At 55.7% G+C, this 57,671-nt stretch carries 26 protein-coding genes (2 of these 26 running past the window's edge); 16 read left to right on the forward strand and 10 right to left on the reverse strand.

Going from position 1 to position 57,671, the window contains the following annotated elements:
* The 5 genes from G8764_RS10020 to G8764_RS10040 all read right to left on the reverse strand — a co-directional run.
* A protein-coding gene (locus G8764_RS10020; RefSeq protein ID WP_166164484.1) for a phosphotransferase crosses the window boundary here: on the reverse strand, window positions 1-496 show its start. Its footprint begins 527 nt before the window's first position; 496 of the gene's 1,023 nt are visible here — the first part of the coding sequence; it begins with the start codon at window positions 494-496; its stop codon lies beyond the left edge, outside the window.
* Window positions 497-529: 33 nt separating this feature from the next.
* Window positions 530-1,753 carry an acyl-CoA dehydrogenase family protein gene (locus G8764_RS10025; RefSeq protein WP_166164485.1) on the reverse strand — a complete coding sequence of 408 codons (1,224 nt, stop codon included), beginning with the start codon at window positions 1,751-1,753 and terminating at the stop codon, window positions 530-532.
* A gap of 34 nt (window positions 1,754-1,787) precedes the next feature.
* A complete protein-coding gene (locus G8764_RS10030) occupies window positions 1,788-2,459 on the reverse strand; it encodes a histidine phosphatase family protein (RefSeq protein WP_166164486.1) in 672 nt (223 codons plus the stop codon).
* Between the two features lie 158 nt (window positions 2,460-2,617).
* Window positions 2,618-4,666, reverse strand: coding sequence for a multiheme c-type cytochrome (locus G8764_RS10035; protein ID WP_166164487.1), 2,049 nt, complete (start codon window positions 4,664-4,666; stop codon window positions 2,618-2,620).
* Window positions 4,653-8,204: an FG-GAP-like repeat-containing protein gene (locus G8764_RS10040; RefSeq protein WP_166164488.1), complete on the reverse strand. Its 3,552-nt coding sequence runs from the start codon at window positions 8,202-8,204 to the stop codon at window positions 4,653-4,655. Before G8764_RS10040 ends, G8764_RS10035 begins: the two co-directional genes overlap by 14 nt.
* A 1,199-nt stretch (window positions 8,205-9,403) precedes the next feature.
* Between G8764_RS10040 and G8764_RS10045 the strand changes: the two genes are divergently transcribed.
* From G8764_RS10045 to G8764_RS10100, 12 genes are all read left to right on the forward strand, one after another.
* On the forward strand, window positions 9,404-13,405 hold the full coding sequence (locus G8764_RS10045) for a MopE-related protein (RefSeq protein ID WP_207951804.1): 4,002 nt from the start codon (window positions 9,404-9,406) through the stop codon (window positions 13,403-13,405).
* A gap of 15 nt (window positions 13,406-13,420) precedes the next feature.
* Complete coding sequence (locus tag G8764_RS10050; protein WP_166164490.1) at window positions 13,421-14,116, forward strand: hypothetical protein; 696 nt, start codon at window positions 13,421-13,423, stop codon at window positions 14,114-14,116.
* A 167-nt stretch (window positions 14,117-14,283) separates the two neighbouring features.
* Window positions 14,284-24,720, forward strand: coding sequence for an Ig-like domain-containing protein (locus G8764_RS10055; RefSeq protein WP_166164491.1), 10,437 nt, complete (start codon window positions 14,284-14,286; stop codon window positions 24,718-24,720).
* Between the two features lie 9 nt (window positions 24,721-24,729).
* A complete protein-coding gene (locus tag G8764_RS10060; protein ID WP_166164492.1) occupies window positions 24,730-28,110 on the forward strand; it encodes a MopE-related protein in 3,381 nt (1,126 codons plus the stop codon).
* Between the two features lie 31 nt (window positions 28,111-28,141).
* The gene (locus G8764_RS10065; protein WP_166164493.1) at window positions 28,142-29,308 is read left to right on the forward strand and encodes a hypothetical protein; all 1,167 of its coding nucleotides are present in this window, start codon (window positions 28,142-28,144) and stop codon (window positions 29,306-29,308) included.
* A 623-nt stretch (window positions 29,309-29,931) separates the two neighbouring features.
* Window positions 29,932-34,005, forward strand: coding sequence for a MopE-related protein (locus G8764_RS10070; RefSeq protein WP_166164494.1), 4,074 nt, complete (start codon window positions 29,932-29,934; stop codon window positions 34,003-34,005).
* Between the two features lie 171 nt (window positions 34,006-34,176).
* Entirely contained in the window at window positions 34,177-34,593 is a 417-nt protein-coding gene (locus G8764_RS10075; RefSeq protein WP_207951805.1) for a hypothetical protein, read from the forward strand.
* 3 nt (window positions 34,594-34,596) lie between these two features.
* On the forward strand, window positions 34,597-35,169 hold the full coding sequence (locus tag G8764_RS10080; protein ID WP_166164496.1) for a hypothetical protein: 573 nt from the start codon (window positions 34,597-34,599) through the stop codon (window positions 35,167-35,169).
* A 61-nt stretch (window positions 35,170-35,230) separates the two neighbouring features.
* On the forward strand, window positions 35,231-45,703 hold the full coding sequence (locus G8764_RS10085; protein ID WP_166164497.1) for an Ig-like domain-containing protein: 10,473 nt from the start codon (window positions 35,231-35,233) through the stop codon (window positions 45,701-45,703).
* A 129-nt stretch (window positions 45,704-45,832) separates the two neighbouring features.
* A complete protein-coding gene (locus tag G8764_RS10090; RefSeq protein ID WP_166164498.1) occupies window positions 45,833-46,264 on the forward strand; it encodes a hypothetical protein in 432 nt (143 codons plus the stop codon).
* Window positions 46,265-46,327: 63 nt separating this feature from the next.
* A complete protein-coding gene (locus G8764_RS10095; protein ID WP_166164499.1) occupies window positions 46,328-47,224 on the forward strand; it encodes a thioredoxin domain-containing protein in 897 nt (298 codons plus the stop codon).
* Between the two features lie 9 nt (window positions 47,225-47,233).
* Window positions 47,234-47,512: a CxxCxxCC domain-containing protein gene (locus G8764_RS10100; RefSeq protein ID WP_166164500.1), complete on the forward strand. Its 279-nt coding sequence runs from the start codon at window positions 47,234-47,236 to the stop codon at window positions 47,510-47,512.
* Here the strand turns inward: G8764_RS10100 and G8764_RS10105 are convergent.
* The 4 genes from G8764_RS10105 to G8764_RS10120 form a co-directional block, all read right to left on the reverse strand.
* A complete protein-coding gene (locus G8764_RS10105; protein ID WP_166164501.1) occupies window positions 47,509-47,874 on the reverse strand; it encodes a PilZ domain-containing protein in 366 nt (121 codons plus the stop codon). The genes G8764_RS10100 and G8764_RS10105 overlap by 4 nt on opposite strands.
* Window positions 47,871-49,682 carry a DUF1631 family protein gene (locus tag G8764_RS10110; protein ID WP_166164502.1) on the reverse strand — a complete coding sequence of 604 codons (1,812 nt, stop codon included), beginning with the start codon at window positions 49,680-49,682 and terminating at the stop codon, window positions 47,871-47,873. Before G8764_RS10110 ends, G8764_RS10105 begins: the two co-directional genes overlap by 4 nt.
* A gap of 170 nt (window positions 49,683-49,852) precedes the next feature.
* Window positions 49,853-50,635 carry a fumarate/nitrate reduction transcriptional regulator Fnr gene (gene fnr / locus G8764_RS10115; RefSeq protein ID WP_166164503.1) on the reverse strand — a complete coding sequence of 261 codons (783 nt, stop codon included), beginning with the start codon at window positions 50,633-50,635 and terminating at the stop codon, window positions 49,853-49,855.
* A 56-nt stretch (window positions 50,636-50,691) separates the two neighbouring features.
* Window positions 50,692-51,837 (reverse strand): oxygen-independent coproporphyrinogen III oxidase, encoded by a 1,146-nt coding sequence (locus G8764_RS10120; RefSeq protein WP_166164504.1) that lies wholly within the window; start codon window positions 51,835-51,837, stop codon window positions 50,692-50,694.
* Window positions 51,838-52,165: 328 nt separating this feature from the next.
* Here G8764_RS10120 and G8764_RS10125 point away from each other — a divergent pair, with 328 nt between their 5' ends.
* From G8764_RS10125 to G8764_RS10140, 4 genes are all read left to right on the forward strand, one after another.
* Window positions 52,166-52,951, forward strand: a complete 786-nt coding sequence (locus G8764_RS10125; protein ID WP_166164505.1) for a DUF3014 domain-containing protein — start codon at window positions 52,166-52,168, stop codon at window positions 52,949-52,951.
* 191 nt (window positions 52,952-53,142) lie between these two features.
* Window positions 53,143-55,056 carry a propionyl-CoA synthetase gene (locus tag G8764_RS10130; protein ID WP_341806357.1) on the forward strand — a complete coding sequence of 638 codons (1,914 nt, stop codon included), beginning with the start codon at window positions 53,143-53,145 and terminating at the stop codon, window positions 55,054-55,056.
* A gap of 345 nt (window positions 55,057-55,401) precedes the next feature.
* Entirely contained in the window at window positions 55,402-55,731 is a 330-nt protein-coding gene (locus G8764_RS10135; protein ID WP_166164507.1) for a hypothetical protein, read from the forward strand.
* Window positions 55,732-55,931: 200 nt separating this feature from the next.
* Window positions 55,932-56,342, forward strand: a complete 411-nt coding sequence (locus G8764_RS10140; RefSeq protein ID WP_166164508.1) for a PilZ domain-containing protein — start codon at window positions 55,932-55,934, stop codon at window positions 56,340-56,342.
* 1,101 nt (window positions 56,343-57,443) lie between these two features.
* Here the strand turns inward: G8764_RS10140 and G8764_RS10145 are convergent.
* Window positions 57,444-57,671: the end of a CvfB family protein gene (locus G8764_RS10145; RefSeq protein ID WP_166164509.1), read on the reverse strand. The gene runs 609 nt beyond the window's last position; 228 of the gene's 837 nt are visible here — the last part of the coding sequence; its start codon lies beyond the right edge, outside the window; it ends in the stop codon at window positions 57,444-57,446.

Below are 57,671 nucleotides of genomic sequence, written 5' to 3' on the forward strand. Positions count from 1 at the left end.
GGTTGATCTGGCGCTGGTAATAGTTGCCGGGCCGGCCGTAATCGCTCAGCCCTACCGCGTCCACGTCCACCGAGTGCAGGGCGGCAAGCACCCGGTTCATCTCGTCGAAGATAGCGCCGCGCTCGGCGTTGCTCATGCCAGGCAGGGCGGGATCCCACAGCACCCGGCCGTCGATAAACTCCATCAGGTAGAACATGCTGCCGATAATGCTGTCGTCGGCGCAGAGGTGATAGGCCTTGGCCACCGGCACATCGGTGTTGGCCAGTGCCGCCATGACCTTGAACTCCCGGTCCACGGCGTGGGCCGACTTCAGCAGTTCACCGGGCGGTTTGCGGCGCAACACGTAGCGGCCGCTTTGGGCGCTGATTTTAAAGGTCGGGTTGGACTGGCCGCCGGCAAATTTCTCAGCGCTCAGCGGGCCTTTAAAGCCGGCCACATTGGCTTCCAGGTAGCGGGCCAGCTTGTTGGTATCAAAATCAAAGTTTGGCTGTGACATCGGCAATCTCTATTTTGGTCGGGTTCAAGGGGCTTATTGCGCGGCGTATCGATCGATGATTTGCTTGCCGAGGGCCATTTGGTGGACCTGGTCGGGGCCGTCAGCCTGGCGACACCAGCGGGCGTAGTTGAAGCCCTCAGCCATGCAGTAGTCTTCTGTCAAACCACCGGCACCGTGTATTTGCATGGCACGGTCAATGACGTTTTGTATCAACAGCGGCACGGTGGTCTTGCTGGCGGCGATCATGTCGATGGAGGCGGGAACGCCTTCGGCGTCGATCTTGTGGCAAGTTTTCAGTACCAGCAAGCGCGCCATTTCGATTTCTGAAAACATTCTGGAGATGTCTTCCCGCACCGACTGGTGTTTGCTTAACGGGCGGCCAAACGTAGAGCGGGAGGCGGCCCGTTTGCAGGCCAGCTCCAGCGCCCGCTGGCCGGTGCCGATCAATCGCATGCAGTGGTGCATGCGGCCGGGGCCAAGGCGGCCCTGGGCGATTTCAAAGCCGCGACCTTCTCCGAGTAAAACATTTTTCAGCGGTACACGCACGTTTTCAAACAGCAACTCGGCATGGCCAATGGGGGCGTCATCGTAGCCGAGAGTGGTCAATGGGCGGATGATCTTCAGGCCGGGAGTACCCTTGGGCACCAGTACCTGGGTTTGCTGCAGGTGGCGATTGTTGTTGTCCGGATCGCTCTTGCCCATGACGATAAAGATTTTGGTGCGCTCATACATGGCACCGGTGATAAACCATTTGCGCCCATTCAGGACCCACTCGTCGCCGTCTTTGACGATGCTCAGTTGCACGTTGGTGGCGTCACTGGAGGCCACTTGCGGCTCGGTCATGGCGTAGGAAGAGCGAATTTCACCGGCCAGCAATGGTTGCAGCCACTGGTCTTGCTGCTCCTTGTTGGCATAGTTCATAAAGACTTCCATATTGCCGGTGTCCGGGGCGTTGCAGTTAAACACTTCCGGGGACCAGATCACCCGGCCCATTACCTCGCACAGGGGCGCGTATTCAGCGAAGGTCAAGCCGCCGTGGTCGCAGTATTCGGCGTGGGAGGGCGGTACAAACAGGTTCCACAAGCCGGCGTCTTTGGCCTTCTGCTTCAATTCATCCATTAACGGCAGCGGCGCAAAACGGTTTTCGGCCTCGTGCAGTTGCCGCGCATAGGCCTCTTCGTTGGGGTAGATGTGCTGTTCGAAAAAAGCATTGAGCTTGTCCAGCAGTTGCAGGCTTTTGTCACTGTGTTGGTACATGAGGTTCTCCACGAGCAAGTGAGTGTGATGGTAATCAGGTAAAGGTAATAGCGGCGTGTTTGTCCGCCTGTTGCAGGTGTGACACGTCGTTAAAACTGTCCAGGGCGAAGCTCTTGCGGTTGTGCAATATGCGGCTGGTGCTGGTGTTGCGGATCTGCATATTGATCTCGCGAATACGCTGGTGGTCGAGTCCTAACACCGCGGCCAGCACCACCGAAATCGGGCCGCCGGAGGTCACCACCAGGGTGCGTTTGGCGGGGGACTGGCAGATTCGCTGGAAAACGCTTTCGACGCGCTGTTGGAAACTGTGCCAGCTGTCGCTGCCATCGGTGCTGATTTCACCGCTCATCCAGTGTGCCAGCGCCTGTTTCAGGTTGTCGTTGTAATCCTTGCGCGGGTTGCCGCTCTCCACGTAGAGCTCGGGGTGCTGTTGGCGCAGGGGGGTCAGCAAACCCTGGAAGCTGTATTCGTTGAGTCCCGGGTCGACGCTGTAATCATGGTTGCCGCCATAGCCCTGGCTAAACGCTTCCGCGGTCTGGCGGTGGCGGACCATGCTGCCCATGATCACCGCATCGAAGCTCTTGCCCAGGCTGCGCAGGTGTTCGCCCAGCCAGCGAGCCTGTTGCAAGCCCAGCTCGCTTAACTGGTCGTAATTGTCGGCGCCAAACGAGGCCTGGCCGTGTCGGAGTAAGGTGATTTCTGCCATGTGCTGCCTTTGGTCGAGATGCCGGGTCATTATAGGTATGCAGCAGTGATCAGGAAAATTTATTTTTATTATGTAACTTTATTGATCTCGTGAATGCTGTGAGGCGCTGTGTGGCGTGCACTGCCACCGGGGCAGCCGCTCCCGTGGGGAACTATGGATTATCTGTCCAGGCTGCTGACCCGGGCCTCGCTCTCCACCTCTTTGCGCACTCGCAGGGGAATATTGAGGCTGTCCCAGGCCATATCGACCACCGGGATCTTGACGTATTTGTCGCGCAGGGCCCAGCGCGCATAGCGTTCATTGAGCTTGCGGTACTTGAGGGTGGTGGTGACGGTCAATGGCGATTTGGCCCAGCTTGGCACGGTAAAGCTGTAGCGCACAATGTCGGATTCACCGGCTTTGACCACGCGCTTGTAGGCTTCGCCGACCCGGTTGAACAGGTCGTGTTTCCAGACTTCCTTGCCGTGCCGGTCAATGGGTTTGGAGACGTAGAAATAGGCGTCTTTATCGACGTAATTGAATTCGTCGATGGCACCGCTGGTGTAAACCTCACGCCCCTCGGCATCGAGCACGATAAACTCCAGCCAGGCTTCATTGATATCGATGGTCCCGCCGGGGAAATTGTGGCCGACGCCGTTGTTGCTGACGACAATATTGAGGCTCGCGGTCTCGCCCAGATAGTAATAGTAAGGCGCCTCGTCAAAGTTGCGCAGGCTTTCGTCCAGGGCTTGCAGCGTTTGCAGGGCATCGCGCCGATTGGGGCGCTCGATACTGATGCGCATTTTATTCGACTGCAGGAATTTAATGGTTTCCTGCAGGTGCTGCTGGTCGCCTCGCAGCAGCGGCAAGAAGGTATTGGCGGCGGCGAATTGGTGGGCGCGAACCTGGCCGTCCTGGTCGGCGGAGGGGTCACTCGCCGGTCGCAGTGGCATGTGGCAATCGTTGCAGCGCACCGCGGCAGCGCTGGCAAAACCCTCTTCGTGCTGCTTGGAATAGGGGCTTTCCAGCCAGGCGGAGTAGTCGTCCTGCATCTTCACCCAGCCCCAGTTGTTCATATCCTTGTCCATAAACTGGGTGTGGCAGGAGCCGCATATTTTCGGGTCCTTGAGCAGCGGTCGCCCCATGTCCAGTTTGTGCTGGTTCGGGTTCAGGCGTATCAACCAGCTGTTGATGCCGGTCAGCAGCGGGCCTTCTGCCTGGGCAAACAAATAGTCCTCGGCGGGCTGGAACTGGTAACTGGCGACTCCCTTCAGGTGGGGCAGTGATGCGATACCGTGGCAGCCCATACAGGGGATACCTTCGTGGTTGGCGGTGGAGCCGGCAATGCCCCCGTGTTTACCACCCGGTGACAGCTCGCCGGTGAGCAGTGCGGACGGTGCGTGACAGCCCTCGCAGTAGCGGGTGGCGGTGATGCCCTTGTTGTCGGCCAACAGGGAAACGTTAGTGACATAGCTGGGGTCGGAGGCGGCGAGCATGTGGGCCGAGGCCTGCCACTGGTTGCCGATGTCTTCATGACAGGCCATGCAGCGGTGGGAGTTGGAGATTTGCCGGGCATCGATAAAGGTACCGCTGCTGGTTTCGGTCTGGCTCGGCCGGAAGGGATGGGGGCCGTAGTTGTACAGGTAGTTTTCCGTTACCGGTTGGTCGGAGTAATCGGGCTCGGCCAGCTGGTAAATAAAACTGGCGCTGGCAATGGCGACCTGGATAAACAGGTTGAAGCCCAATACCGTGACCAGCATGGGCCTGGTCAGGCTGGGAAATTTCGGGCCCGGCTGGTTTCTGCGATTGGCGGGCAAAAAGACGAAATGCACCAGCAGGTGCACTGTCAGCAGCAGGACAAACAGCAGGGCGCTGACAATATGGGCGTCCAGCAGCCACTGTTGATTTTCCCGCTGGCCGAACAGGGCCAGATGCAGGCCGCTGTAGGCAAAAATGATAAACAACGGCAGCGTGACTACGCCGCTCAACATGGAGGGCAAACGGCGGAAGCCCACGGTGCGGCGTATGTGGGTGATAAAGTAGGGCGTCAGTGCCAGGGCGGTGGCGATACCGGTGAGTGCGTGGGCAAGGACCGTCCACTGCAGGAAAACCGAGTGTTCTTGCAGCAGGTAGACGGTAAGACCGCTGCTGGCACAGGCCACCAGCAGGGCAAAGGTTATGGGTGAATAGCCTTTTTCCGTGGCGAGTAAATCTTTAACCGGTCGCATTTTGCAAAAGCTCGCTGTCGACAAAGTTGATGACTTGATCGTAACTGGACTTGAGCAAGTAGGTGGCCGAGGCCAGGCGCACCTCCATGCTGCTGTTGCGATCTTTCAGTAGCGCCCAGAGTGAGGATTCCAGTTCGCTACTGGAAGGGTAGGCCGCCAGGGTATCGATGGCCTGTGGCAATTCGCGGGCGGGTATATTGGCGAGGTAGGGTGCCAGCATATGCCCGGCGATAAAAGCGTCGGTCTTGCTGGCCAAAATTAGCAGCTGGCATTTTTGCTCATCACTGAAGTGGTCGGACTCGAGGATGCCTTTGACCTGGATGCGGGCCTGCAGGGTTTGTGCCAGCGGTGCGGAGGCTGCGGCTCCATTTTCATAGAGGCAGAGTGTTTGCGCGTATTGCCAGCGCGGCTCATTGGCAACCTGCTGCAAACTGGCGCTGTCGAAGTTGAGGTTGCCGATATGGCGGCAATCGGTCAGGTTGGCCAGCCACTGATCGTTATCCGCCGCGGCTATAATCCCGCCGAGGAGCAGGCGTCGGCTGCGGTCGTTTAAATTGCTGAAGATCCGCGCGGTAGCGCGGTAGCCGAGGCCGCCGGAATGCAGCCGCGCCACCCACAGGTCGACGATTTCCGGGCTGAATTGCAGCGCTGACGACTGTGGGCGGTTAAGGATATCTTCCACCAGCGCTTCGCTTTCACTGCCAACCAACTGTGCCAGTGCCTCATCCGCTTCGGACCGAAAGCTGAGCAAGGCCAGGTAGGCACGCTGGCGGACCTCCGCGCTGTCGGCCTGCAACTGGCGCCTGGCAAAGCTCGCGTGCTGGCTGAACTGGCCCAGTCGCATGGCATCCAGCAGCGCCGGCAACAGCGTAACTTCCGCGGTCTCGGGGTTTATGCCGGTGCCGTACAAACCCTGGTAATGGCGCCTCAGTTCCGCCAGTAAAAACTCCTTGCGCAGGACAATGCCGTCCGCCTGCTGCAACAGGTTGTTGAGCAGCTGCAAGGCAAATGCAGGGTTGTCGCCGGGCTCTGCTGACGCCAGTTGCTGGAAATATTCGGCCACTTCCTGCTGCTGGCCCAACCGGTGCAGGGCGATCAGTGCTGTGGCGCTGATTGCCGCCGGCTGGGCGGCTACAGGCGTGGTCATCTTGCGCAGAGTGGCAATAGCGGCCGAATCTCGAACCAGCCCCAGGGCCTGAATGGCGGCGCTGCGCACGGGCACAGATTCTGCGCTGTCCGCCAGTTGGATAAGTGGCAGTGCGGCACGCTTGTGCTCGGCGGCAGCCAGCGCCTGTATGGCGCAGATTTTTACCGGTTCCGGTGCCGTTTGCAAAAGCCGAATGAGTGGCGCTACGGCAAGCTTTTTCCGGTGAGTCACGGCCTCCTCTTCGTTAAAGAAGAACTCGAAAGTGGCCGCCACGGCACATTGTACGCGGCTATCCTCGGCCTCCAGCAGGGGCAGCAACCAGGCGACACTGGCTTCCAGTTCCAGTGCTTGCGCCAATTCTATGGCAGCCAGTTGGATCTCGACCGAGCTGTCGCCCAAGCCGCGCTGTAACAGCGCCAGGAATTCTGTGCTCCAGGCTTGCTTGATATAGCCGAATATCGCCAGCCGTGTCTGCTGCTCGCTGGAGTCCCATAATTGCAAAAGTTTTGCCAGGCGATCGCTGGATTTCGATTCAATCAGGAATCTCGCCAGGGCCGTGCGGGTGGCGGGGCTGAACGCCGCGATTCTGGCGGCGAAGTCGCGCTGGCTCGGCCGCATGTCGGGGACGGGCTGGAGCGAGCCGCCGGCCTTGTCTACCCGATAGTATTGATTGACGGCGAGTTGGGTCAGTGTGGTACTGGAGCCATCGCGCCATTGAATCTTGACCTTGTCGATGGTGTTGATATCACCCAGGCCCAGGTGCAGGCGGGCGTCACCTTGTGACAGGAAGCCCTGTGCCGGCAGTGCCTGGCCCAGGAAGCGCTGCTCGCCGGCGTAGATTTCAAGGCGAGCGCCATAGGACTGGGAGGGTGGGTTTAATGCCGTGAGATCGAAGCCAACCCAGTTGCCATTGGGCCTGGAGGCGAGGCCGAGAATTTGCAGCGGGCCATTGTTGTTACTCACCACCAGCTCAAGTTGCCCGTCGTTATCCAGGTCGGCGCTAATGACTCCCCGTGAAGAGTAGGAGAAGTTGGCTGGCGGTGGAGTGGTGGATGCAGTGAAAATACCCTGTTTGGTGCCGAGAAACAGGTAGTTGGGTTGCCCCTGGGGTACCAGCTCTGAGTCCATGTCGGGCTCAATGGCACCGTTGGCGAGGTAGATATCCGTTATGCCGTCGTTATTGAGGTCGCCGCTGGTGGCGCCCCAGCTGCTGAGGTTGCTGCGATTCTGGTGGGCGATACCGGCTTGCCAGGCCTGGTCGGTTAGGCTTGCGGGTATTTTCCTGCCGCTGCCGAGTGCAGCGCTGGGCTCGGTGCGGGCCAATACCGGTGCCATACCGCGATGGCGGGTCATCAGGATTTCGAGGTTGCCGTCGTAGTTGAGGTCGGCCACCAGTGCGTCGTGAACGCCCGGGGTTTCCAGCAGAGAGTTGTCGCTCTCGGCGATATCAAACGCGCGTCCTTCCCGATTGAGAAATACCTGGCTGGGGCTTTCGCTGCCATTGATGACCAGCAGGTCAGGCCAGCTGTCACGATTCAGGTCCAGCCATTTGGCGCCCAGGCTGCGACCAAAGGAATTGGCCACACCCATAGTCGTCGCGACCTCGCGAAAGCGAAAATCACCCAGGTTCAAGTACAACTTGTTCGGTAGCGGGTCATAGAGAGTTGCATCAAACGCAACGCGATCGGTTTCGAAGCCCTTGGAGCGCTCAAAAGTCCGCGCTCCCTGCTCGTATTTGATGTAATTGCTGAGATAGATATCGATCAGTCCATCCCGGTTGAAGTCACCCAGTGCGGCGCCGGTGCTCCAGGACTCGGCCAGGATACCGGAAGTGGCACTGATATCCTGGAATTTGCCGGCGCCGGTATTTTTGTACAGGCGGTTGTTATCGATGCCAGTGACCAGCAGATCCTCCCAGCCGTCATTGTCGAGGTCAGCGACGGCACAACCCATTCCCCAGCCACTGGACTGCAGGCCGGCGGCTTCGGTCTGGTCTTCGAGCCAGAGGCCGTCGCGATTGATCAACAGCTTGTTGCCAGCCTGTTTATGCCACCAGGAGGCGCGGCCATAGTGACGGGTATGGCCACCGCCACCGACAAAAAACAAATCCAGCCAGCCATCCTTGTTGGCATCGAATGCGCATACGCCACTGCCCAGGGTCTCGGTGAGGGCGGTGAGTTTGTCGGTAGTTTGCTGGTGGTGAACATTGAGCTGCCAGTCGAGGCTCTTGTCGCGCAGTTGCGCTGGTGGTACTTCTGGCCGGGGCTGGAGCTCCGCGGGCGGGGCATATAACGGCGCTGTGACGGCGGGTTTCGGTTGCGGCAATTGGCTGAGGACAAGGCCAGCGAGCAACAGCGATGTCGCTGCCAAAAACAGGGGGAATCGTGACAATCGATTGCTCATTGGATTGCAGTGTCAGCCTGGGTGGTTGAGGCATTATTGTTGTGAACATTTGGCGCCGTGGCGCCTGGAGTGCAACTCCATTGAAGATTGTACTGTACCTATTTGAGAGTACAACAGAATTTACCGAATAGCGGGGCGGTGGCACCGGCGGCTGTGCGTCGCAGCCCCGCCCTGTAGAGGTTGAGGTCAGAGTCCGTGTTGCTGAGATGTCAGAATAGTTTACAAGTGACTGCTCGGCTGTTCCTAATCTGCGACCCAGCCATTGGCAGATCGGGCATTACGCTGCTCGGGCCGGTCGGATTTGATTTCTACCCTCAAGCTGAAACGAAAGCGCTGCTGGACCATGCCGACAATCTTTGCAGGGGCTGCGTGAAGCTGGTGTTACTCAATTGCTGCCCACCGGCAATCGTTTTTTATCTTCTATAGGCTATAAAAAAAATTGCTTTTAGCTGCGATAAAGTATTTGCCGTCAGGAGTTAAATGGCGCCTAATAGAGCTGATGTTTGTCGCCTGAGCGCCAATGTTGCGGAAATCAAGCGAATTTCAAACGAATATCTGCTAAACAGGTAACATGTAAACGGGCACTAACTACGCTATAGAGATACTCAACCGGTAGAGACGCGTGCCCTGGTACCGGGATAAGTGGGTTGAGCACTACGAGCGCTAATAGAACAAAAGAATAAAGTTAGCTTCTGGTGTTGGTCTACAAGTTGGTTGGCGATAGTTTTGTACGAATTATTCGCCGACAAGTGCGAGCCAGTTCGCCGATTTCGCCAGGACGAGATTAGTTGAAATCGGCAGGTGCCTCGCGCGCCCCGGTATCAGGTGTCTTGTGGATACTTGAACAAAAAACCGAGGATGGCAGCTGTTTGCGACTTTTGAGATAGCTGGCGCTGTACCTGGGAGACAGGGGATCAGGAATGTGATTCTGGCTCTACACAATAAAATTAGCTCCGGCAGCAGTGGTTACTGTATACCGGTGCCCCTCAGGCAGGTAGCGGCTATTCGGCGGCTGCTGCGTACCTCCCCGGTCAGTCCCGCTATACTTTTTCCCCGTCCGGTTTTCCTTCCAGCTTCCCTATTAGAAGGTTTCGTTCCTATCTTCCGAGAGGGCGTGCGCCCTGCGGAAGCTTGTGCACGCCTGTTGCTTGCACTGTCCAATTTGCAGGGTCATTACAATGCAGCTTATGAATAGCACTTTTAAATACTGCTGGATCGTCATTGTTGCACTGCTGGGCTTTACGCCAGCCTACGCTGAAATTCTGCCCGGGCAGCTGGAAGTGGTCAGCTCCAAGCGGCTCAGTTTTACTGACTATGAGTACGTCTACCGCCTCAATGTCAGTAATACCGGCGGCGACGTCAGCAACCTCAAAGCAAAGGTCAGCGCGCCCACCTCCAACCCGGTTATGCTCGACGATACCCTCGAATTTGCCGATATCGCTGCCGGTGGCAGCGGTGCCAGCCTCGATACCTTTTCCATTCGCCTCAATCGGCGCCAGGCCAATAGCCTGGAGCAACTGGCCTACAGTTTCACTTTCGATGAAGATACTGGTGCAGTCGATGCGGACGACGACGGCTACAACTCGGACGAAGACTGCAATGACAATGATCCCGACATCAACCCCGGTGCCGACGAGATCCCCGGTAACAACGTGGATGAAAATTGTGACGGGGTAGTGGAGGACCCTGGCCAGGATGCAGACGGCGACGGCTTTGATGCTGATGTGGATTGCGATGACAGCAACGCCGATATTAATCCCGATGCTGACGAAATTACCGGAAACGCCGTGGACGAAAACTGCGATGGGGTGGCCGAAGATGTCGATGGTGACGGGTTTACCGTTGCAGCGAATGACTGCAATGATAACAACGCTGCGGTAAATCCGGGTGTTGACGAGATTATTGACAACGGTGTTGATGATAACTGTGATGGTGTTATCGATACTGGCGTCAGCGATTTCGATGATCAGGACATGGATGGCGATACGTACTCCATCGATGTGGATTGCGATGATACCAACCCGGATATAAATCCTGGGGCCGATGAGGTAGGCGGCAATAGCGTAGATGAGAATTGCGACGGTGTTGCCGATGACATAGACGGGGATGGTTTTAGCGTGGCACAGAACGATTGTGACGATGCTAACGCAGACATCAATCCGAACGCTACTGAAATTACCGGCAACACGATCGACGAAAATTGTGATGGTGTCGCTGATGATATCGACGGTGACGGTTTTACCATCGCCCAGAATGACTGTGATGATAGCGATGCACAAATCAATCCGGCTGCTGAAGAAATTGTAGCCAATGATGTCGATGAAAATTGCGACGGCTTTATCGATAGTGGGGAAGTGCTGGCGGCAGACCTGGATGGTGACGGGTTTACGGTGGAGGATGGTGACTGCGATGACAGCGATGCGGCGATCAATCCCGACGCTGAAAGCATTGCCAATAACGGTATTGATGAGAATTGTGATGGTTCTGACCCGCTGGAGGCGGAGGCGATCACGGTCCGAATTACCTCACCCAAGTCACTGATCACAGTGGGCGCCTCGCCGCTAACCATTACTGGAACCGTCAGCGATTTAGATGCGGCGCTGACGGTCAACGGTGTCGCGGTGACAGCGGATAGCGAAGGTGCATTCAGCGCCAGCGTAAGTCTCCAGGAGGGGCATAACTCGGTGGTCGCTCGCGCGGTCAAGGACGGCATGCAGGTAACCGACTCGATCGCGGTATCACTGGATTTGACTGAACCCTATGTCACCATTGAATCCCACACCGAGGGCCAGAAGGTCTACAGTGATGCCATCACCGTCACCGGCCTGATCAACGATATAGTGCGTGGCACCGTCGAGGAGAGCCAGGCCAGTGTCACTGTGAACGGCATACAAGCAGCAATTTCCAACCGCAGCTACGCAGTGAAAAATGTGTCTCTTACTGAGGGCAACAATACCATCGAAGTGGTTGGTGTCGACCAGGTCGGCAATATGGCGACGCTGCAGAGAACGGTCAACTATGTAGTACCGCTGGGACGGCGGTTGGAAATCGTCGGCGGGCAGGACCAAACCGCGACCATCAATACCGTGCTGGAAGATCCTTTGGCAGTGAAAGTGCTGGATGACGCTGGTGATCCGGTGGCCGATGCCCGGGTGGTGTTTCGGGTAATTCAGGGCTCCGGTGTGGTGGCAGCGGGGTCGGCAACAGAAGGCCGCGCTGTGGTGGTGACCAGCGATGACGAAGGTATGGCCGAGACCGCCTTCAAGGTAGGGGTACGGGTCGGCAGCTCCAACCAGAAAGTCCGCGCCCAGGTGGTGGGCTACGATACCCTGGCGGTATTCAATGCCAGCACCACCGGCAATATTGGCAACAAGATCAGCATTAATTCGGGTAACAACCAGCGCGGTGCGGTGGGCCAGGTCCTGCCGGAGGCGTTTGTGGTGTCGGTTACCGATGACGGCGCCAATGTGGTCGAGGGTGCTCGGGTCTTGTTTGAAGTGGCCAATGGAGGTGGGGAGCTGTCAGGTGTCGGCGCTGCCCAGTTCGGCAAACAATTCCAGGCTACCACCGACAGTGACGGCCGTGCGACCGCGGAATACAAACTGGGCTACCTCTCGGGGCTGGATGCACAGCGGGTGACGGCAACGCTGTTGGATGCACCGCTCGACGACCAGGGCAATACTGTACTGATCAACGCCGGTTTCAGTGCCACCGGCTTCGTTCCCGCCGATCCTGGCGATACGTCCATCAGTGGTGTAGTGCTGGATAACCAGGATGCGCCAGTGCCCGGGGTTACAGTTCGGGTCGAGGGGACGGAGCGCCAGGGCATCACGGATGAACAGGGAAGATTCCTGATTGACGAGGCGCCAGTGGGGCCAGTGCACCTGATCGCCGACGGTTCAACCGCCACTCAAGAGGGTGAATTCCCGAGTCTTTCTTATAATATTGTAACCATCTCAGGGGTCGACAACCCCCTGCCGGCCCCTATCTACATAGTCAAGTTGAATACCGATGGTGCCGTGCTAGCCGGCCCGGAGACCGTTGAGTTGACGCTGTCCAGCTATCCCGGGTTCAAATTGGAGATACTGAAGGACTCCGTCACCTTTCCCGACGGCTCCAAACAGGGCCTGATTTCAGTCACCCCTGTGAACGCATCCACCGTACCCATGGCGCCGCCCAATGGCATGCAGCCGCAGTTTATTGTCACCATCCAGCCCACCGGCACCAAGTTCAATCCGCCAGCCCCCCTGACCCTGCCCAACGTCGACGGTCACATGCCCGGAGCTCAGGTGGAGATGTATTCTTATGATCACGATCTGGAGGAGTTTGTCTCGATTGGCCTGGGCACGGTCAGTGAGGACGGCTCATTGGTGGAATCCAATCCCGGTGTGGGCGTCGTTAAGGCCGGCTGGCACTGTGGCTCCCAGCCTGGCGGCCAGGGCTGCGCGCACAATTGCCCCGAGTGCGCCAGTTGCAATGCCCAGTGTAATTGTTTCTGGGACAACAGCCTGTCGCCAACATCCCTAACAGACACGCCCGGGGATTGCAAAAAGCCGGGGTGCAATAACGGCCCCAAACAGGTGCCTGACAATAGTGATATTTCCGCCGCAGACGCGAAATGTAAAATGTGTTCCGGTGGTTCATTGCAGAATAAGCCCAATGGAACGCCACCGGCGACACCGGCAGCATCGGCGGGTCCTGCGCCCCAGAACAGCAATGTGGTTACCGGGTGGTGGGGCAGGAACTCAGCCTTTGGTTACGATTTGGCGCTCAACTGTACCTCGCTGTGCGTTAACGGCGATGAAAAATTCGGTCTTGGAGGAGACATAACCCCCTCGGCCAGCTGGGTCGTGCAAATACGTACGGTGTTGCGAGACGTCGCCGGCTGTGCCAACCCGGGAGGGGCCAGAACCGCGCCGAATATTGCACGCACTACCACCCATGAACTGAAACACCGGGATTTTCTGATGGGTGTTATCAACAGCAATAAAGCGACCATTGGCACGGTGTATGATTCACAGGCAGCGTGCAATACAGCGAAAACCGCACTGACGACCAAAGTCCAAAACGAGTGGACGGCCATGGTTGCACAACAGGCGGCCCACACGGACTTTGCCGGTGAGGCTAAATACTCAACCTATTGTGTAGGGGGTAACCCCACTGAACAGGCTAATGGTACGACCTATTAAAGCAGGTATCGATTTATGAGATTTTTAAGCTTTTTGTTTGCACTTAATTTATTGATGTTTTCAGGAGTTGACGTGATAGCTGAAGAAGAGCTTATTTGTTCAGAGGAAGGTAATTGCGAATTAAGCCTGCAGCAGAAGGTCAAGTTGAGCTATGCAGATGCCTTTCTGGTAGTCAGCGGTTCGTTTGAAAAAACGTCCAATGCCAAGCTGGAGAAGTTCGCGGATGATTCTGCGTTTATGGATGTCGTTTTCAAAGTTGATCGCTATCTTAAGGGGGCTGCTCAGGCTACCAGCTTTAATTTCAAACTGCCTGTTTACACCCGCGATATACAGTCCAACGGCAAGGAGAGTAAATTGCTGGTAAGCGGGAACTACACCAGCACACTTAGGTATCTCGAAAAGCTTGAGCAGCAATTGGAGTCAGGTGACATCGCTAAAAATGATTACCAGAAAAAACTTGATGCCTACAGAAGCAAGTTGGAGGTGTCTGACGAGCAGGTACTGAAGGGCGCGTTTATTGTCCCGGTGAGACCTGGCGGACTGGATTATTCGCACCGGGTTGCGGACGTACCTGTTGACTATTCAAGGAAGTATATCTTGTTCATTTACACTGGTTTGCCAGCGTTTGATAACAAGTTTTTGATGTCGTCGAATCTCGATCTTTATCCGCAAGAGGGTCGAGCTGACCTGGACCGGTTATTGGCCATGTAGACGGCAGTGAATGATAGCTAGTGCCGCTGATGAGGTCAGTTTTACCAGAATTTATTGAGTAGTTATTGACGTAAGTTGCCATGCAGCAGCGCTAGTAGAGACAAGGTGGAAGCTCAATGAACATCACTAATCGATCTGTCATTAGAGAAATTACAAAATGTTTTGCGATGCTGGTTATTGCAGTTTCCGCTCATGCTCAGCTGGATGAAAATTGTGTCATCAACATTCTCAATCGCACCATCCAGGTATCGGCTGGCGGCGGTTGGTCAATACCCAATATTCCCTCAACCCAGGGGGCCGTGCGGGCACGGGCAACCTGTTCCGAAGAAGATGGCAGTACCATATCCGGCCAAAGCGGCTACTTTACTATACTCAATAACGGCATTACCCAGGTCGGCGAAATCGAGTTTGCCGGTGTTGACCCCATTCCCTCACAGCTGGATTTTACCCCCTCTACACCCATTTTATTCGACACTATTGGTGCCACTGAACAACTGGAGGTTACCGCCACCTATCCCGATGGTTCCACCGCTGACGTCACTTCATCCAGTATGGGCACCAATTATTTCTCCACCAATTCCGCCGTGGTATCGGTCAATGCGGAAGGCCTGATTACAGTTCGCGCCAATGGCCTCGCCTTGATCAGCGCGCGTAAAGACGGCGTGCTGGCCATGCGCACGGTGCAGGTCAACACCGGTGGCGACCTCGACGGTGACGGCCTGCCGGATGACTATGAAACCGCCAATGGCCTGAACCCCAACGATGAGATCGATGCGATTGAGGACCAGGACGGTGACGGGCTCACCGCGCTGGAAGAATTTAACCTCGGTACCAACCCCCGTGTTGCCGATACCGATGGCGATGGTATTAATGACGGCGAGGAAGTCGTCGCCGGGGCGGACGGTTTTATCACCAACCCCCTGCTGGCCGACAGCGATGGCGATGGTCTTTCCGATGGTGTTGAAATTGCCGTAGGTTCCGACCCCAATGACAGTGCCGATACCAACCTGGAGGCGGCGCTGGTATCGCTGCGCTCCGTGCCCGCCAATGTGGTAATGACCTTCAATGGCATCGATAGCGAGGTGAGCACTCAACTGTCTATTCTGGGGCTGTTGATCGATGGCTCGGAGGTGGATCTCACGGAAACGGTCACCTACAGTTCCGATGATGTTACCGTGGCCAGTTTTGGCCTGGTCAAGGGTGAAGTGTTTGGCGGGTTGCCGGGTGACGCCGTGGTTAGCGCCTCTATCGGCAGCAAGTCGGTGGATATCAATGTCACCGTGCGCGCCTTCGAGGCGGTTGCCCTGTCGGCGGTGGATATCCCCGGCTACGCCAATAATGTGGATATCAGTGGTGACTACGCCTTTGTCGCCGCCGGCGCCGAAGGACTGCAGGTGGTTGACGTCTCTGACCGGACTGCACCGGAAGTGGTGGCGGCTCTGGATACCGATGGCACCGCGATTGATATCAAAGTGGTGGGAGATTTTGTCTACCTGGCCGATGGTGAGGCGGGGCTGAAGATTATCAATGTGGCCGATCCGCTGGCGCCGTTCCTGCTCGGTTCGCTCGATACTGCCGGGGTAACCCAGGATCTGGCGGTGCAGCTCAATTACGCATTTCTCGCCAACGGCAGTGCCGGTATTGAAGTGGTGGATATATCGGATGCGGCCAGCCCGTCCTCGGTCGCTACTCTCGAAGGCCTGGGGTCTGTGCTGGGTATCGCCGTAGAGCAGGAGCTGATGGCCATAGTGGCAGGTTCCTCACTGATCGCTATCGATATCAGCGACCCGACCAGCCCGATTCGACTTGGCAGCGTTAATATTGGTGCGGTCAAGGACCTGGCATTGGGTAATGGCTACGCCCATGTGGCGGCCTACAGCCAGGGTTACCGGGTGGTTGATCTGAGCGAGCCGATGCTGCCGCGTATTACTGGCGGCGACAGCAGCATCGCGCCGCGGGATGTGGCCCTGACCCGCAACTTCGCCTTCTACGCCGAGCAGCTGTTCCCCAATGTGGTGGCGTTTATCAATATCTTTGACCCGGAAGCTCCCGTCTTCCAGGGCACAATCAACCTGTCGCCGTTTGGTGATTACGCCGGCACCGGTATCGCCCTCGATGCCAGCTACGCCTATATCACTGAAGAGAGTTTTGTGGTCAGCCAGGACTACAAGGCGACCGGTAATACCAAGCTGTTTATCGCCCAGTACCGCGACATCAATGATAATAACGGCGTTCCGCCAACGATTTCTATTACCAATCCGGCGGATGGCTCGGTGGTGGTGGAAGGCAGAAAACTGGTGATCACAGCCGATGCAGAGGATGACATCGCGGTGGCCAGCGTCAGCTTTTTCGTCAATGACAACCTGGTCTTTACCGACACCTCTTCGCCTTATCAGGCCGTTATTACCGTTCCTGCCCCGGGAGAGGCCGATTTGGTGCTTGGCGCATCGGCCATCGATTTAGGCGGTAATGTTACCTTTGCAGCGGATGTCAGTGTCGAGATCCAGCCGGATGCGGACGGCGACGGGCTCGGCGACGATGAAGAGGTGAATACCTGGAACACCGATCCGCTGGATCCCGACTCTGACGACGACGGCTTGCTGGACGGGGTCGAAATTCGCCTCGGTACTGACCCCAACGATACCGATTCCGACGACGATGGCATCGATGACCAGACCGAAGTCAACAACGGTACCGACCCGCTGAACCCGGATGTCACACCACCGCTGGTTGACTCCTCGACACCGGATGACGGCGCAACGGATGTGCCGGAAAACTCCAGTATCAGTGTCGTGTTTAATGAACCGCTGCAGCCCAAGTCCATTACCAGTCAGTCGCTGCGTATCATTCCTGAGGGCAGCACCACGCCGCTGGCGGGTTCACTGCAGCTGGTTTCGGGCAACACCGAACTGTTATTCGTGCCGACCAATATCATGGCGGACTTTACCTTGCATACGGTTTCTATTGCCGGGGTCAGGGACCGGGCCGGGAACCCGATTGTCGCGGTAGAGCGCACCTTTACCACCGGTAACTTTGTCGATACTGTGCGCCCCAGTGTGGTTGATATCAGCCCTACCAGCAATGCAACTGATGTGGCTCTCAACAGTGTTATCGACGTGATAATGAGCGAGCCGATTATTCCCGAGACTGTCACCGAGAACTCGTTCTACGTGATCGATCGCTCCACCAATCTTCGTTTTGAGGGGGTGCGTTCAGTCGCGGACGATAAGACCAGTATCTCGTTTGTGCCCAATTCGCCCTTCCTGGTTGGGCGCCAGTACCAGGTGGTGTTGACCACCGATATCCAGGATTTGTTCGGGCTGGCGTTAAATGGCACGTCTCGTTTCTTTACCACCTCGTTTGCTTCCGACGGTACGGCGCCCCAGGTAGAGTCTGCATCCGTCGTTGCCAATATGCAGAATGTACCTACCAATGCGCTGCTCAATGTGCGGTTTACTGAAGTTATCAGCGCGCTCTATGTAAACCAGATCAAGCTGCTGGACGGTAACGGTGCCGAAGTGGCGGTAACCCGGACATTGAACAACGACAAGAGAACGGTATCCCTCGACCCGGTAGCCATGCTGGAGGCCGACAGTAATTACACCTTTGTCATCGACGGGGTAAGGGATTTAAGCGGTAACCTGTTGCCCAACCCGGTGTCTATTGATTTTGTCACCGGCAGTGAGTCGGACACCGAGACCGGGGGTATCAGCCATTGGAGTTTCGCCAATAATGCCGTGTTGCCCCTGAATACACGCCTGGAAGTCAAACTCAGCGAGCGTATCGACCCCACCAGCATCAACACCGATGCCAATACCGGGCAGGCGACTTTTGTTCTCTACAGCAACACCCAGAATCGATTTATTCGCGGTCAGGGGCTACTTGATAGCGATCGCCGCAACCTGCGGTTCGAGCCTGCTGAGGCCCTGCAGTGGGGGCACAACTATCGGCTTTACGTGACCTACAACACCTATCTGTTCGATCTTGCTGGCAATCGTATTAACGGCACCAGCTTTGGTTTTACTGCCAGTAACATTGAAGACACGGTGGCGCCCAGTGTGCAGCAAACCAGTTTTGCCGATGGCACCACGGATGTAGCGGTGAACAGCAATATTTTGTTTAGCGTGGACGAACCCCTCAGTGACAGCTGCCTGGATAAAGTGATTCTCAGCAGTGGCGGTGTGCCAGTGCCTGCTGCTGTGACGCTGGCTTCGGATCGGCGCACATTAACGGTCAATCCGAACGAAGACCTGGCCATCAGCAGCGAGTATGAGCTGGTGCTGAATGGTCTCTGCGATTACGCCGGCAATTCATTGAGCACTACCTTGCTCGGCTTTACTACCTCCTCATCCTCTGCCGCCGACACCGCGGGACCGACGGTACAGAGTATTTCCCCTGTCTCCAATGCCACTCTGGTGGGTGTGGATACACAAATTGTCATCACTTACAGTGAACCGTTGAGTCCGTTTACCCGGCCGCCGGTCTACGTCAATAACGGTACTGTTCTGGTGCCTGGCAGCTATGAGATTGCCAGCAATGTGCTGACCTTTACCCCCACCGAGCCGCTGCTCGGCAGCACCCAGTACCGGACCGATGCCGATGCCTACGACCTGGCAGGAAATTTCCGCAACAATGGTAATTACTATTTCACCACCGAGGAGCTGGAAGACGCTACTGCGCCGGTGGTGCAGGCCATCGCGCCGGAAACCAACGCGGTTGACGTGAGCCCTGCCAATAACGTTGTGCTGACCTTTAGCGAGGCTATGGCCACCAACACCATCAACAACAGCAATATCGTGTTCTACGCCAATGGCGATATTATTATCCCCTCGGTGTTCCGTGCTGCGGACGGCAGGGAAGTGACTCTCTCCGCCACTCTGCCCTGGAACAGCGTGGTGAGTGTGGTGGTGACCGATCGGGTTACCGACCTGCGCGGCAATCCGATTGCGCCCTATGTCAGTTCGTTTACGACCTCGGTGTTGAACACCGACGGTGTTCGTCCCCGTGTCTCCCGAACCCTGCCAGTCAGTGGTACTTCCGGTAGGTCAGGCTTACGGGAAGTGGTGATGTACATTGACGAGCCGTTGGCTGCTGATAGTGTGCCAGCTGCCTTCCATATCGCCGAGAACGGTGTTCTGGTGGATGATCAGGGCAGTCTGGAAGTCTTGGGGGATGGTCGCACTGTGCGCTTTACCAAGAATACCCCGTTTGCTGAAGGCGCCTTGGTGCAAATGTACCTCAGTGATTTGGCCACCGATACCGCCAATAATCCACTGAGCAATTTCAGTGCCTTCTTTAATATGCGCACTACTAGCGACGGGATTGGTACGCGGCCGACTACTTTAGTGCATGCACCTTTCTGGGGCGAAACCGGGGTGTCTCTCAATCCAGTACTTTATGTACTTTGGTCCGAGCCGCTGGACTCCGCCTCTCTGACGGACAGCAATGTCTTTTTGGCCAAGGATTACAGTGGTCCACGCGTTCCGATTACCGTAGAACTGAATAGCCAGCCAGTCGATATAGGTTCCCAGACAGCAGTGCCCGGCCAATTGATGATTGTAACTCCACAGGAGTTGCTGGAGTTGCCCGTCGCTCCCGCCACAAGTCAGATCTATTACCTGCGCCTGCAGGCCGGTATTACCGATACTGATGGCGATACCCTTGGGTTTGAGCGCGCTCCTTACTTCTATACTGGCGAGAATTCAGTGGAGGATAATCGCAGCCCGGTGGTACTTGCATTGAGTCCACCCGATGGTGAAACTGGTGTAGGCACCAACCCTTATTTTGCAGTCCGCTACGATGAGCCTGTAGTCAACCTTGTGTTCGACACGGAGACACTTGCGAATTCGCAGTTCAGTGAGGATAACCGTGTGTTGCGTTACCAGCGTTACGGGACCTTACCTGCGGACACCGAGGTTATGGAAACCCTGCCTCCGGTTGGCGACCAAAGCGGCAATGCGGTGGCTGCCACCAGCACGACCTTTACCACATCCAGTGGCCCGGACCTGGCCAATGGCTCGGTGGTTAGCATTTCCGTCGCCAGCGGCGCCACCGATGTGCCTCGCAATGCGACCCTGGTGCGTGAGTTCGATGAACCCATCGATCCTGTCAGTGTCACTGAGAGTGGCGTTTACCTCTACGATACAATTACCGGCTTGCGCGTGCCGGCCACCATCGACCTCAGTGCCGATGGCAAGCGGCTGATCATGGTACCGGTCAGTAGTTTGCCCGTTGGTCGCGGCCACAACTGGTATGCCTTTAGCTTACGTGACTTGAGCGGCAACCCGATGTCGGGGTCGAGTTACTTCTTCGTCACCGGTTTCGAGGCAGACAACATCGCACCGCAGATGGAAGTGGCCACCTTGTTCGACGGCCAGACCGAGGTGCCCACCAATGTGCGGCTGCGGGCGCGCTTTGACGAGCCATTGAGTCCGTTGCACCTGGCCGGTGTGGAGCTGCGCAACGGGCTAGGCGAGCCGGTCTTGGCCAGCGTCAGTCTCAGTGGTGATCGGCGCACCATCAGCCTGGTGCCGACACAATTGCTGCGGCCGGCCAGTGATTACACTCTCTCCATTGTTGATATTGAAGACATTAGTGGCAATGTGCTGGCGGCGCCTATCAGTATTGGTTTCACTACTGGCGCTTCTATCGATAACCTGCGCGGTAGTGTTTTGAATTTCAGTTTTGCCAACAATGCTGATGTGCCACTCAATGCTGTGCTGGAAGTTGAACTAAGCGAGCGCATCGATCCCACCTCCGTGAGTACCGCCACCAATGTGGCCAGCCTCACACTGTACAGCAACACCCAGGGTCGCTTTATGCAGGGCCAGGGCGTATTGGCTGCGGATGGCCGCCACTTGCGTTTCGAGTTGGATGAGGCTTTGTCGGCGGGTCATACCTACCGCCTGTATGTAACTTACAATGTCAATCTGTTTGATTTGGCTGGCAACATTATCAATGGCAATAGCCGTCAATTCAGCGTCGTCGATGTGACCGATAATTCGGCGCCCCAGGTGGAGCTGACCAGCATTGCCGATGGTGCCGTTGATGTGGCCGTCAATAGCAGGGTGTTGTTCCGGGTCGATGAGCCCCTGAGCGACAGCTGCCTGAATGATATTATCTTGACTGGTGGTGGCGCGACGGTGGATATCTCCATAGCGCTGGCCAATGATCGCCGCACTCTGACCGTAGATCCGTTGACCGACCTGGCAACCAGCACTGCCTACAGCCTTGAGCTGAACGGGTTGTGTGATTACGCGGGCAACACTTTGACCACCACGCTGCTGGGCTTTACCACCTCGTCGTCGTCAGCCCTCGATACAACAGGCCCCACGCTGCAGACTATAGACCCGGGCGCCAACTCCACCAATGTGTCAGTGGATACTGCGATAACCATCACTTACAGCGAGCCCCTCAGCGTGTTCACCAGGCCGGTGGTCTACGCCAACAGCACTGGTGTGCAGGTGCCGGGTAGCTACAGTATCAATGTCAATGAGCTGACCTTTACCCCGGCTGAGCCATTGCTGGGCGGTACCCAGTACCGCACTGATGCCGATGCCTACGACCTGGCCGGCAATTTCCGCAACAACGGCAATTACTATTTCACCACTGAGGCGCTGGCCGATGCCACTGCGCCCACCGTGACTGCGATAGCACCGGAAAGCAATGCCGTGGATGTCAGCCCAGCGTCCAGTGTGGTGTTGAGCTTCAGTGAAGCCATGACGCCCAATTCCGTCAGTAACAGTAATATTTTGTTCTACGCCAACGGCGGCATCATTACCCCGTCGGTATTCCGCTCTGCCGACGGTCGCGAGGCGACTTTATCCGCTAACCTGCCCTCCAACAGTGTCGTCAGTGTCGTGGTTACCGACCGGGTTACCGACCTGAGTGGCAATCCGATGGCACCTTTTGTCAGCTCCTTTACCACGTCGGCGCTGAATACCGATGGGTCAAGGCCGCGCGTTTCCAGGGCGCTGCCAGTTAACGGCTCGTCCGGTTGGCTGGGGTTGAGGGAGGTGGTGCTGTACACCGATGAGCCGCTGGATGTGGCAAGTGTCGAGGCCGCATTCCATATTTCTGAAAACGGCGAGCTGGTGGACGACCAGGGCACCCTGGAAGTGTTGGGCGATGGTCGTACTGTGCGCTTCACCAAGGATGAGCCTTTTGCCGAGGGTGCCCTGGTGCAAGTGTTCCTCAGCGACCTGGCTACTGACATCGCCCACAACCCGCTGAACAACTACAGTGCCTACTTCTTTATGGGTACTACCAGTGACGGCGTGGGTGTGCGTCCGACCACTTTGGTGCATTCACCCGTATTGGGTGCAACCGGCGTGTCCTTGAATCCTGCCCTGCAGATACTGTGGTCAGAGCCGCTGGATGCCTCCTCGCTCGATGACACCACGGTGTTCCTGGAGAAAGGTTTTAACGGCCCTCGCGTTCCAGTCACCATTGAATTAAATGACCAGCCGGGCGATATTGGCTATGAAACCGTGCCGGGTCAAATAATGACCGTAGTACCCCAGGAGTTACTGGAGCTGCCGGTAGAACCAGCGACGCAGCAGATCTACTACTTGCGCTTGCAGGCAGGCATTACGGACACCGATGGCGATACCCAGGGCTTCGAGCGTGCCCCGTACTTCTATACCGGACTCAACTCAGTGGAGGATGATCGAGCTCCGGTGGTCATTGCCCTGAGCCCGCCGGACGCTGAATCCGACGTCGGCACCAATCCACACTATGCGGTGCGCTTTGATGAAACCATCAGCACCCTCGTGTACGACGACGCCAGCCTGATTGGACTGCAATTTAGTTCAAACGAGAACAACCAGGTGATACGCTATCAGCGTACTGGTACCTTGCTGGCCAGCAGTGAGGTGACCGAAACGGTGCCGCCCACTTCGGATCTCAGCGGTAACCAGGCCGCCGAGACCAGCACCACCTTTAACACCGGCACCGGACCGGATCTTGCGGGTGGTGCGGTGGTGTCTATTTCGGTAGCGGCCAGCGCCACCGATGTGCCGCGCAATCCGATTTTGGTGCGGGAGTTCAATGAGCCACTCGACCCGGTCAGTGTGACCGAGAGTGGGGTGTACCTGCACGACACGGTTGATAACGCACGGGTACCCACCACCTTGATGCAGAGCGCTGACGGCAAGCGCCTGACCCTGGTGCCGGTCAATGTTCTCGCAGGTGGTCGCCAGTACTGTTGGTATGCTAATTCGCTGCGGGATTTGAGCGATAACAGCATGAGTTCCGGCGGTTATTGTTTTACCACCGGATTTGAAGAAGATAACACCGGCCCGATTATGGAGTCGGCTACCTTGTTCAATGGGCAAACCTCAGTGCCCACCAATGTGCGTCTCAATGTGCGCTTCAATGAGCCGCTCAGTCCATTGAAGCTGGATGGGGTGCAGTTGCTGGATGGTGCGGATGAACCTGTCACGGTCAGCGTCAGTACCAGCAGTGATCGGCGTACCCTGACAGTGGTGCCGACCCAGTTGTTGCAAGCATCTACAGCCTATACCCTGGCAATTGCCGACGTCGAGGACGTCAGTGGCAACGCCCTGGCAGCGGCCATCAATATTGGCTTTACCACTGGCACAGGTGTCGACAATATCAGGCCGTCCATCAGCAGATGGAGCTTTGTCAGCAATGCCTCGCTGCCGCTAAACGGGGTATTGGAAGTGGAGTTGAACGAACGCATAGACCCCACCTCCGTCAGTACTGTAACCAACCAGGCGACCCTGGCTCTGTACAGCAACACCCAGGGGCGCCTGATGCAGGGCAGCGGGGTATTGGCGGCGGATGGCCGGCATTTGCGCTTCGCCCCGGGTGAGGCGTTGCAGGCCGATCACTCTTATCGGTTATATATCAACTACAACACCTCTCTGTTTGATCTGGCTGGCAACACAGTAAACGGTAGCAGTCTGGCTTTTACCACGGTGGCAGGTGACGACGAAACCGCGCCAGCATTTGTTCAGGCGACGGTGGCGGATGGGCAGACTGGAGTACCGACCAACGCACTGCTGAATGTCGAGTTCAATGAGGCCATCAGCCAAACACGGCTTTCCGGACTGGTGCTAGAAGACAGCTTCAATGCCAGTGTGCCGGTTTCCATGTCGTTCAACAGCAGGGCGAATATTGTTACTTTGGATCCGCTATCATCCTTGCAGACCAACAGCAGTTATGAGCTGCTGATCGCGGATGTCGAGGACCTGGCCGGAAACGTGTTGGCTACTCCAATCTCCCTCGGGCTTACCACCGGTGCCAGTGAGGACACGACTCGTGGCAATATCAGCAGCTGGAGTTTTACCGCTGATGAAACGCTGGCACGGGATGTCGTGCTGCAGGTGACACTCGACGAGCGGGTTGACCCAACCACGGTGGATGCTGCACGCTTCTACCTGCTCGACGAGCAGGCCGCCAATGCAGCGGTGCCGGGCTCTATTGCTGTTTCAGCCGATGGGTTGACCCTGACCTTCACCCCGGACGAGTTGCTTAAAGCCAATGGTCAATACCGCCTCTACGTCAGTTATTCCTACTTTTTCGATCTGGCAGGGAACCTGATAAACCGAGGAAATCGACGCTTCTTTACTGGTGAATAAAAGGTTTCTATGCCTCCATCAAAAAAGTCGGTTGTTTTTGGCCAGGGATTGAGCCGGGCTTTTGGTTTGTTGCTTGCCGGTTTACTGTTCTCTTTCAGCGTCCATGCTGAAATTCTGCCCGGGCAACTGGAGGTGGTCAGCTCCAAACGCCTCAGTTTCACCGACTATGAGTACGTCTACCGCCTCAGTGTCAGCAACACCGGCGGCGATGTCACTAACCTCAGTGCGAAAGTTAGCGCGCCGACTTCCAACCCGGTGTTACTGGATGACAGCCTCGAATTTGCCGATATTGTGGCCGGCGGCAGTGGTGCCAGTGTCGATACCTTTTCCATACGCCTGAACCGGCGCCAGGCCAATAGTCTCAATTTGTTAACCTACAGTTTCACCTTTGACGAAGATAACGGTGTTGTCGACGCCGACGAAGACGGCTACAGCGCCGATGAAGACTGTGACGATAGCGACCCGGACATCAACCCCGGCGTCACCGAGATCGGCGGTAACGAGGTGGATGAAAACTGCGACGGAGTGGCAGATGACGTGGACGGTGACGGCTTCAGCGCAGCGCAGAATGATTGTAATGATAACGATGCGGCCATTAACCCCAACGTCGAGGAAATTGCCGGCAACGACGTGGATGAAAACTGCGATGGGTTTGTCGACCCCGGCGAGCCAGACCCGGACGATCTCGACGGCGACGGCTTTGCCAGTGCCGAGGACTGCGACGATAACGATGCCGCCATCAACCCCGGAGCTGACAGTATTCCCAATAATGGCATCGATGAGGATTGCGACGGTCTCGACCCCATCGTGGCGGCGTCGCTGGCGGTGCGGATCACTTCGCCGAAGTCGTTGATCACCGTCGGCGCCTCGCCGCTTGCCATAACCGGCACCCTGGATGACCCCAGTGCGGCATTGACGGTCAACGGGGTGGCGGTCACAGCGGATGCGGAGGGCAACTTCAGTGCCAATGTGGGGCTGCAGGAAGGGCACAACAGCGTGGTTGCCCGGGCCGTCAAAGACGGCACCCAGGTGACCGATTCCATTGCGGTCTCCCTTGACCTGACCGAACCCCAGGTGACCATTGAATCCCACAGCGACGGCCAGAAAGTGTTTACCGACAAGATAACGGTGACCGGCCTGATTAACGACATTGTGCGTGGCACCATCGAGGCGAGCCAGGCCAGTGTTACGGTCAATGGGGTGCAGGCGGCGATCTCCAATCGCAGTTACTCGGCGAAAAACATTCCGTTGCAGGTCGGCTCCAACTCTATTGAGGTACTGGGTGTCGACCAGGTGGGTAATGTTGGCCGCCGCCAGATAGCCGTGAACTACACCGTGCCGGCCGGTCGGCGGCTGGAAATTATTGGAGGTGACGACCAGACCGCAGCGATCAATACCATACTGCCGGAACCTCTGGCGGTGCAGGTGCTGAATGATGCTGGCGAGGGGGTCGGCAATGCCTCGGTGGTGTTCCGGGTGATTCAGGGCTCCGGTGTGGTTGCCGCAGGCACGGATAAAGAAGGGCGGGCGGTGGTGGTAAGCACCGATGCTGACGGGATGGCCGAGACGCCGTTCAAGCTGGGTGTGCGGGTCGGCAGTGCTAACCAGAAGGTGCGCGCCCAGGTGGTAGGTTACGAGACCCTGGCGGTGTTCAACGCCAGCGCCACGGGCAATATCGGCAACAAGATCAGTATCAACTCGGGCAATAACCAGCGCGGCGCGGTGGGCCAGCTATTGCCGGAGGCGCTGGTGGTAGTGGTTACCGACGACGGTGCCAACGTGGTCAAGGATGCCCGGGTGCTGTTTAAGGTCACCCGGGGGCGCGGGGAGCTCTCCGGGGTTGGCTCGGGCGAGTTTGGCAGCCAGCTGCAGGTGCAGACCGACAGTGATGGTCGGGCCACGGCGGAGTACAAACTGGGCTTCCTGGCCGGGCTCGATGCGCAGCGAATTACCGCCACACTGCTGGACGCACCTACCGATGACCAGGGCAATCTGCAACTTATCACTGCCGGCTTTAGTGCCACTGCCTTTGTGCCAGCGGACCCCGGTGCCACCACCGTTAGCGGGGTGGTGCTTGATAACCAGGATAACCCGCTGTCGGGGGTGACGGTACGAATCAGTGGCACCGAGCGCCAGGACGCTACCGACGATCAGGGTAAATTCCTGATCGAGGAGGCCCCGGTGGGCCCGGTGCACCTGATTGCCGACGGCTCCACCACCACGGTGGAAGGGGAGTTTCCGTCTCTGTCCTACAATATCGTTACCATCGCCGGGGTCGACAATCCACTGTCGGCACCGATCTATATGGTGAAACTAAACTCCGACGGTGCGGTGTTCGCCGGTCCCCAGGATGTGGATCTGGAGCTGGCGTCCTACCCCGGGTTCAAGCTGCGCATCATCAGGAATTCCGTCACCTTCCCCGACGGCGCGCGGCAAGGGCTGGTGTCGGTGACGCCGGTGAACGCGTCGACTGTGCCTATGGCCCCTCCCAACGGCATGCAGCCGCAGTTTATCGTCACCATCCAGCCCACCGGTACCCGCTTTGACCCGCCGGCGCCGCTGACCCTGCCGAATGTGGACGGCCACCGACCCGGAGCCCAGGTGGAGATGTACTCCTACGATCACGACCTGGAGGAATTTGTCTCGATCGGTTTGGGGACCGTGTCTGAAGACGGATCCCTGGTGGAGTCGAACCCGGGTGTGGGTGTGGTCAAGGCCGGCTGGCACTGCGGTTCACAGCCGGGCGGGCAGGGCTGTGCCCACAACTGTCCTGACTGCGAACGCTGCGATGCCAACTGCAACTGTGTGGCTGACAGCTCCAAGGACGGCACTGAAACCTCGGCGGGCGGGTGTTGTTACCAGGGCAGCTCCATTTCCAAGAAGCAATCCTATGACGATTTACAGAGCAAGTGTAAGTCACCTGTGCAGGATACCGTCAGGCCTCATGAAGTGGATGGCTGTTCCGGCGGTATCCAGCAAAACCCGACCCGGGCCGGCGGGTTGTATATCCCATCCTTATTGTGGAGCCAGGACGAAAACTTGAGCGCTACCGATTTCGGTATCCCGCAACCCGGTTTGAATATACCTCACACAGGCCTGACAGGTTTTATTCCCGCACCTTGTAATAACCACGATATTTGCTATCAAAGCTGTGGCCGCACCCAGAAGGTGTGCGATGATGAAATCTTTGATGATATGGTGGCTGTGTGCAATGCCGCCTATCCCAGCCCTTGCCCGGCCAGCAAATCTGTATTCCAGTGCCTGGATTATTTTGATGAGGCGGCCTACTGCAACCAGATGGCCAATGAAATCTGGTTGGGGCTGCGTGCTTTTGGTTCGTCTGCTTACGAGGAACGGCAGGGGCAGTTCTGTAACTGTTGTGGCAGCTGAAAGCACGGTGAAATGAACAGAGGAGAGTAATTTGCAACGCATTGGTCTGTTGATAGGGTGCGTGTTTTCTATACTGGCGCAGGCCGACGCGCTCAATATTAATACAGCGGATACCCTGGTGATCGATGGCTACGAAAATAGTCGCTTCTGGGATGTGGTGTGTAGCGCAAACGAAAAGTCAGTCTGCTACATGGTTGTGTCGGCAACCAGGCTGGTGGCAGACGCAGAGCAGCAGGATGTATTGCTCTATGAATTGAATCAGGACGGGCACATAGATAAGGTGGCTTCGTTAAGCTACCCGCAAAAGATATCGCGGGTGAAAGTTACCCGCTCAAATTCCGCAGTGGTCGCGCAGTTGAACGGTAGTCAGGGCAACGTCGGTTTGGTTTTATTTGATACCCGGCACGGTCGTGCTACCAATATTACCGACTATATTTCGAGGTTTGGTGACCAGGGTCAGTTTATCGCTGCAAGCATGGAGCGGGATCACGAAGCCGTAATGCTTTACGGTCACAACCACAAGCTGGAACTGATCTCGGTTGATGTATTGGCGGGAAAGAAAGCTCGGCAACAGAGTCTGCTTTTGCCCGCTGACGAACACGTATCGATTCTGGATTTCAGTGCCGTAGCGGGCGGCTACCTGGTTGTGGGGGCTGGACAGGAGCAGGGGCGACGCTATGGCGTGGCGATGATGGCCCTGGATTCCGGCGCCAGCGAGGACCACTATCGCCTTGTTAACAACTATTATTACGCAGTAGAAGCCAGGGGACGACACTTGTTGGCTTTTGGTAACTCTATCGTAAAGGATGACTCGGTAGTTACGGTTTTTGAAGGTAGTGGTCCGGGTTATAAGCATAAAGGAGATTTTCAATTCTCCAAAGCCGGCGGCTTGAATATTGACAATGGCGTTATGTGTGATAAATACGTCTATGAAATTAGTGCTGATAGCAGCAACAAATTCACCCGCATGCATATAATATTCCACGGAATCAGCCAGGCTTCCGCGGCTAATCCCCAAACGACTCCAGCGACAATCATTGTCAACGCCAATACCCCGATTTTGTTTCAATCTGCCCGCATATTCTCTATAAATCAGCAGGCTTTCCTGCTGCTCAACGCCGGTGAATTAAATTCGTCGTCACGCCAGCTGGAAACCAGGATAATAATGACTAAAGTTATTGGAATAGCGGACTGCTGATAATTCGGCAGCATCTGTCTCACTGGGCGCACCTGGTCGCCGCGTAAACCGTGTGCCATGGTTTTGTTTAGGTGTCATAAAATTTTACACATCTGCTGGCTGGGCGGTACAGACTTTCGTAACTTATTGATTTATTTGGTGCTATAAAAATTGGTGTGATTCTTGCGCAATTGCTTCGTAAGAGTAATAGGGGGCATTTGCGATTGCCGGTGTGCTGCGATAGGCATATTATAGAAGGCAATAGAGCAATAAAAATAACCAGGGGACAGTAGTCTATTTTTCGTTGGATATCGGGTTTGTGATTACTGTTATGATATTTCACTCTCAGTGAGGATGCCTGGGGAAGGTGGTCGCCGGGTAAGGCGAAACAATATCATCGCAAAAACTTCTAATAATAGAAATTGGGTGCCGGGATCAATGCACGCTTGTTTCACTTTTGTCGGCACCATTGAAAAATCAATATGCTTTTTTAAGATCAGCAGGTTTCGCAACGGTGGAAAAGTGCCTATCTGCTTGCTCTGCACGAAAAGACCAGCATTGCTTGTTGTGCAGCTATTGCCGATAAAAATAGACCCCTTGCGCTACGCCGACTTAAATGCCGCTAAACATTTAGGACTCTAACAATGTCACTGTCTCAGCTTTGTGTCCGTTCTCTGGCCTGTGTTGTCTTGCTACTGTCGTCGTCGTATTTGCGGGCGGACCTGGTTCCCGGGCAGTTGGAAAAGGTGAGTTCCGAGCGGGTCAGCTTTACCGATTATATTTACACCTACAGACTCACCGTTTCCAATAGCGGCGGTGATGTCAGTAATGTGTCTGCAACTGTTACGGTGCCCACATCAAATCCCGTGGTGATCGATGGCGCGTTAGCGTTTCCCGACATTCAAGCGGGGGGCAGTGCCTCCAGTAGTGACACCTTTTCCGTGCGCCTGGATAGGCGCCAGGCCAACAGCCTGGATCAAATGAGTTACAGCTTTACCTTTGACGAAGACCTGGGGGATGTGGATGCCGATGGCGATGGCGCCAACGCGGATGTCGACTGCGATGACGAGGATCCAGACCGCTATCCGGGCGCTACCGACATTCCCAACAATGGCATCGATGAGGATTGCAGCGGCGCAGACGCTGTTGACAACACCCTGCTGGATATGGATGGAGACGGGGTAACCCCGGCCGACGGCGACTGCGATGATGACGACGCCGACAGGTATCCTGGCGCGACCGATATACCCAACAACGGAATTGATGAAGATTGCAGCGGTGCAGATACTGTCGACAACACCCTGCTGGATATGGACGGTGATGGGGTAACCCCGGCCGACGGCGACTGCGATGATGACGACGCTGACAGGTATCCTGGTGCGACCGATATACCCAACAACGGAATTGATGAAGATTGCAGCGGTGCAGATACTGTCGACAATACCTTGCTGGATATGGACGGTGACGGGGTAACCCCGGCCGACGGCGATTGCGACGATGACGATGCCGACAGGTATCCTGGCGCGACTGATATACCCGGCAACGGAATTGATGAAGATTGCGACGGCAGTGACGCGGAAGTGACGCCAGTAGATGCAGACGGGGATGGTTATAACAGTGATGTAGATTGTAATGACAATGACTCGGCCATCAATCCTGGCGCTACAGAAATAGCCGGCAATGACGTAGATGAAAACTGCGATGGTATTGTGGAGGGCGATTCCCAACCGAATGACGTAGATGGTGACGGGTTTAACGTTGACGAAGATTGTGACGATAACAATCCGGCGATTAATCCCGATGCGGAGAGTATCCCCAATAACGGTATCGATGAAAACTGTGACGGTGAGGATCCGGTCATAGCACCCAGTTTGTCAGTTCGTATATTGAGCCCGGCTTCTTTAATCACCGTGAAAAATACCCCGATTACGGTTAGCGGCACAGTGGATGACACCAGTGCTGTATTGACGGTAAACGGTACCAAAATAACCCCGACCGATAGCGGAACATTCGAGGCCAGTGTGGCGCTGGTAGAAGGGCACAACTCTGTTGTTGCCCGTGCGGTAAAAGGTGACCTGCAAGTTACCGATAGCATCTCGGTATCACTCGATCAAACCAAGCCCAATGTGACTATAGAGTCGCACCAAAACGGGCAAAAAGTCTATGTTGACCAAATAACGGTGACTGGCTTAATCAACGACGTTGTGCGTGGAACCATTGAGCAAAACCAGGCTACGGTCACTGTTAATGGAAAAGAAGCTGCTATCTCCAATAGAAGTTATTCTGCGAAAAATATTCCGTTAAACGAGGGAAACAACACAATAACGGTCAATGGCGTCGATCAGGTGGGAAATATCGGTACTGTTTCCCTCACGGTTAACTACGAGGTATTACAAGGGCGCAAACTCGAATTGGTTAGTGGTCAGGGCCAGAGCGCTAAAATTAACACGGTGCTGGAGCAACCACTCAAGGTCCGGGTGCTAGATGCAGACTCACAACCTTTGGAGGGCGCCTCCGTTGTGTTTCGTGTAATACAGGGTTCCGGTGCGGTGGGAGTGGGAACGGGTTCTGCGGGCAGGGCAGTTATACTCACCAGCGATAGTGATGGCTTGGTTGAAACCGCATTCAGATTGGGCTCCAGGGTTGGAACTGACAATCATAAAGTCCGCGCTAAAGTTGTCGGTTATGAGGATGATGTAGTATTTACCGCCAGTGCGGAAGGCAATATTGGCAACAAGCTGAGTATTAATTCAGGTAATAACCAGCGCGGGGCGGTAGGGCAGATTCTGTCGGAAGCTTTTGTGGTCGCGGTGACGGACGATGGAGCCAACGTGGTGAAAAATGCGCGGGTTAAATTTACCGTTACCAAAGGTGGCGGCAAATTGGCCGGCGTTGGTTCGGCAGAGTTTGCCAATACGTTTACTACCCAGACAGACAGTGATGGCAGGGCCACGGCAGAGTATCGGCTCGGTTATCTGGCGGGTACCGACGCGCAACGGGTCACGGCGACACTACTCGATGCCCCGGAGGGGCAGATTATCACCGCAGGTTTTACCGCCACCGGCTATGTCGCTGCCGATCCGGGCCTCACCTCAATTAGCGGGGTTGTGCTGGATAACCAGGATACACCTATACCCGGTGTTACTGTTCGAGTGGAGAATTCCGAGCGTCAGGCCGTCACTGACGATGAGGGGCAGTTTGAGATTACTGAGGCTCCTATTGGCCCAGTTCACCTCATCGCCGACGGATCCACAGCGACGGTTGAGGGCGAGTTTCCATCCCTTTCCTATAACATAGTCACCGTAGCCGGTGTGGATAATCCACTCTCAGCGCCAATTTATATGATCAAGCTGGATACTGACGGCGCCGTTTACGCCGGTCCTGAAGACGTAGCGCTGACGCTCAGTTCCTACCCCGGGTTTAAGCTGGAGATTGCCAGGAACTCGGTTACCTTCCCGGATGGCTCCAAAGAAGGTTTGATTTCTGTTACTCCGGTGAATGCCGCGAAAGTTCCCATGGCGCCGCCCAACGGCATGCAGCCGCGCTTTATTGTCACCATTCAGCCAACGGGTACTCTTTTCGATCCTCCTGCACCCTTGACGCTGCCGAATGTGGACGGCCATGAGCCCGGTGCGCAGGTAGAAATGTATTCCTATGATCACGATCTTGAAGAGTTTGTCTCTATTGGTCTCGGAACCGTGAGCGAAGATTCAACCCTGGTCAGGTCCAATCCCGGAGTTGGCGTGGTAAAAGCCGGCTGGCACTGTGGCAGCCAGCCCGGCGGCAGCGGCTGTGCTCACAACTGCCCCATCTGTCAGGACTGTGATGGTGAATGTAATTGTGTACCTGCCTCGGGAGACCCCAGGCTGGCATCATTGGATACCAAGGGCGACTGCAAAAAGCCGGAGTGTAAAGGCGGTAGCGTTAATCAGGTAAATGATGACAGCGACCTGCCGGAAAATGCCCAGGATTGCTCTACCTGTGATAACGGCTCTTTGCAGGAGAAGGCCGACGGCAGTACTTGTGATGACGGCAAGTTCTGTACCTCCGCGGATGGCATGGCACCAGGCGCCGACGAATGTAAAGATGGCAAATGCAATGGCAAGGAGATCGGCAGGGTCGATGTTGTAACCGGTACCCAGAGCTATGACTTTACCAAAATCAAGCAGCTACTCGATGGTGCAGCATTGGCGCAAAAGTTTGTGCCGGGGTGCGAGTCTTCCAGTACCCCTGCCATCAGTGGCAGTTTTGGGGTCAAGAGCGCCAAGGAGTGCTGTGAATCCCAGAAGAAGATGGTTGACGCCACTGGCTTCGAGGGTAGTGTTTCGGTGACTATCCCGCAAGTGACCTGTCGGGTGCCGGCCTTTACCTGGGGTTTTGCCACTCTTACCGGTAACTTCGGAGCCGGTGGCTCAGGTGAAATAAAGGCCTCCGGCTACCAGAGCCCGTGTAAGGAAAATTGCAGCTGGGAAGTCTCCGGCGCAATCAAGGTGACGGTATCCGGAGGATTGGGAGTTAATGTAATTAGCCCGGATGTGGTGGAAGTATCTGCAGGTCTGGAAGGTGGTGGCAGTATCACCGTGACCGATTCTTGCGGCTCTATATCGGCAAAAGGCTGTGTCGGTCCTCCCTCCGCGTTCGGCAAGGTTACCCTGGGAGGTTGGATTGAGAAAAAGATCACTTACACCTTTAATAATCTGGTTGCTTGTTATCCTTAGGAGATGTTGATGAAGTTTGTGTCGCGCGCTGTAGTTGTAAGGCTGGCATTGTTCGGGATTATTGTGTTTGCGGGTTCAGGTGCGTGGGGGCAGTCACTGTTGGCAAAGGAAAAGATAGTCTTTGCTCCCGCCAGTGGTGGCAGTGAGGCTTCTCTTAATTTTAAGGGGCGTATGTTTACCAAAAAGAACGGCCCTAAAATTGATGAGAAATCCAGGGATCGATTTGCCGAGTTTATGTATCGGGTTATTGAGGTCAACAAGGGCACGGACGTCAACAATGTGATGGACGTCTGGGCCCCAGGTGAGCGCGCTCGATTATTGGAGCTTATGGGTAACCAGGCGGCACTGGAGCGCAATCGAGCATTGTTCCTGAATATACGCAGCAGCCGCTTGGTGGGTGTTATTGAGTACGGCAGTTTTTATCTGGTATACGTGTTACATGACCTGGTCGGCGTGGGCGATTATGTAAAGCTCTATCCCGTCACAGAGCATGACAAAAAGTTATTTTTAAGCAACGGCCTGGTGGACGATTTTTTCTACAGTGTCATTGCGGAACAGATTATTGGGTACCAGTGGCCGAAAAAGTAAGGTTTGCGTGAAGGGTTGTATGAAGTTGCGCTGGAGTGGGGTTGGGTGAGTGTCCGTACCATAGATTATGCGGATATCAACCCGGTCTATAGGCTGCAGCAGCCCAAGTGGTTGAAAGTGGCGGTACTGTTAATTGCTGGGTTGGTACTGGCAGTATTAGCTGAAATAGTTGCCAGCCAGTCTGTGACACGAAGTGAAATGATAATTGCTGTCAGTCTGGGTTGTGCCGTGGTGTTTGTATTTGCAGTTGGATTTTTCAAGCAGTTGTCGAGCGGAGTCTGGACACCATTGTTAGCTGATCGACGTTGTTTGTATGTCATAGCGGCTGCCGATGGTCACAAGTATTTGGTGCTGCCAAGGGCGGTGGTAAAGAATTTGAAACCCGGCTTGTTTGGGTTAAACAAAAGGGGTTTGCTCATTGAGGTAAATGCTTCGATGTTGAAGGATGAAGAGCGAGCCCTGATAAGTTCAGAGGTAAATGTCCAGGCTGAAGGTGACGGGACATTAACCATTTCGATTCCCACGGGAATTGTTAACCGGAAAAATGCTATTCGGGATATCAAAAGTTTAGCGTGAAACTCTTGAGAATCAGGCGGAATTCCTGTTCACCCGATGGGTGGATCGGCTGGAGAAAACGATGATCATTAAGGCTGCCCTTGCGGCAACGACGTTTTTCGCCCTGGTTGCAAATTTAAGCTTTGCAGCCGAGTTGAATGAGAATTGTGTGGTTAATATTCTCAATCGAACCGTTCAGGTGAGCCCGGCAGGAGGTTGGTCTTTACCCAATGTGCCTTCTAATATCGGTGGAGTAAGGGCCAGGGCAACCTGCATCTCTCCGGCCGGTGAGACCGATACCGGGCAGAGTTCATTCTTTACGGTCATTGCCAACGGCATAACCCGGGTTGAACAGATACAGTTTGCCGAAGAGGTGGTTTCTGCTTCCGGGATTTCGTTCTCCGACAACAGTACTATCGAGTTTTTTAACCTGGGCTATAACTATCAACTCGCCCTCTCAGCCCAGTACCCTAACGGTGATGAGGTTGACATCAGCCGTTCCGAGTCCGGTATAGTTTACAGCGTAACCAACCCGGCGGTAGCCACCATAAGTAGTGACGGTTTTATTACTTCAATAGGTAATGGTACCGCATTAATTACTGCAAGTTTTGACGGTTTAATTGCTACTCGTATCATTCGGGTTGCCGCTGCGGGTTCAGATGTCGATGGCGATGGCTTGCCAGACGAGTACGAGGTTGCAAACGGATTGAACCCGAGCGACCCCATCGATGCTTTCGAAGACCAGGACAATGACGGCCTCTCGGCACTGGAAGAATATAATCTGGGTACCAATCCACTCAGGGCGGATACCGATGGCGATGGCATTAACGATGGCGAAGAGGTTGTCGCTGGCGCTGATGGCTATATTACCAATCCATTGCTTGCTGACAGTGATGGTGATGGCCTATCCGATGGGGTTGAGGTCGCGGTGGGCTCTGACCCCAACGACAGCTCGGATACCAACCTGGCCGCTGCGCTGGTCTCATTAAGATCCACTCCTGCAAATGTATTGATGACCTTCAATGGCATTGACAGTGAAGTCAGTACACAGTTGTCCATTTTCGGTGTTTTGGTGGACGGTTCCCAGATCCCGCTGACGTCACACCCGGGTACCACCTATGCTTCTAATGATTTGACTGTTGTCAGTTTTGGCATCAACAAGGGCGAGATTTTTGGTGGTAGGGCAGGTAATGCCGTGGTTACTGTCACCAACAATAACAAAACGCTGCAAATCCCGGTTGCAGTGGAGGCGTTTGAGCCAAGGGGAATCGCGCGCTTCAGTTTCAATGGTGTCGGTGCGGACACCGATGTACAGGGAGACTATGTCTATATTGCGGCTACCAGCGGCGGCTTGCATATTGTCAATGTGGCTAACAAGGCTACTCCAACCCTGGCAGCAACTTTTGCTACAACCTCCAGCGCTACCGATGTCAAAGTGGTGGGTAACACCGCTTATGTCGCGGTGAGCAACAGCGGGCTGGATATTGTCAATGTTGCGGATCCAGCCGCACCGCAATTGCTTGCCAATATCGGGCTTGCCGGCAGTGCCGCAGATCTGGCAGTGCAGAATGGTTACGTGTTTGTTGCCGGCTCCGGCGGCGTGCAAATTGTCGATGCCCGGAATGAGAGTGGCCCCATCAATATCGCCAATATTGAAAACATCGGCGCAGCGGTAGGAGTCGATGTTCAGGGCGACAGACTCGTAGTTGCCACCAGTTCGTCGCTGATACTGTTTGACATTACCGAGCTGGATTCGCCCATGCGTCTCGGCAGTGTCAATATCGGCGGCTTGCGCGCTGTAGTAATGGATGGCGACTATGCCTACGCCGCCGCTTATACCAGTGGCTATAAAGTCGTTAATATCAGCAACCCGATGTTGCCAGTTGTGCTCAATGTCACCGGCGGTACCGGGTTTTATCCGTCCGATGTAGAACTGACCAACGGCTTCGCGTTCTTCAGTGACATTCTGTTCGTCAATGCGGTGCCATTCGTCAATATCTTTGATCCGGAAAATGCGATTTTCCAGGGTGTTATTGACATTCGCCAGTTCGGCGATAGAGATGCTGTGGGCCTGTCGCTGGATGCCAGCCATGTGTATTCGACCGGCAGTAATTACCTGTATATATCCCAGTATCGGCAGCTCAGCGATATTCAGGGCGTCGCCCCAACGGTTGCAATTACCTCGCCGGCAGACAACGCGGTGGTGGTTGAAGGTAGCCGCTTTATTGTGCGAGCTAACGCCACTGATGATGTGGCTGTGGGTTCAGTAACCTTTTTGGTCGATGGGGAAGTTGTGTTCACCGATACCACCCGGCCCTATGAGGCCCCGATATCGGTAACTTCCGACCAGCTGACCATGACGTTGACTGCCCGGGCCGTAGACCTGGGTAATAACCTTGCAGAAGATACGATTACGCTCAATATCGAGCCGGATTCCGATGGTGACGGCCTTGGTGATAATGAAGAGGTGGTGACCTGGAATACCGATCCGGACGACCCCGATTCCGATGACGATGGTCTGTTGGATGGGGAAGAGGTGCGCCTTGGTACCAATCCAAACTCCACCGATTCGGATGGTGATGGTTTGACGGATAAAGCTGAGGTGGATAACGGTACCGACCCGCTAAACCCCGATGTCACAGCACCTGAGGTTACCTCTTCTTCACCGGATGATGGCGAGGAAGATGTGCCGGAAAACTCCAGCATCAGCGTCACCTTTAATGAGCCCTTATTGCCCAGGTCGATCAATAGCCAGTCGGTGTTGATCGTCCCAGAAGGTAGCTCCACACCGCTGGCGGGTACCCTGCAGTTGGCGGCGGGCAATACCGAGTTGCTGTTCGTGCCCTCCAATATCATGTCTGACTTCAAACTCCATACCGTGACGATTTCCGGCGTCAAGGATACGGCAGGTAACCCCATAGTTACGGTAGAACGGAGCTTTACCACAGGTAATTTTGTCGACACCGTGCGGCCCAGTGTGATCGATATCAGCCCGGCGAATAACGCTACTGATGTGCCCTTGAACAGCCTGGTCGACGTAATTCTCAGCGAGCCCATCATTCCGGATACGGTGACTGACGATAGTTTTTATATTATCGATCGTTCCACCAACCTTCGGTTTGGTGGCGCATTGATGGTCAGCGATGATAAAACCAGTATATCGTTTGTCCCCAATACGCCGTTCCTGGTAGGACGCCAATACCAGGTGGTGCTGACGTCGGAGATCCAGGACTTGTTTGGACTGGCCCTGTTTGGTACCTCGCGCTTTTTCACCACCTCGTTTGACGCAGACGGAGTTGCGCCCCAGGTAGCCGCTACCACCATGCTCAATGGTGCCGTCGATGTGCCGCAAAATGCCTTGCTTAATGTGCGCTTTAGTGAGGTGATCAGTGCACTGTATGTCAATGGCATCAAGTTACTTGACGGTGACGGGGTTGAAGTGCCCGTCGCAAGGTCACTTAGTGCGGACAAGAAAACCGTATCCCTGGATCCCGAGCCTCTGCTCGATGCTAATAGTAGTTATACCTTCTTTATTGACGGCGTCAGGGATTTGAGTGGCAACTTGTTGCCCAACCCGGTGACTATCGCTTTCACTACAGGCGCGGAATCGGATACTGCCGCCGGTGGCATCAATCACTGGAGCTTTGCCAACAACGCAGAAGTGCCGCTGAATGCAGTGCTGGAAGTAGAGTTGAGCGAGCGTATCGATCCCACCACGATCAATACAGACCCGAATACGGGGCTCGGCACCTTTGCCCTGTACAGCGACACCCAGAATCGCTGGATCAGGGGGCGCGGCGTGTTGTCGGCAGACCGACGCCATCTGCGCTTTGAGCGCGATGAACCGCTGCAGTGGGGACATACCTACCGCTTGTTTGTGACCTATAACACCTACCTGTTTGACCTGGCTGGCAACCGCATTAACGGTACCAATCAGCGTATATACGTGAGCAATGTAGAAGATAGTGTAGCCCCGGCCGTTGAGCAGACCAGCCTGGCGGACGGTGCCACTGGCTTGCCCGTCAACAGCAATTTCCTGTTCCGGGTCGATGAACCGTTGAGTGACAGATGTCTGGACAAGGTAGTGCTCAGCAGCGGGGAGGTTTCTGTCGCGGTAGCGATCTCGCTGGCGTCTGATCGACGCACGGTGACAGTCAATCCGGTTGATAACCTGGACACAGGTACAGAATATACCCTGGCGTTGGAGGGGCTGTGTGACTATGCAGGCAACGGACTCACATCGACACTGCTGAGCTTTACGACTTCCGGCTCAACGGCAGTGGATTCCACCGGTCCAACGGTGCAGAGTATCAGCCCTGTGAGTAATGCGACCAATGTGGCGGTGAGCAGCCAAATTGTTATTACCTACAGCGAGCCCTTGAGCCAGATGTCCGCACCGCCTGTGTACGTAAACAACGGTACGGTGCTGGTCCGTGGCGGATATGAAATCGCCGAAAATGTCCTGACATTTACACCGGACGAGCCGTTGCTGGGTACCACCCAGTACCGTGTCGACGCGGATGCCTATGACCTGGCGGGTAATTTCCGCAACAACGGAAATTACTACTTTACAACCGAAGCGCTGGAAGATATCACTGCGCCGGTGGTGCAAGCCATTGCACCCGAAAGCAATGCCATCGATGTCAGCCCGGCCAATAGTATTGTGTTGACCTTCAGTGAGCCTATGGCGACCAGCACTATCAACAACAGCAATATCACCCTCTACGCAAATGGCGAGTTTATCAACCCGTCTGTGTTCCGCGCCGCGGATGGCCGCGAGGTCACGTTGTCCGCTACCTTGCCGTGGAACAGTGTGGTGAGCGTGGTGATTACTGACCGGGTTACTGATCTCAGTGGCAATCCCATAGCGCCTTATGTCAGTTCGTTCACAACCTCGGTGCTGAACACCGACGGTGGTCGTCCCAGTGTCTCCCGAACCCTGCCTAGCAATGGTTCTTCCAACTGGTTGGGATTGCGCGAAGTGGTGATGTACATCAACGAGCCACTGGCTGTAGAGAGTGTGCCGGCCGCGTTCCATATAGCCGAGAACGGTGCGCTGGTGGATAACCAGGGTACTCTGGAAGTGCTCGGGGATGGCCGCACCGTGCGCTTTACCAAAAACACTCCGTTTGCGGAAGGTGCCCTGGTGCAGATGTACCTCAGTGACCTGGCCACCGATACGGCCAATAACCCGCTGAATAACTTCAGTGCCTTCTTCAATATGGGCACTACCAGTGATGGTGTCGGGGCCAGGCCAGTGCCGCAAGTGTACTTCCCGGCACTAAATAGCCGCGATGTGGCGCTGAATCCGGTCTTGCAAGTGTTCTGGTCGGAGCCGCTGGATCCTGCTTCGTTGACGCAAGATACCGTGTTCCTGGAGCAGGTGTACAACAGCGGTGACAAGATTCCTGTCACAATCGAGTTGAACACCGAGCCGGGCGATATCGGTTATGAAACCGTGCCAGGGCAAATCATGACTGTGACCCCGCAAGAGGCACTGGAGAAACCGGCTGAACCTGCCACCACACTGATTTACTATCTGCGCATGCTGGCCGGTATTACTGATACTGATGGCGATACCCACGGTACCGAGCGCTACCAGTATTTCTATACCGGGCCCAACTCGGTGGTGGATGATCGTGCACCCATCGTCACCGCACTCAATCCGCCGGATGGGGAGGTGGGTGTGGGCACCAATCCTAACTATGCGGTGCGTTACGATGAGCCCATCTCCACCATGGTCTACGACACCGCCTCGCTGATTAATCTTCAGTTCAGCCCAGATAACCAGGTGCTGCGCTATGAGCGTATCGGCGTGCTGGCGGCCAACAGTGAAACTACTGAGACACTGCCGCCTACAAGCGATCCAAGTGGCAATCAGGTGGCCGCTACCAGCACCACCTTTACCACTGGCAGCGGGCCAGATCTGGCGGGTGGTTCGATAACCCATATTTCGGTAGCTGCCAACGCTACGGACGTGCCGCTTAACCCGGTTCTGGTACGGGAGTTCAGTGAGCCCATTGATCCGGTCAGTGTCACTGAAAGCGGGGTGTACCTGCAGGATACCCTGCTCAACAGGAGTGTTCCGGTAACCTTGACCCAAAGCGCCGATGGCAAACGCCTGACCATGGTGCCGGTCGAGGCCCTGCCGGTCGGCCGCCGTCACTACTGGTATGCTACCTCGCTGCGGGACATGAGTGGTAATGATCTGCCTCGAGACTTGTACTACTTCACCACGGGTTTCGATGAGGACACTGAGGCACCGTCAATGGAGGCCGCGACAGTTTTTGCAGGCCAGCAAAGTGTGCCCACCAATGTGCGCCTCAGCGCCAGTTTCAACGAGCCGCTGAGCCCGTTGCAGCTGGCGGGCGTGCAACTGCTCGATAGCACGGCCGAGCCGGTGGTTGCCAGTGTCAGTCTCAGCGCTGATCGCCGTACACTGACTCTGGTGCCGACACAATTATTGCTGCCGACCAGTGAATACAGCTTCGCTATCGCGGATATAGAGGATGTCAGCGGCAATGTGCTGGCGGCACCCATCAACATCGGATTTACAACCGGTGCCTCTATAGACAATGTGCAGGGCGGTATAAACCACTGGAGCTTTGCCAATAATGCGGTGCTGCCGTTGAATGCAGTACTTGAGGTGGAGTTGAGTGAGCGTATCGACCCCACCAGTATAAATACTGACCCCAACACCGGGCTCGGTACCTTTGCGCTATACAGTGATACCCAAAATCGCTGGGTCAAGGGCACAGGGGTGCTTTCCGATGATGGCCGTCACCTGCGCTTTGAACGGCAGGAACCGCTGCAGTGGGGGCACACCTATCGGCTGTTTGTGACCTACAACACCTACTTGCTGGACCTGGCCGGCAACCGTGTCAACGGCACCAATCGCCGCCTCTATGTGAGTAACAGTGAAGATACTGCGGCGCCGGTCGTGCAACAAACCAGTTTGCCGGACAACGCTACTGGAGTAGCCATCAACAGTAACCTGTTGTTCACTGTCGACGAGCCGCTCAGCGACAGTTGCCTGGATCGGGTGGTGCTGAGCCAGGCCGGAACACCGGTCGCGGCAGCGGTATCCCTGGATTCTGCTCGCACTACATTGACCGTCGACCCAGCTGCTGATTTGGCCACCAATACCATTTACAGCCTTGGCCTTGAGGGCTTGTGTGATTACGCCGGTAACAGCCTGACCACAACCCTGCTGACATTTACTACGTCATCGTCAACCGCGCAGGACACCACCGGGCCAACTGTGCAAAGCATCACTCCGCTGGCAAATGCCACTGACGTTGGAGTAGACAGTCGGGTCGTCATATCCTACAGCGAAACCTTGAGCGTGTTGTCGCGGCCACCTGTGTACGTCCACAACGGTACCGTACTGGTGCCGGGCACCTACGAGGTCGCAAGCAATGTGTTGACCTTTACTCCCAGCGAACCATTGCTGGGGGGCACGCAATACCGGGTAGATGCCGATGCCTACGACCTGGCTGGTAATTACCGCAACAATGGTAATTATTACTTCACTACGGAGGTTATGGCCGATACTACCGCACCCAGCGTGCTGGCCATCGCGCCGGAAGCTGATGCAGTGGATGTTAGCCCAGCCAACAATATCGTACTGACCTTCAGCGAGGCCATGGCTACCAACACCATCAACAATAGCAACATATTGCTCTACGCTAATGGTGGTATTATCAACCCATCGGTAATGCGCGCTGCGGATGGTCGCGAGGTAACCCTGTCTACCAATCTGCCAGCCAACAGTGTGGTGAGCACCGTGGTTACCGATCGCGTCACCGATCTGGCCGGCAACGCCATCGCGCCTTATGTGAGTTCGTTTACCACTTCCGGGTTTAATACTGATGGCGGTCGGCCGAGCGTATCCACGGTATTCCCCACCAATGGCTCATCCGGTTGGCTGGGACTGCGGGAAGTTGTGCTCTATATCAACGAGGTGCTGGACGCCACCACCGTGGAAGCCGCTTTCCATATCGCCGAAAATGGTAAGCTGATCGACGACCAAGGCACCTTGGAGGTGTTGGGGGATGGCCGCACCGTGCGCTTTACCAAGGATGCAGTGTTTGCCGAAGGTTCCCTGGTGCAGGTCTACCTGAGCGACCTGGCCACGGATAACGCCAACAACCCGCTGAACAATTTCAGTTCCTACTTCTACAACGGCACCACCGATGAAGGTGTTGGCACAAGACCTCTGCCGCAGGTGTATTCGCCGGTGCTTAACAGTCGGAATGTTGCCCTCAATCCGGTCATGCAGATACTCTGGTCCGAGCCGCTGGACCCTGCCTCGTTAACCAACGATACGGTGTTTTTGGAGCAGGTCTACAACAGCGGTAACAAGATACCGGTTACCATTGAGTTGAATACCGAACCGGGCGATGTCGGTTACGACACTGTGCGGGGACGGCTTATGACCGTGACTCCGCAAGAGGAGCTGGTAAAACCCACCGAACCCGACACGACGTTGATTTACTATTTGCGCATGCTGGCGGCTATCACCGATACCGATGGCGATACTCACGGTACCGAGCGCTACCAGTACTTCTACACGGGTCCCAACTCGGTGGTGGACGACCGCTCGCCGCTGATCACCGCCATCAGTCCGCCGGACGGTGAAACCGCTGTGGGTATCAACCCTTATTTCGCCGTTCGCTATGACGAGTCGGTCAGTAGCATGATCTTTGATACTGACTCGCTACTGAACCTGCAGATCAATGAGAACAACCAGGTGATACGCTATCAGCGGCTTGGCACCTTGCCGGTTGACAGTGAAATTACCGAGCAAGTGCCGGCAGCGCGGGATGAGAGTGGCAATGTGGTGGCTGACGCCAGCACCACCTTTACCACCACTAACGGTCCGGATTTAACCGGCGGTTCGATCACCCACATTTCTATCGCCGCCAATGCCACTGGCGTGGCTCGCAACCCGATACTGGTGCGCGAGTTTAATGAACCGGTCGACCCGGTCAGCGTCACTGCCGCCGGTGTCTACCTCTATGATACGAGCACCAGTAGCCAGGTGCCCACCACAGTGACCTTGAGCGCAGATGGCAAGCGCTTGACTATGGTGCCGGTGGAGGTGCTGCCCGCAGATCGCCAGCATTTTTGGTACGCTCACTCGCTGCGCGATTTGAGTGGCAACAATATGCAGTCGGCACTGTATTACTTCACCACCGGTAGTGAAGAGGACAGCGCTGGTCCGACCCTGGATTCGTCCACAGTGTTCGATGGCCAGACTGCTGTCCCCACCAACGTTCGCCTCAGTGCTCGCTTCAACGAACCGCTGAGTCCGTTGGAACTGGCTGGTGTGCAGCTACTGGATAGTGCGGATGCGCCGGTTGTCGCCACTGTCAGTCTCAGTGCTGACCGACGCACGCTGACCCTGGTCCCAACCCAGTTGCTGCAGCCTGCTGCAGCGCACACCCTGGTAATTGCTGACATAGAAGATGTGAGTGGCAATGTGATTGCGGCGCCAATCAGTATTGGCTTTACCACTGGCGCTAGCGTCGACAATGTACAGGGTGGTATCCAGAGTTGGAGCTTCACCAACAACGCTACACTGCCGGAGAATGCCGTGCTGGAGGTGGAGCTGAACGAAAGGGTGGATCCGACCACCATAGAAACCCGGGACGGCGTGGCCAGTTTAGCTCTCTACAACGTCTCCCAAAACCGTTGGGTATTGGGAACCGGTGTATTGGCCGCGGACGGTCGACACCTGCGTTTTGTGCTGGATGATGCGGAAGTTTTACAAGACGGTGTCAGCTACCGTCTGTACGTTACTTATAACGTCTATTTGTACGATCTTGCGGGTAACCGCATCAATGGCGCTAACCGCAATTTCTCAGTGGCGGCGGGGGATGACGATACCGCACCGACTTTGATGCAGTCGACTATGCCAGATGGCTTGACCGGCGTGCCAACCAACGTGCGTGTCAGCTTGCAGTTCAACGAACCACTTAACCCCGGGTATTTGTCCGAGCTGGCCATTAAAGATGCAGGTGACGCGAGTGTGCCTGTGACTGTGTCCTATAACGGTCCGGTGGATATCGTCACCCTAACACCGCAAACGACGCTGACGCCAAGCAGCAGTTATACGGTATTAGTGGCAGGCGTCGAGGATGTCGCCGGTAATTCTCTGGCGACGCCGATTGAAATAGACTTCTCCACCGCCACTACGGCCGATACTACCCAGGGCAGTATTTCCAGCTGGAGCTTTGAGAATAACGCTGTGCTGGCACTGGATGCCGAGCTGTCAGTGGTGCTTAGTGAGCGTATCGACCCGACTACCATCAATACGGACCCCAATACCGGTCAAGCCAGTTTTGCTCTGTTGAATGTCACCCAAAACAGCTGGGTCCCAGGGGCTGGTGTTTTGGCTGCAGATGGGCGTACACTGGAATTTGTACCTGGTGCGGCGCTGACAGCGGGCCACTCCTATCGATTGTACGTTACCTATAACACCTATCTGTTTGATTTGGCAGGCAATCGTATCAATGGCACCAGTAGGAATTTCAGCACGGCCGGGCCCTAGAAGTTGACTGAACGGCGAGACACGCTGCTGCCAGGCTGGATCTCGCGACTGGATTTCCTGAGGATGGATATTCTGGGATTGAATGTACTGGGGTTGAATGTACTGAGGTTAAATGTACAGGAGTAAACGATGAAATATTTTGCCCTATCATTGCTGGTGTTAGTGGTCGCAGGGTCAGGGTACCTGTGGTTGACAGCCGACCTCGATGTCGATGCGTCCCGCAGTGTACCTGCGGCGATCAACCAGTCACCCACTGCCAGCGGCGGTGCAATAGCAGGCGGGCAGACTATCGAGTCCCGTCGCTCGGCTCTGCAGCAGGTGGAGACGTCGCCGGCGGATAGTTCCACTGCGCCAGCCGTAACTCGCGAGCAGGAGATCGCTGCACTCGAAAAAGAGCAGGAACTTTTGCAAATGGCGGAACAATACGAAACAGTCCGTTCTGACCCCGACAAACGCGAAGCCCATCGCCAGGCCATGAAGGAAAAGTTGGCCGCCTACAGCGATGCGGTTTTACCCATTGCCATGGAAAAGGCCAGATTGGCCCAGGAAGCCGCCAAATAAACGTCGTCAGGTAATGGACGTTAAAAAGAGGTCGCCTGCTAAAAGGCACCGGAAAGAGGGTATATGTTAGACGCTGTTTCTGCGACCGGACTGCAACGAACCGGGTTCCGTGCGCTGCTGCTGATCGTTTTTTTTACTGCCAGCCTCAATGCTGGTGCCGCTACCGCCTTTGTGATTCCCGATAAAAACCAGCACTCGGCCTTTTTATACAGCGATTGGGCTCCTGGGAGAGCCAATCTGCTGGTGTTTATCGATCCGCATTGCCCCTACTGCAAGCGAGCAATTCCAAAGTTTGATGGGATAACCGATTACAACGTCTATGTATTTTGGGCCCCCATATTTGGTGAGCGCAGCGAAAGCACGATTCGACCCCTGTTTCACTGCCAGAGGCCCACCAGCGACGAAATCCTGCACCGGTTTGCGGTGCGTGGCGATATTGAGGGCGCTACCGCTAAACGCAGTGGGCAAGCTGCACAGTGCGGCGACAAGTACGACCATGCATTGCGAGAACTGAACGACCGGGTGGTTGCCAGCTATCCGATTCACGGTGTGCCGGCGTTTTTTGTCCAGGGTGTGCAAACTTCACTGGCCAGTGTCTACCGTCCGCCGCTGGTACCGGGTAAATTCGTCAACGGTGTGGCGTTGGACTGGACTCGATACGAGGCGGCGAGAGTGGCGGCCTTTACGCGGCCCACCTCGGTGGCGCTGGTACTACCCGCCAGTTTTACCCCGGCGCAAGCCGGGTTGATTGATCAATATCGCCCGTCCTATATTTTTTCTGCCGGTAATTGGCGGGATATCTGCACCTCTATCCAGGTCTCCGGGTGTGGCGACCAGGCCGGCCTGGAGCAGAACCAGAAGTCCTACCTGGAGTTGATGGCACTGCTTGGCTTGCAAGAACAGCAGGATGCCAGTTATTTAATCGCCGCAGATGGACGTGTGCGGATCCTCGGTCAATGAGCTAACTGTATGGAATGTCGCAAGGGCTGTGGCATGTGCTGCATCGAGCCGTCCATTGTGCAGCCGCTGCCAGGTATGCCGGCGGGCAAAAAGGCCGGTGAACACTGCGTTAATCTTGACCTCTCGGATTACACCTGCAAAATCTGGGGGCAACCCGAATACCCGGATTTCTGCCGCATTTTCAAGCCGGAGCCGGAATTCTGTGGCTCCACCCGCACCGAGGCGGAGCAAATATTGCGGTTTTTGGAAAGCTCGACCCGGCCGGATGGTCGGTCGGGGAGGGTCTAGTCCTCCTGCAACAGCCTCTCTGAAATTTGCTGCTTCCACGCAACCAGACCGGAGCCGTCTGAATCCAGCAGGGATAGGCCAGTCATCCATTGATCGCTGCCCTGTTGCGGAAATTGCCACTTGACCTCGGTCACCAGGGTGATGGGGGCCATTTGCTCCAGTTGGACGGCGATATTAAGTATCAGGCCACGTTCCAGTGGCTGGTTAACGGAAATCTGCAGGCCATTGGCGGAGATGTCCACGCTGTTGCAGATCAACAACTCCGGTGGGGAGCTGCCGTCATAGTTGGCGGATACCAACTCCAGCAGTACGGTTTCCCGGCTGTTGAGGCGATAATCCTGGCGTCGGTTCTTTTGGTTCATTTATGGTTCTTCCTCAGTCCACGGACAATGGTTTCCAGGCTGTTTTCAAAGTCCTTGCCCCGGCTCAGTATTTGCAGCTGATCCGCGGCAACCAATTGCACCAGTTCGTTCAGGGAGTATTCTGCGACGCGATGGCCCACGCGGTCGGTAAAAATATACTTTTCGGCAGTTTGCAGTTTTACCGACAACTTGATTTGCACAGGGGCTTGCGCCGGCAGGGAGAGCAACAGCCAGGAGCCACAATTCAGGTCAATAATCGATTTTTGAATAGCCGCATGATCGCTGCTTGAGAGCGGCTCGCGGGGCGCGGCAGGTGCACTGCGCCGTTGTAATTCTTGTGCCTCCCGGGCAGCTTTCTCTGCGGCCTGCTGGCGTTCTGCTGTGGCCTGTTGCTGCCGGGTTCGATCCTGTTGTTTTTGTTGATAGTGCTTTTGCAGCTGTTGCAGGGCTTGGGCAAGGCAATTTCGATACAGTTGTCGTGGCTTCAGTGGTGTAACCAGCTTCAGCGCCAGCGCGTTACTGAACTCCTCGAAAGTGTAGCGCGAGAGTATGCTGCCGTCCGCCGCGGAGAATACCAGGCAATCTTTACGAGCTTCTTTATACAACAATTTGCCGGCCTGTTTTTGGCCATCTTTCGTGGAAAATAAAAACCAGTGCTGGGGCTGGTATTGCTCCAGACTCCGGATAGTGAGTTGGTCGATGACCGCTGCCTGGCGAACTTCTTTGGTCTCATCCAGGGCGGCAAACTCAATGCAGCTTGGGGTGTGGCCTTGCAAGACTTCGATAAAATAGTGAATCAGAAGCCTGAAAAAGTCTTCATAGCCACTGCAGGTGCTGAATTGTCGATAATAGGAATCGTCGAGTTGCTCCATCAGCGCCGGCAGCAGGGTGTCAATTTTCTTTCGTTGTTGGCTGGCGCCAGCCAGGCTCGCTGCCGAGCTGTCCGTTTGCGGGAATGCCCATGATAATACCTGCAGCAGACGTTGCCATTGCCTCCAGGCGGGCGCATCAATACCGTGGTTGATCACCAGGTATTGCAGGTCGCCAACCAGGGGCGATTTGATAAAACTGGCAATATCTGTGGGCAAGGGCCTGCCAGCAAGGCGCTGGTCGATATACAACAGCACTGACCGCTGCGCATGCTTGATGTCGATGGCGGCCATTTCCCGTTGCAGAATCCGTGCTTCTATGGCCTGGGCGCGAGCCAGCTCGCCCCGTCGCAATTGGCGAAATCCTGTTAGCTGTTGATTGACTTCCTCCCGGTTGTTGATGTCCAGGCTGCGAAGCCGGGTGGCAAAGTCGGCCAGCCACTCGGGCAGTTGCCGGCCCGCCCGTCCCGGTGCGGGTGCCCAGGTGCTCAAATGTTCAAACAGTTCTTGCAGCAGTAGGGCCAGGGGGTGTTCGAAGTTGATAATATGGTCTGGCCGCAACAGTAAGCGGCAGCCGAGCAGCAGGCTGGCGCTCTGCAGTTGACGGCAAAGGTTCGGGTGGGGCCGACTTGTACGCCAGAGCTGCTGCAGCAAGCTGTCTACCAGCAGCAGGGCGGCCCGATATTGCGGCTCAATCTGCAGTGCTTTTGGTTGTTGCAGTAGTAGCCGCTGCAGCCCGGTGAAGCTTGCTTCTGTGTTTACCCCCGTGGGCGCGACGGAATCTAATTCACTCACAAGCTCGAGCAGTTGCAAGGGGCTGATATAGCGGGCGCCTTTTGCCACACCCAAATCAAGTTCATTGAGCAAACGCAGGGCTTGAAACAGACTCTGTGTGTGACCTTTAAGAATCTTGTTGGTGGGCAGTTGCAGGGCTGACATCTGGTCACTTACCGGTTGATCAGGCGGGTCGGAAACTCCTTAAGGCTAGCACAAATAACCTGATTGTGAGGCCGGCGAGCCGGATTAAAGCGGCGCGACAGGTCGACAGTGCGCCTGTGGCAGCCACTCTGCAGCTGTTGTTGCGGGCGTTTGGGTGAGGTTGCTAATTCTCAGCAGCGCGATTCAGCCTGGGCCACCTTTTTCAGGGCGTCCATATCCAGAATGGTAATCTCTTTCTTGTCCACCGCCAGCAGATTGGATTTTTGAAAGCGGCTCAAGACCCGGCTGACCGTTTCAATCGTCAAACCGAGATAATTGCCTATATCCGCCCGGGACATGGGCAGGCGAAAGCAGGTGGCGGACAGGTGGCGATGGTGATTGCGAGTGGATATGCTCAACAACAGTGAGGCAACGCGCTCGTCGGCGCTGTTTTTACTGAGCAGGGTGATCAGCTGCTGGTCTGAGGTGATCTCCTTGCTCATCAGGGAAAAAAAGTGGCGCTGCAAGCCGGGCAACTTCAGGCTCAGCTCCTCGAGGCGCGAGAAGGGTATTTCACAGACAGCGGCGGTTTCCAGGGCGATGGCCGAGTTGGTGTGATGATTCTGGGCAATGCCGTCCATCCCCAGGATTTCTCCCGGCAGATAAAAGCCGGTTACCTGCTCCTGGCCACCATTGGTGATGCTGATCGCCTTTATGGTGCCAGAGCGGATGGCGAACACCGAGCGAAATGGCGCGCCGGTGTGGTAGAGGTACTCTCCTTTTTGCAGAGGGCGGCCCCGCTGGATGATTTCATCCAGTCGATCAATATCATCCACGTGCAAACTGATTGGCAGGCAGATGGCATTGAGGCGACAGTCGCCACAGGAGACAAGGGGATTATGATGGCATTTGGCTTGGCTATTCCCGCTACTGTCGGAAGTGCTGTTGCTACTGGCTATATTCTTGCGGCTCATGATGTAAGGCAATCCATTGAATGCGGGGGAGCGCGACGCTCACCAACTGCAGCTGGCTATTCTGCTACAGAGGCAGAGCCGGGTAAAGTACCAGTTGCGGCCCGCAGGTGCTCTATCAAGGCGTCACACAGTATGGCCAGGCTGCGCACCCCCGCAGCGGTCAGCCTCAACTCGCCTTGGCGGATGCTGTAGAGTACCCGGCCTGGCGGCTGCAGTTGTGACCAGGCCTGCTCGATCAGTGGCAGCAGGTTCCATTGGTATCGTCGTCGAAAGTAGGTCAAGTCCAGGTTGTGATAGCACAGTAATTGAGCCAGCACCGGCTTGAAGTTGTGGGCGGGCAGGCCGGAAGGGATACGATCCGGGCTTTGGGCGGTCAGGTAAGCGGGCAATTGGCGAGGGTTTTGTCTGTGCAAACTGCCCCAGGAGCTGCTGTTGCCCGGCCCCAGGCCGATGATGTCAGTGACGCCCTGGCAGTTGTAACCGTGATTGGTTAAACACAGCTGTCTTTGCCTTTGGGCACGCGCCAAAGCCGAATCGCTGCTGACAAAGCAGTCATTGCCCAGCACTCGGTACCCCAGGGTCGTCATACCGGTAAACAGGGCATCGAAATTACGGCTGTTTTCCGCGCTGCACGGGAAGCGGCCCAGGGATACGCAGTGGGGCAGGGTGGAGCCACGGGCGGACAGCTGTTTCAGGGTTTTCACCAGGCTTGCCAGCGGTCGGGTGAGGGTCAGGTTGACGTGTTGATAGTGAAAGTCCGCAGCGATGCTGATACTTCGCAGCAGGGCAGGCAGGTTCAGTGTTTTACAGTCTTCGATGCGGATCTCCACACTGTTAAAGCCGAGCCCTTTAAACAGGGCAGCCCGCACTTCATTGAAGTCTTCGAGATCAAATGTCACGCTGTAGCGGCAGCTGTTGACTTCGCCGAGGGAGTAGCAGCGGCCCAGAAAATACATGATTTCAGTGACGTCGGCGCTGTCGAGGATACTTTGTGGCAGCTGCCAATCCAGCCAGGATACCTTTCTCTGCCCGATGCCGGGGCTGCGCAGTTGCAATTCGCGCAACAGGCCTTCAACCAGGTGGCGGGAGGTGTAGGGGCCGGCTGCAAATATTCGGCTGTACTCCCCGGGCGCATACAGGCTGATGCCCAGTGGTGTATGGGGGGCAGCGGAAAAGCCACAAACATTGGCTGGAATTGCCATGCTGTTGCGCTCCAGCAAAGATTCCCAGCAGTAGCTGGCGCCGCCTAAATTATGGTTTATGGGATGCACGTTTATGATAGTCCTGGCCGCGGGTCAAGCCCATGGGTTTTACCTGTCGTGGTGAGATTTATCGAATTGGCTGCTAAGAGTCTACGGAACAGGCGCTGAAACCCGTTGATGCAGGTCAACTATAGGAGTTATAGTCGGGTCAGCGATAGGAAAGTTAGGGTGGATAACTTGTCTTTTGTCGCAGAAATAATAAGAAACTTAAGTGTCAAAACAACGTCTTAGTAGTTTATTGCCCCAATAATTTATATGGATAGTCACTATGAACCGGAAAATTCTTGCAGTTGCCGCTGTTGTTGTGCTGGCGGTCATTTTATTCCTGGTATTTAAGCCCTCCGAGCCTGAGAAGGTCGTCGTTGAGGAAACGGTGATAGCGCCGGCGCCGGCGCCGGCAGTTGTTCAAGCACCGGCTCCAGTAGAGCCGCAACCACCGGCCCAGCCACCGACACAATTGGAAGTGGAAGAACCGCCAATCCCCACCCCGGAAACTCTGGATGAAAGTGACACTTACGTGGTTGCGGCCGTAGAAAAGCTGTCGCCGCCGCTGCTGCAGTGGATCGTACCCGAAGAGCAGGTGCGCAAATTGGTGTTGGCGGTGGATGTACTGGCAGAAGGCAAATTGCCACAGCGTCACAAGCCCGTTGAAATTGATCTGCAGGCATTCAAGGTGGAAGAGCTGAACGGCAAGTATGAACTTTCCGACGCTAACCTCGATCGTTTAACCCCTTTGATTGATTCGATCGTCGCGATTGACCCCAAAACACTCGGCCAGCACTATCACGCCTGGATGCCACTGTTGGAGAAAGCCTATGGCGAACTTGGCAAGCAGGACAGTTTTAAAGCCCGGGTCGACCGTGTCATAAAGCGGATCCAGGAGGCTGGGCCGGCACCCGTTGACGCAACCCTGGTGCGCCCCCATGTGTTTTATGAATACAGCGACCCGGCATTGGAAAATCGCAGCGCCCTGGAAAAGTGGTTGTGGCGCATGGGCGATGAAAATCGCGAGAAGTTGCAGGCCTATTTGCGCGAGTTAAAATTCTATTTGTAAACACGAGCCCGGGCCATCCGGGCTCACTATCCCACCTTCTGATCTTCATCATCCCAGCGGAAATATCCCCCCTCGACCTTGGTCCAATGGCCAGATCGAGGGGAGCACTTTAGAGTAGTCGTCGTCCGGCTGGCTTAGCGGCAACGAAAAACTATAAAGCAAAAACAAGTAATTCAACCCAAGTGCTCCGCGTGGTGATAACAATGACCTATCAGTCTGAATACTCCCGTTCGATTGACCATCCTGAAGCTTTTTGGGCGGATAAAGCCGCCGCACTGGACTGGTTCAAAGCCCCAACCACAATCCTTAGCCGGGATGAAAACGGCATGGAGCGCTGGTTTGCAGACGGCGAAATGAATACCTGCCATATGGCGCTTGATTATCACGTTGCCAATGGCCGCGGCGAGCAAGTGGCGATTTATTACGATTCGCCCGTGACGGCCAGTCGTCGCGCCATTACCTATCGGGAATTGCTCGACCAGGTGGCGAAATTCGCCGGGCTCTTGCAGCAGCAGGGTGTTGTTAAGGGCGACCGGGTGTTGATCTATATGCCGATGGTGCCGGAGGCGGCAGTTGCCATGCTCGCCAGTGCCCGCCTCGGCGCGATTCACTCGGTGGTGTTCGGCGGCTTTGCCGCCAATGAGCTGGCCGTTCGAATTGAGGACGCGGCGCCCAAGGTGGTGGTGTCCGCCTCCTGCGGTATTGAAATCGATCGCATCATTGCCTACAAGCCGTTGTTGGATGAGGCCATTGCGACATCGTCGCACAAACCGGCCCGCACCATCATCCTGCAGCGGCCCGAGGCGGTTGCCGAGTTACAGAGCGGCCGCGACCTGGACTGGCAAGAGGCGGTGGCGAGTGCACCGGCCGCGGACTGCACCTCTGTGCTGGCCACCGACCCGCTCTATATTCTCTACACCTCCGGTACCACCGGCAAGCCAAAGGGCGTAGTGCGCGACAATGGCGGCCACGCGGTGGCCATGAAGTACAGCATGAAGGCCATCTACGACATGAACCCCGGCGATGTATTCTGGGCCGCTTCCGATGTCGGCTGGGTGGTTGGCCACTCCTATATCGTTTATGCTCCACTGTTGGCGGGGCTCTCGACGGTGTTCTACGAGGGCAAACCTGTGCGTACTCCGGATGCCGGTGCCTTCTGGCGAGTCGTCAGTGACTACCGGGTGAAGGCGCTGTTCTCGGCACCCACGGCGTTCCGCGCCATCCGCAAGGAAGACCCGGAGTCACTTTGCTTGCAGGGCTATGATCTGTCCTGTTTGAAAACCGTTTTTATGGCCGGTGAGCGCCTGGATCCACCCACTTACCATTGGGTCAAGGATTTACTGGGCGTGCCGGTCGTGGACCACTGGTGGCAGACCGAAACCGGTTGGGCTATCTGCGCCAATCTAATGGGAGTTGAGCCCATGCCGGCCAAGGCCGGCTCGGCTACCCTGCCGGCACCGGGGTTTAACGTGCAAATCCTGGATGAAAGCGGGGCGCCCGTTGGGCCCAATGAGCAGGGTGTCGTGGCCCTGAAGCGGCCCCTGCCACCCGGCTGCCTGCCCACCATCTGGGGAGATTTCAATCGTTTCTACGAGGGCTATCTGTCCACTTTCGAGGGTTATTACGTCTCCGGTGACGGTGGTTACAAGGACGAAGAGGGCTACGTATTTATCATGGGGCGCACCGACGATGTGATTAATGTGGCCGGCCACAGGCTTTCCACCGGTGAAATGGAAGAGGTGTTAGCGGCTCATCCGGCAGTGGCGGAATGCGCGGTTATCGGTGTCGCTTGTAGCCTCAAAGGCCAAAAGCCACTGGGCCTGATCTTGCTTAAAGACGGCGTCGAAATAGACGCGGCAGCACTGCAAGCTGAACTGGTGGCCAGTGTGCGGCACAAGATTGGCGCGGTCGCCTGTTTTAAAGAAGCGCTTGTGGTTTCCAGGTTGCCGAAAACCCGTTCCGGCAAGATCCTGCGCAAAATCCTCCGCCAAATTGCCGACGGCGATGAGTACACTGTGCCGTCAACTATCGATGACCCCAGCAGCCTGGCAGAAATAGCTGACGTGCTGGCGCGCAGTGGCTTCAGCAAAGGCGAAGTGGCCTGAACCGACTGCCGCTCAGTGTGACCCTCGGCTGATTTAGCCCTGGGTCACGGATGTACCTCCCGCTTTATCGCAGCAATGATTATTGGTGTTGAGCCGCATTCGCTTCTATGCTTACCAAGTGAGCCCACGCTGCCTATAGAGCCCTGCCTGTGATCTATGATTGTTGATCTATGGTTATTGATCTTTGACCATTGAGTCTATAGTCAGTGTGCATTTGGCTGCTACGAAATTGCCAATTGGGCCTAATTCCCGCGCAGGCGGGTAGCTATAGACAGCGCCGATTATTGCACTCGGGTTAGCCAGTTTGGCTCCTGGGCTGGCGCTGGATGGCTCAGCGCGGCAACAGTGAACAACAAGCGGGAGGTGGACCGGGTGGTGCGGGTAATTCTGACGGGGCTGTTGCTGCCGCTTGTAGTGACCGGCTGTGGTTCTGCAAACGAGCACTTCTGCGCCAAATATTCCTATTTTTATGAGGAGTTGTCGAAGCCCGGGATCATGCCGCTGAGCGATATCGAAGAGCAATTGCGCAGCGAATTGGCAGATCCGGGTAAAGATGGCGATCGGGCGCGGATTTCGCTCTATGTGTTAAACCACGTTGCCAGCGGTATCAAGCCGCCGGGGGAAGCGCCGCAGGATTACTGCATGCGACGGCGTTTGTGGGAAAGTTACCGGTAATTCGCTGGTCATTTGAGTTGTTTAAACTTCTGTTGATTTAGTTCCTGTTGTGGTGTTCCGGTTCCAGGCCGGGTTGAGCCTGGCAGTGTCGGCGGGTGTATAATTCGGCAGGTGTAAAAAATAAGCACTCCTGGTTGCTTCGAGCAGGAATGAATCAGGGGGACACTAAAGGATTAAAGTTCAGAGACTGGAGGTTTTGTATGCAGCAGGAGGAGCGGCGAGAGTTTGAGCGCTTTCCCTATCCCGGTGATCGGGCGGTGGTAGAGGCCGAGATCAATTGGCCCAATGCCACAGTAATAGATTCTCGCGATGTGCAGTTTGTGGATATCAGTCGCGCGGGGCTGGGAATACTCAGCCGCAATGTGTTTGCGGTGGGGGATTCGCTGAAGTTAACAATCAAGCTGGCGAAGACGGAGCCGCTGACTGTGACTGCGGTAGTGTGTAACCGTCGCCAGGCAGAGCAGTCAGGTGACGAGCAGGGCGCAAGCGCGGCGCTCAGTTGGCGTTATGGTCTTTATTTTGATTACGATGTTGACACGTCTCCCCACGCGCAAGAGGTGCTTGCCAGGCTCGATGAAGAGGTTCGCCGCTTTTTCTTGCAGCCTGTTTAGGGAGTAGTAAATAGCCGTGCGCAGGTAAACACGGTGCGCGGCGGCCCGGTGGGTGTGCCCTGCCAGACCGGCCGCAGGCTCTCCGCGCTTTTCGCGCTCCCGCCTTCTTATTAACTTCAAGATGGTCGCTAGCGCTCAAACATCCGTCCACAAGTAAAATACAGTTTGGCGCAGCGGCTCGGTGGGTGCGCCCTGCCAGACCGGCCGCAGGCTCTCCGCACTTTTCGCGCTCCCGGAAACTCGCTACGCTGCGCTTCGCTCAAACATCCGTCCGCGAAAGCCCGAAAAGCGCGGAGAGCCTAAACGCGACCTGATTGGTCTGGCAGGGCACACCCACCGAGCCTTGACCAGGCATCGAGCGAGATTCTGGAAAAAGACAAAAACAAAGATAATGAGGTCCTCGCGAGAATAAATTATTTCGATCATCTGCGATCTTTGGTGGATATGAAGGGCATGCGGTTGAGGTCTTGAGCAGATTTCAGTTCGGGAAGCTCGAAGTGAAATTACACTCCTCTTGGAAGCACAATGTAGTCAGCGGTGGGGGGAGCCCGTTGCGGATCAATCAGGCCATGCTTATCCCCCCGACCACATTTGGGGTAGTCGGCAAGGACTGTCTGAATCCCAATTTTTTGCGCGTCTTTTTGCGCAAAAAATGGTTGAGTTTCGCAGCCGCCAAATGTGGTCGGGGGGATATGGCCGATCCGCAATGGGCTCCCCCCATCGATGACGGCCAGCCCGCTCATATCTCGAATGTGTATTACGATAAAGTCAGCACCGCGTTCCGTATCGCTTCCCGCTGCAAGTACGGGTGTCCAAGTATGGACTGATGAGTTCCGCAGCTGCCAAATGTGGTCGGGGGATATGGCCGATCCGCAATGGGCTCCCCCCCAGCGCTGACGGCCAGCCCGCTCATATCTCGAATGTGCATTACGATAAAGTCAGAACCGCGTTCTGTAATGGTTCCCGCTGTCCGCAATGGACTCACCCATCGATGACGGGCAGCTCGCTCATATCAATCAAGTGTTGCGACCAATCCAGGTGGAAGTATCCTGGTCGACCTCCGCGGCTACTTAATGCGCGTTAATCAGTGTTTCCCTGGCGCTAACTCTCCAGCAAGGTGATTTCATCCTTGCCCAGGTTGATGCGTTTCTCTTTGTAGAGTTTGCCCAGCGCCTTTTTGTAGTTGGCCTTGCTGACGTTGTATTGGTGGTAGATATCGTCCGGGGCACTTTTGTCGGTGAGGCGGGATTTGCCGCCGTTGGCTTTGAGGTGTGCCACAATCTGCTCGGTTAATTCCTGGCGCTGGGCTGCGGCCGGCAGTTGCAGGCT

Source organism: Pseudomaricurvus alcaniphilus (assembly GCF_011440395.1).
Classification (GTDB): Bacteria; Pseudomonadota; Gammaproteobacteria; order Pseudomonadales; family Cellvibrionaceae; genus Pseudomaricurvus; species Pseudomaricurvus alcaniphilus.

Bases quoted from the DNA above. Each gene is read 5' to 3' on its own strand.
- G8764_RS10045 (WP_207951804.1), top strand. From the start codon at position 9,404: ATGAATAGCACTTTTAAATACTGCTGGATCGTCATTGTTGCACTGCTG.
- G8764_RS10090 (WP_166164498.1), top strand. From the start codon at position 45,833: ATGAAATATTTTGCCCTATCATTGCTGGTGTTAGTGGTCGCAGGGTCA.
- G8764_RS10120 (WP_166164504.1), bottom strand. From the start codon at position 51,837: ATGGCAATTCCAGCCAATGTTTGTGGCTTTTCCGCTGCCCCCCATACA.
- G8764_RS10140 (WP_166164508.1), top strand. From the start codon at position 55,932: ATGCAGCAGGAGGAGCGGCGAGAGTTTGAGCGCTTTCCCTATCCCGGT.
- G8764_RS10050 (WP_166164490.1), top strand. From the start codon at position 13,421: ATGAGATTTTTAAGCTTTTTGTTTGCACTTAATTTATTGATGTTTTCA.
- G8764_RS10100 (WP_166164500.1), top strand. From the start codon at position 47,234: ATGGAATGTCGCAAGGGCTGTGGCATGTGCTGCATCGAGCCGTCCATT.
- G8764_RS10110 (WP_166164502.1), bottom strand. From the start codon at position 49,682: ATGTCAGCCCTGCAACTGCCCACCAACAAGATTCTTAAAGGTCACACA.
- G8764_RS10125 (WP_166164505.1), top strand. From the start codon at position 52,166: ATGAACCGGAAAATTCTTGCAGTTGCCGCTGTTGTTGTGCTGGCGGTC.
- G8764_RS10055 (WP_166164491.1), top strand. From the start codon at position 14,284: ATGCTGGTTATTGCAGTTTCCGCTCATGCTCAGCTGGATGAAAATTGT.
- G8764_RS10105 (WP_166164501.1), bottom strand. From the start codon at position 47,874: ATGAACCAAAAGAACCGACGCCAGGATTATCGCCTCAACAGCCGGGAA.
- G8764_RS10035 (WP_166164487.1), bottom strand. From the start codon at position 4,666: ATGCGACCGGTTAAAGATTTACTCGCCACGGAAAAAGGCTATTCACCC.
- G8764_RS10070 (WP_166164494.1), top strand. From the start codon at position 29,932: ATGTCACTGTCTCAGCTTTGTGTCCGTTCTCTGGCCTGTGTTGTCTTG.
- G8764_RS10095 (WP_166164499.1), top strand. From the start codon at position 46,328: ATGTTAGACGCTGTTTCTGCGACCGGACTGCAACGAACCGGGTTCCGT.
- G8764_RS10025 (WP_166164485.1), bottom strand. From the start codon at position 1,753: ATGTACCAACACAGTGACAAAAGCCTGCAACTGCTGGACAAGCTCAAT.
- G8764_RS10085 (WP_166164497.1), top strand. From the start codon at position 35,231: ATGATCATTAAGGCTGCCCTTGCGGCAACGACGTTTTTCGCCCTGGTT.
- G8764_RS10060 (WP_166164492.1), top strand. From the start codon at position 24,730: ATGCCTCCATCAAAAAAGTCGGTTGTTTTTGGCCAGGGATTGAGCCGG.
- fnr (WP_166164503.1), bottom strand. From the start codon at position 50,635: ATGAGCCGCAAGAATATAGCCAGTAGCAACAGCACTTCCGACAGTAGC.
- G8764_RS10075 (WP_207951805.1), top strand. From the start codon at position 34,177: ATGTTTACCAAAAAGAACGGCCCTAAAATTGATGAGAAATCCAGGGAT.
- G8764_RS10030 (WP_166164486.1), bottom strand. From the start codon at position 2,459: ATGGCAGAAATCACCTTACTCCGACACGGCCAGGCCTCGTTTGGCGCC.